Origin of the sequence: Pseudomonas fildesensis, assembly GCF_001050345.1 — a bacterium.
Taxonomy (GTDB): Bacteria; Pseudomonadota; Gammaproteobacteria; order Pseudomonadales; family Pseudomonadaceae; genus Aquipseudomonas; species Aquipseudomonas fildesensis.
In genome coordinates, this window is record NZ_LFMW01000024.1 from 1 (window position 1) to 57671 (window position 57671).

Below are 57671 nucleotides of genomic sequence, written 5' to 3' on the forward strand. Positions count from 1 at the left end.
CGATGGATTTTCGGAAGTCGACCGGCTTGGGGTACAGATACACTTTTTCGACTTTGGCATCGGGTCGCATCATGGCGAGCTGGCTCCTGAGGGAATCGGGAGCACAGCATCCGGGATCCGATAAGCGCTTTGAATGTGGGGTTTATGGAGCGCTTACCATTTATTCACATCAGGATAACTCCTCAAAAAACCCGCAAAATCACACCACTTCCGATAATTGCTTCCATCGAACGCACCATTTGATAATTACTTCCAAAAACATGTAAGAAATTCTATGGTGAATTCTAATGTCCCAGATCAAACATTCGGCCTACCTGTTTGATCTGACGAAGCTTTTACTATTGCCGCGACATACATATGATTTCTTCCGAGTACTATTAATGGACTGAGATCCGAAGGTGCGAATCCTTGGCTGCCCTGAAACCCACGAAAGACAGGGGTTCCAGCGATTCTTAAGGACGCGCACTAATGCATGCCTGCTCACCGCCGCTCCTGAACGACATGATCAACAACACGTAGCTGGATCGTAGCCATCCCTCGATGGCACGGTTGTTTATTGAAACAATAAGTGGAAATGCCATCTGCTACAGAAGCGAAATCAACTTCATGTCTCGGTTGAGTTGAGTGAACTTGCAGTCCAAAAATAGCTTCATCCCCTCCTCCCCTTTGATTACCTGGTGCATGCCTGCCGGTGTACCTTTGGCAAAACGACCAAAGCCGGCTGGTTTCTTTTATGACTTTAATCGATTGCCTTGACGAGTCTATGTCTGCACTCACATCAAGGGAGAGGTGGACAACTAAGCCGACGACCAACAGCAAGCAACCCAATGGCATTGGCAGTAACGTGGCAATCCAAGCAATAAGCGCAGGAATGACACTCCAGATGAACCGGTCGCTGCGCTGCTCGGCACTCATGTCGTGCACCGTCATGGCGAAGCCCCAGTGTAAGGCGCCGACGAAGCTCAGGATGACTGCGCCATAGTTAACAAGCGCAATCGAAAACAATGGCCGATAGTCAAGAGAGAACGGGATCAGTAGCGCCAGAAAAATAAACGGCAACAGACCGCCATAACCCAGCAGGCTGACGTGCTTTGGCGGAGAGGTTGAAGGCAACACGTTCATTTGTATTCCTTGCAGTGAGCGACACTCAAGACTGTAGGCCCAAAAGCCCTGCTTGAGCGAGATATTGATGGCGAGGTGGGCTACATGAGAGTCCGCTTAAAAACGGGAGACACCATCGCTCCAAATACTGGAGTTCGGTAGGTGTGTTCGACATCCTCTTGCGACGGCCCGCCATACGGATCCGGTTTAGGTTGAACCTCTGTTACTTAGGTGGACTCCCAAATCTAAATCCAGGAGAAACGTATGACCCAGACAGCTTTGGTCGTAGGCGCCAGCGGCATCGTCGGCAGCGCCATCACTCAGTTACTCATCGACAACAAGTGGCAGGTTGCCGCGCTATCGAGGCAACCGTCGCAATCGCAAGGCGTGATCCCCGTCGCTGCAGACCTTCAAGATCCAGCTTCGCTGGAACATGCGCTCGCGGATCTGAAACCTACTCATGTGTTCATCACCACATGGTCACGGCAAGCCACGGAGGCCGAAAACATTCGCGTTAATGCCGCCATGCTACGCAACGTGCTTGCCGCCATTCGACCAGCCAAGAGTGTTGAGCACGTAGCACTGGTTACTGGCCTGAAACACTACCTCGGCCCTTTCGAAGCCTATGGTAAAGGCAGCCTTCCGCAAACACCGTTCCGCGAAGAGCAGGGTCGTCTAAATGTCGAGAATTTCTATTACGCCCAAGAGGACGAACTTTTCGCCGCTGCTGAAAAGGACGGCTTTACATGGAGCGTTCATCGCCCGCATACCGTCACCGGGGTTGCCGTAGGCAACGCGATGAATATGGCAACCACCCTCGCCGTCTACGCCTCGATTTGTAAACAAACTAATCGCCCTTTTGTATTTCCGGGATCAAGAGTGCAGTGGGATAGCCTCACCGATATGACGGACGCACGGCAGTTGGCGAAGCAACAGCTGTGGGCGGCCACCACGCCAGCTGCGGCCAACCAGGCATTCAATGTCACTAATGGCGATGTGTTTCGCTGGAAATGGATGTGGAGCCGAATTGCCGAATACTTCGACTTGCCTGCTGCCGATTATCCCGCCTCACTCTCACCTCTTGAGAAGCAAATGGCTGACGACCAGGCCGTGTGGACGCAGATAGTCGCGGAGCACAGCTTGAAAGAAGCAGATATTGGTCGCCTGATATCCCCATGGCATACCGATGCAGACCTTGGTCGACCAATCGAAGTCATCACTGATATGTCGAAAAGCCGTGCAATGGGCTTCACCGCCTACCAAGCGAGCGATCAAGCATTTTTCGATGTGTTCGACAAACTACGCGAGATGCGCTTGATACCCTAGGTCGTTCCACAAAGGACAAAGCACTGTGAATAGGTAAAGGCCGCACGGTGCGGGCCCCTTTTAGGGGCCGGCAGTCTTGAACCGAGCAAATTTCTCCACTTTTACCAATGCTCACTGGAGCAATGACGTGCGGAAGCCCGGATGCCTAAAAGAACATTAAATCTCTACCCATGAGACGGGAGTCCAGCAATGCCAGTCGATCATGATCTGGCGCGTCTACTGAGTAATCTGAGGGAACATTGCCCTACGCGCTTCAGCATCCATCTCAGTCTTGTAACTGTGCTGGGTCTTCAGTTCTTCGGTGCGCTGTGCTGCCGGTCGAGCATTGATGTCATCAAGGAGCCGTTTCACGTTTGGAAGTTTTACCCATGCGTCATTACCTAGAATGAAAGGTACCGCGCGCGCCCAACCCCATACGGCCATGTCCACCAGCGTGTACTCACTTCCGAGCATGTAAGGCTGTTTGGCCAGGTGCTCGTTGATGATCGTCCAGTGACGCCAGGCTTCGAAGGTGTAGCGGGTAACGGCGTAGTCTTTTGGCTCGGGTGCGAAGTGCTTAAAGTGAACAGCCTGTCCAGAGTAAGGGCCGATACCGGTCGCGACGAACATGAGCCAGGAATACATCTCACCTCGCGCCTTGAGATTGTCAGCAGGCAGGAACATCCCTGTCTTTTCGGCTAGATAGAGCAGTATGGCGTTGCTGTCGAATACCACGTTGTCATCATCAACCAGAGCCGGTGTCTTGGCATTCGGATTGATCTTAAGAAACGCCGGATCGTGCTGTTCACCCTTGCGGGTATCAACAGGGATGAGTTCGTACTCAAGGCCTGACTCCTCCAGGAAAAGCGCAACCTTGGCGGGGTTAGGAGACGGGTGATAGTAGAGCTTGATCATATTGACTCCGTGCAGTGGCTTTCAGTGAACATCGCAAAAGCCAAGGGAGGAAGACCAAGGCTTTTGATTGCAATACTTATGGCGTCTGTTACACACGCAGGGTCGGGACTAATCCGTGCCAAAACTCGAATGCCAAGTAACACACTGAGCAAATGATGCGCCCCCTGCTTCACATCTATTTCGACAGAATCGACAGATTGCATGAGGAAGGTTTGCAGGCGGCCTTCAAAAAAACTGCGAATGGCCTCGAATTCTTCTGCGACGGCCTGTCGCAAATCCGTGTCTTCTGCATTTGCTTCGAGGGCAGAATTCACCAGCAGACACCCACGATGAAAAGGATCGTTCAGTGTGCGATTCAACACCTCTGCGAAGAATCCAGTTATGGCCATTCCAGCGTTTGGAAGAGCTTCAAGGCGCCGAATTCGGTCACGCACACTGCGCTCTAGATAGTGCACGAGGGCGCGACGGTAAAGACTGCGTTTGTCGCCAAACGCGTTGTAAAGGCTTGGCTGATTGAGCCCTGTGCGATTGACGAGGTCTCGGGTCGAGGTGCCCTCGTAGCCTTTCGTCCAGAACGCTTCAGCGACTGCTGTTAAAACAGTCGACTCATCGAATGTACGAGGACGGGCCATGATTTTCTCGCGCGTTTGAGAACTGTTGTTGACCATAGCACACGTTTTGTATCGGTCGCCACAGAACAAATTTCACATCTCCGAGCTTCACTGACCAGAGATGCGCACGGAAGAATTCTCGAATTGAATCGCTTTGAGTTCTATAGACACCTTGCAAGCTCGTGAACACCTTCGTATAGCTCGCCCTCTCGAAGCTTGATGCCGAAGGGGCGGACGATCCGCTCACGAAACTGGGTGTGAGAGTCCATTGCGCATCTATAGCATAGCGCCCATTGTCAGTCCGTTTCTTTCAGCATATCTTGTACAAGAGTTATACAAGAGTATGATCCATGTACAAGAAAATGAGTTGGCCGCTGACGCTGTACTTTGACGGTGAATGCCCCCTGTGTGCGCGCGAAATCAAGCTCCTGCGCAGGCATGCCGTAAAGGATCGATTGCTGTTTGTGGACATCAGCAGCGGTGCGTTCGACGCTAAGGCACTTGAATTCACGTTCGAGCAGATGCAGTCGTCGCTGCACGCCCGCTTCGCTGATGGACGTTGGGTAACCGGCCTGGATGCCACCCTGTGGAGCTGGCGAGCCGCCGGCTTGGGTTTTTGGGCAACGCCACTGACGTGGAATGTATTCCGCCCGCTGCTTGAATTCGGTTATCGCCTTTTCTGCCGCTTACGCCCCCATTTGGCGTGGTTACCTCACCCAGATAGTGGCAGCCGCTGTGTCGATAACCGTTGCGCGGTGCCGACGTCAAAACCCGCATCAGACGATCAGCCCACGTTGAAAAAAAAGTAGACCTAGAAAGCTTCGCTTTGTCATGGCTCCGACGAAGAACCTGGGTCATGGCTGATCTGGCGAACCCAGTGCCATCTGCGTCAGATCGTGCGCAGCAGATACTCTCCTACAGCCAAGGATTGCCGACACATAAAGCGCAGCGTGGCTGCGAGGAATCAAGATGAACGCATCAAGCCCATCATTAGCCGAACATTACCGTGAAATTCTCGCCGGCGTAGGCGAGAACCCTGAACGTGAAGGACTGCTGGACACCCCTAAGCGCGCAGCCAAAGCGATGCAGTACCTGTGCAATGGCTACACAATGAGTCTGGAGGAATTGATCAATGGCGCATTGTTCGAATCGCAAAACGATGAAATGGTCATCGTGCGCGACATCGAACTGTATTCATTGTGTGAGCATCACATGCTGCCCTTCATCGGCAAGGCTCACGTAGCGTACATCCCTACCGGAAGGGTACTGGGCCTGTCAAAGGTGGCCCGAGTGGTGGATATGTTCGCCCGTCGCCTACAGATCCAGGAAAACCTGACCAAACAAATTGCCGACGCCATTCAGCACATCACCGATGCCGCCGGCGTGGCGGTGGTCATTGAAGCGAAGCACATGTGCATGATGATGCGGGGCGTGGAGAAACAAAATTCGGTGATGACCTCATCCGTGATGCTGGGCGCCTTTCGCGAGTCCTCCTCTAGGCGTCACGAGTTCTTGCAACTGATAGGGCGACTGGGTTAACACCAACAAATCGCATCAGACTGCAGGAGAGCCTAGATGAACAGTCCCTTGACGATGAACTCCCTTAGCGAGGGCTATCGTGCCCTCGTAATAGGCGCCAGTGGGGCGCTCGGCTCGGCGTTTTGTGAGTTGCTCAATCAGGATCCACGGTGTGCGTATGTTCGTGAGTTGGGGCGCAACAGTGCTCCCTACCTCGACCTAGAGGATGCCGACAGTATCGCCAAAGCCGCAGCCGAATTGACTGAAGAAGCACCGTATCAGTTGATCGTGCATGCCGCAGGTCTGCTTCATCGCGACGAAATAAAGCCTGAAAAAAGTTACTCCGCGATTGAAGCAGAAGCGTTGCAGTCGGTATTTCAAGTCAACACGTTTGGGCCTGCTCTGGTTTTGCGTCACTTCCTGCCGTTGCTGGACGCTCATGGCGCAATGGCGATGCTCTCTGCTAAGGTGGGTAGCATCGGCGATAACCGCTTGGGCGGCTGGTACTCCTATCGTGCCTCCAAGGCAGCACTGAACATGTTGATTAAAACGGCGGCCATCGAACTGGCACGAACGCGGCCTCAAATCCGCTTGTTGAGTCTTCATCCCGGCACAGTCATCTCTGGCCTGTCACACCCATTTCGTAGTGCCTCAGCAGCCAGGCCGGCGAGCATTGCTGCCCATGAGTTGTTATCTCTGATTGACCGCTTGGCGCCTGCTGACAGCGGTAATTTCTTTGCCTATAACGGAGAACGCCTTCCTTGGTAGGCAGGGAGTGAACCTTGAGTCTCCATGCGCTGACCGAAAGGGCCACGAATGGGGAAGTACGCGAATTGGAGCAACTGTCGCTGGAGGGCGATTTTTATCTGGCACGAGTCAGGCTCGATCAGGGCCAGTTCACTTTGCTGGACGAATTAAAAGAGGCCTATTCACCTTCGCGTCATCAGTCATGGCATCTCAGATGCTCGGTGCCAGAGGTAAGGATTAGTACCTGAAAGCTCCTGGTGTTTACGGTTAAACCTAGCGTACGTCGAGGTTCTTTTTGAATCCGCGAAGGTTCATTATGAAAAGGCAAAACTGCAGGACGATGAGAGCATAGGCTTCTGCGTACACCCCCCAACTCACCCACAATATATTGCTCAGGCTAAAGCATACAAATCCTGTCATCCGCCTTGCTGGTCGTTGAGACCCAATAAGCCAAGCCGCAAGCACCGTCACCAACATCGCAGGCCATTGAACCCAATCTAAATAAGCCAAGCTTTTCACCCCGTTCAAAATGGCGATTTACGATTTACGCAGCGTCGATGTGGCAGGCTCCTCTGGGCTCCTAAACCCACACCTTTGTTTTTTGCCTTCGCGTCACTCTCCCTATGATCATTTTTCTTCAGTCCTCAATCGACAATTAGAATAGGTAGCGTTAGCGAAAGCACTCCATCTGAGCTCTCAGCGAGAGAGGTATGCCAGATACTGGGGCAGTGATCTTCGGTCGAAGCAGCTTGAGTGAGGTGGGGCAGAAATCGTGGGTCGAAGTTTATGCCGGCGACTTCCAATTCAATGTAGACGGTTGGGATATTTCGATTTACATCGACTGCGATGAGATCGACTACAGCGAAGAGTGCTTAAGTCCCTATGGCCGGCGCTGGTCGCTTGATTCGGGAGATCGCTTTGGCTGCACTGCTCAGCACTTGGAGCATCAAACGCTTTAGCGTCTCCTGAAGGCGCTCTAGGGGGGCAAGGTCGCACTGCCACCTGCGAGGACGGCTGTCGTGAACAAAGCCTCGCCGTTACCGAGTCTTCGCCCTGTGGGCTTACACCCTCCCTCCTGCGCACTCCGTTCGCTAATGACCGCGCGCCACCTTTTCAGGAGCGCTGTAGGCCCAATGGTACCGTGATTGATACGCGCTGATTGAACGCAGCGAAGCTAACATTCTAAAACTCACCACGTTGGGGCAGAACGACCTTAGCAGCTCGCAGACCAAGACTGCAGCAATGTAGACAATTCTTCCGCACGTACTGGAGGACTGAGCAGATACCCTTGCACGAATGGGCAATCCATTTCCTTCAGTCGTTGGAGCTGAGCGAGCGTCTCAATGCCCTCAGCTGTGATAGCCAAGTTCAACGTCCTGCCAAGGGAAAGTATACTTCTGATGATGGCATCACTTCGGTCAAAGGACATCATTCTAGACACGAAGGAACGGTCGATTTTGATGGCATCGAGCGGGTAGCGATCAATATATCCAAGGGAGCTGTAGCCAGTACCGAAGTCATCAAGCGCCACGCGAATCCCGCGGGCACGAACCCCCTCCAGCACGCTTGCGGTCATCTCCGGCTCGTGAAGAAAAACAGATTCCGTAATCTCAATCTGCAGCTCGTGTGCGCAAACTCCCGTGGTCGACAGCACATTGCTGACTTGAGCTACATAACCAGGACGAATGAGCTCAGTGCCTGATACGTTCACATTCAAATGCAATTTTAGCGAAGGAAATTCGTGCTTCCAGCGCTGTAATTCTGTGCAAGCTCGTTGCATGACCCAACGGCCCAACTCATGAATTGCACCGATATCTTCAGCTACCGGGATGAAGACGTCTGGAGGCACATGCCCCAGCTCTGGATGAAGCCATCTGACCAAAGCTTCGACGCCACTGATTTCGCCGGTCTTGACGTTATAAATCGGCTGGTAAACAACTGAAAACTCTTCGCGCGCAATGGCTTGCTTCAGCGCGTTTTGCATCAGGAGTGCATCAATAGCGGCCTTTCGCATTGAGGCATCAAATATCGTCCAGCGGCCACGTCCTTTCTTCTTCGCTGCGTACATCGCAACATCAGCGTCTCTAAGCAAATCTTCAGGTGTTTCGTGTGAGGCGTCAGTTGTCACAATGCCCAAGCTGCAGGACGTGAAAATATCCTGGCCATAAATCGCAACTGGCTGGCTGAGTTGGCTAACAATACGTTGAGCGAGCTCGATGGCTATAGGAGCCTTTTCATCCCCAGCCAGTAGAATTGCAAATTCGTCGCCGCCAATGCGGGCAAAGATATCGTCTCCCTGGATACAGCTTTCAAGACGCCGCGCGACGACTTTCAGGAGATGATCACCTGCGCTGTGGCCAAGGCTATCGTTGACAAATTTAAAACGATCAAGGTCTAGAAACAGTACCGTAGCCGCAGGTACATGGTGAGGCTTGCTCGCAGTGAACATACTCAGCAACCTAGACATGAGATAAGCCCGGTTGTGCAACGAGGTCAGGTCGTCGTGAAAGGCTGCATATGAAAGCTCCTCTTCAATGCGCTCCCTCTCCAGCAGCCGCGTCTCCAACGCGACCTTCGCATCTCTATCAGACTGAGCCTGACGTGCCAGCAACTCTGCTTCCTTGCGTTCGCTGATATCCCTCTGAACGGAAACCCAGTGTGTGAACCATCCTCGCTCGTTGGCGACAGGCACGATGCTCAGTTGCACCCAGAACTTGCTGCCGTCTTTGCGCGCGTTGATAAGCTCCACATCAATAGGCTCCCACTTCAACAATGCGGCACGAATTGAATCGAGAGTTGCTCTGCTCGTATCTTCCGAATGGAGAATACGAGGGGTTAGCCCGATCACGTCTGACAAGCTAAAACCCGTAGTGGTGAGGAACGCGGGATTACAGTAAACAATCCTGGGGCCGGGCTGATCTATGGGCTCGGCTTCAGTGATCAGGATTGCGTCTTTCGCATTGACCACCACAGACTCAAGTAGCGTTAAGCGCTCGATCAACGGATCTATAGCGGGGACAGGTTTGATTCCCTTTGACTCAATCAGCTTGCTAAAAACTGCGCCATGAGTTTGTAAGGCGTATGTTTGCGCGGCACTCAATCTTTGTAGTGGCTCAGCACTGCTGACCAGCAAAACGCCCAACAAACTGTTGTCCGCCCCACGGACGGCTAGGCCAATCAGAAAGCCCTCTCGGAAGTACATAAGCCGGTGAAACAAGATAGGCATAACCTGTCCTGCGGCTTCAGTGATTGCGATCAAATCTTTTTGAGAAACAGCCTCACGTAGAAAGCTTTCAGTTGGGCCCTCGATGACTAGGTCTTGGTGCACGCCGTAACTGGCGATAATCGCCCACTTCCCTGGCAATCCACCCACAAGCAGTCCCCTGGTGCAGTCTGCTGAGTATGCAGCAGCCTGCGCCAACAGGTTCAGCGTGTTTGAGGTTTGGTTGTTGAAGTTATCTTGCATTTAATCGCCTACTTTCAAGCCATTACTGAGGCTGGTGGACACCAAGGTATCACTATGCCATCACCTCCGTATGTCGCGTTGACGGATGGCTAGATGCTTACGCTATAGGAATAGGTAAGACAAGCAGTGCACAGTTCCACTTCGCCGGCGTTGGCGCTGGCGCTGGTGCTGGTGCTGGTGCTGGTGCTGGTGCTGGTGCTGAATATCTGCTCCCGCCCCGCGCAAAGCTGCGGTATTTGAGATCAGTGGGCTTTTGTCAAAAGCTTGATAGACCGGTATAAATTTTTAAACCTCTGCGTACCAGGATTAAAGCACCGTCAGTGCGTTCAGCGCTCAGCGCTCAGTATGGAATGACCTGAAACTCAAATTGCGGCCTTCAGTTCCTACGCTGCCAAATCAAGTTTTTACGGGGAAGGATCGAGCTCATGCCATCCAAATATCCGCTAGCTGATGTCCTAGAGAGGATGTACGAAAACCAGCTCGCCTTAGAGGCCGCACTGATGGAATTGACCCTTCACGTCGAGGCTCACGGTCATGCAGATGTGGGGAATAATATCCGTGGCGCCCTCGAAATCATTGGCGAAAACGCTGTCCACATAAAACAGGGCCTGGCGCGTCTCAGCAAACTCCCATGATCCAGCCGCTATTTGATTTTGATCTCAAAAGCGTTACCAACCAGCACCACATCACAGGAAAGGCCGCCATCAACTTCCCTCATCCGGGACACGCTTCAGGTGGGTGGCACTTCCTATCCTACTTTGACCGAGAGGCTGGGGTGGCCAAGGTGTCATTGGCAGGCATCCATTATGCTGACACCACTGGCTACTTTGGCGACCTGGGCATCACTGAAGTCACTGATCAGCTAGCTGGGTATTAGAAGGCAGGCGCCTCTTCATGGCAGATCATTCCCAGCGGCTTCCGACATGATCGTAAAGTGGGTACAGAGCGGCTCCAGGCGCTGCAATGTCGAGGTGGCTGAGTGGTTTCCCACCCGAGCAGAAAAACAGTTACTGCTCTCGATTCTTCATTTGGGAAAGCCCAAGCTCTTCGAGCTAGCTAAGCTGCAACAAGTGGACGCTTGGCTAAGCTCGCAAGAGGTCGATCAAGAGTGCAAATAGAGCGACCAGAATGAGCCTCGGTAGCGTTAGGGAATAGCAGTCTGTTACATCCGAGCCTGAGCGGAGCAGAAGATTGCTTTAGCCAATCGGCGAACCAAATAAACCACTACAATGGCTACCACCTGATAGCCATCGCAGCGAAGGTAGCCGGCCTGGCCTGAGCGTATTCGTGACTTGAAGATTGGACATATAGCGGCCCCCAACAGGGTTTGAACGTTAATCTTGAAGGCTGAAGGCCTTCTGCGATGGAACAATGCGGGTGAGAAAACATAAGTTTTTTGCATGGCACTGGGGAGTTGCAATCACTCTGGCAGTGGGGTTAGGGTCAAGCATTCTGGGTGGTTGGATGCTTGAGCGCATCAACGAACGGCAGGCTCAAGAAGCTATTGCAGCGGCGACCGAAGACGCCGCAGAGTTGGTTTTAATGCGTCTAAATCTTTACCAATACGGTTTGCGAGGCGCTCGTGGAGTGGTGCTGACAGCAGGCGAAAATGACATTAGCCGTGAAGTGTTTCGCCGATATCACAGAACACGCGACCTCGCTTTCGAGTTCCCCGGCGCCAGTGCCTTTGGTTTTATCAGGCGTGTATCAGAACGCGATGAAAACGAGTTTCTCAAGCACGCTCAAGCTGACGGCGTAGCGGATTTCTCCATTCATCAATTCTCAGCGCACTCAGGCGAGCGCTACGTTGTTCAATATGTCGAACCGGCTGAAGATAACAAGGCTGCCATTGGCTTGGACATAGCGTCAGAGACATCGCGGCGAGAGGCAGCACAATCCTCGATACAAAGCGGCGCGGCACGCATCACTGGGCCCATCACGCTAATACAGTCCATAGGAAAACCGCAGCAGTCTTTCCTGGTATTGATGCCCATCTTTCGCGGCGGAGTGACTCCGGTGACCGCTACTGAACGCGAGGCCGCAGCTTTTGGCTGGAGCTATGTCGTTTTGCGGACAGAGGAGGTGCTCAGAAGCCTGCGCATAGAAAACGAGACGATGCATCTGCGATTAAGGGATATCACTGTCCCAGGTCAAGAAAAGCTGTTTTATGAAAGCAGCAACGACTCGACTAGCCAAGAAACGCTAGTGACCCACCGACTGGAGCGTGATGTATACGGGAGGCGATGGGAAATTGAACTCCGCGCCAACCCTTTGTTCATCCAGCGCTTGCATCAGGTTTCACCAACGGTAGTTCTGTTAATTGGTGGTTTGCTCACTCTTCTTCTGGCTACGCTGGCGGGTGTTATGAGTGTCAGCCGTCAACGCAGGCGTCAGATCTTCGCTGAGCAGGCAAGGTTGGCCGCAATCGTCGAAAGTTCGGCTGATGGCATTATTGGAAAAACACTCGATGGCATCGTCACCAACTGGAACAAGGGCGCCGAGCATCTGTTTGGCTATACCGCTGAGGAGGCGGTCGGCCATACACTGGCCAGCTTGATTGTTCCTTTGGAGCTTGTAGCTGAGGAAGCCCATATCCTTGCGCGCATAAGGGCGGGAGAGCGAATCACCAGCTTTGATACTCAACGCCGACGAAAAGATAGCCGGCTGATCGACGTATCCACCAGTATTTCCCCCATTTATGGCGAGGGTGGTAGCGTCATTGGAGTCTCAAAGACGTTAAGGGATATATCAGAAAAAAAAGCTGTAGAAGCTCGAATTCTCGAACTCAATTCCAACCTCGAAGAGCAGGTTGCACAGCGCACGTCCGAGTTGCGGCACCTCAATCTGTTGTTGGGCACTGTGCTGCGCTCGGCTACTGAGTTTTCGATCATCGCGACGGATCTCGATGGCGTTATCCGTGTATTTAACAAAGGCTCCGAGCATTTGTTGGGTTATGGCGCAGATGAGTTACTGGGTAAAAACACCGCAGCGCTATTTCATGTCCCCGAAGAAGTAGCTGCACGTGGCGTTGAGCTGAGCGAGGAGTACGCTCAGACTATCGACGGTTTCCGTGTGTTTGCCCATAAGCCAGAGCTTGAAGGCGCAGAAACCCGAGAGTGGACTTACACGCGCAAGGATGGCTCGCGGTTTCCTGTCACGCTAGTGGTCACCTCAATGCGCGATGCCGATGGGGTATTGAGCGGTTACCTGGGTATCGCGGTAGACATAACCGAACGTAAAGCAGCAGAAAAGGAGCTGGCTGCGAGCCTGGAGACGACAGAGAAACAACGTAGCGAACTAATGAAGGTGCACGATCAGCTGCTGATGGCGGCTGAAGTGGCCGAACTTGGCGTCTGGTCTTGGACATTGGCAGACAATGCCTTGAAGTGGAATGACCGTATGTTCGAGTTATACGGGCAGCCACTGTCGTTGCGCGATACCGGTCTGAGCTACATGCACTGGTACGCGCGTGTTCACCCCGAGGATGTCGTGGCAGCGGCGGCAAAACTGAATGCCGCCGTCGAGGGGACTGATGTGTATGACACAATTTTCCGTGTCGTTCGCCCGGACGGCCAGATTCGCGTTATCCACGCTGGTGCGCAAATTGAACGGGATCATGCTGGTTTGGCTTTGCGCGTGACGGGCATCAATCGGGACATCACCGCCCAGCGCGAACTCGAATCGCGTCTGCATTACGCCAAGGAACAAGCTGATGGGGCAAGTGCGGCCAAGTCTGCTTTTCTGGCCAACATGAGCCATGAAATACGCACGCCAATGAATGCTGTGCTGGGTATGTTGCAGTTGGTGCAGAACACTGACCTAAATGGTCGCCAACTCGATTATGTGACCAAAGCGCAGACCGCTGCGAAATCGCTGCTGGGTTTGCTCAATGACATCCTCGATTACTCCAAGATTGAGGCGGGAAAACTGCAACTCGATGAGCACCCGTTCGAGCTTGAGCCGCTCATGCGTGACCTCGCGGTAGTGCTGGCAGGTAACCAGGGCGAGAAGGAGGTTGAGGTCATGTTCGACCTGGACTCCAATTTACCCAACCACCTGATCGGCGATAGCCTGCGACTGCAACAGGTACTGATCAACCTGGCGGGTAATGCTCTCAAGTTCACCCTGGAAGGCCAAGTCGTGGTCAGCGTTGAACAACTAAAGCGCACGGAAAATACTGTGAGCTTGCGCATCGCCGTTTCTGATACTGGCATCGGTATTAGCCCGGAACAAACTCAGCGCATTTTTGAGGGTTTCACTCAGGCCGAGGCTTCAACTTCCCGGCGCTTTGGTGGCACAGGTCTGGGCCTAGTGATCTGCAAACGGTTGGTCACCTTGATGGGTGGTGAACTTCATGTGGAGAGCCAGCAAGGTGTCGGGAGTCGTTTCTGGTTCGATATCACTCTGGATGTAGCTCCGACGTCACTGCTGAAATCCGCCTTTACTGAAGTCGATTTGCCCATACGTATTCTGGTCGTCGACGACAACGCCATGGCGAGTGAATTACTGTTGCGAACCGTTCGTGCATTCGGATGGATTGCTGACAGCGTGAGTGGTGGTACGCAAGCGGTGGAATGCGTGAAGAAAGCCCAGGCGCTAGGTGAAGCCTACGACGTGGTGCTGATGGACTGGCGGATGTCTGATATGGATGGACTGAGCGCTGCGCAATTGATTCAGCAGCAGGGCAACGGTGTGCCCCCTCCGATGGTCATTATGATCACTGCTTACGGTCGCGAGGTATTGGCTGACGCACACCAGGCGGGAGACGCCCCCTTCGTGGGTTTCCTCACCAAACCTGTCACTCCCAAGCAGCTAGCCGACGCCGTTCAGCGAGCACTTAACGACAAAGACCAGGTGCATTCCCCCCTTTCCCGGTCAACAGTTGACAGGCCGCAGCGTCTGGCCGGGCTGCGACTATTGGTGGTGGAAGACAACATGCTCAATCGCCAGGTCGCCGATGAGTTACTGACAAGGGAAGGTGCTCAGGTGACGCTGGCCGAAGGCGGGCTGGAAGGTGTAAGCAAGGTGATGAATGAGCATGTGCCCTTTGACGTCGTATTAATGGATATCCAGATGCCAGATATTGATGGCTTGGAGGCGACTCGTCGTATTAGATCGAACCTACGCTTCGCAACACTGCCGATTGTGGCGATGACCGCAAATGTCTCCAATACCGACCGTGAAGCCTGTCTTGCTGCGGGGATGAATGATCATGTCGGCAAACCTATAGACCTAGAACAACTCGTGGTAACGCTGCTCTTTCAATCGGGCCGTGAAGATAGTCACGCAACTTTAATCTTGGGACAAGTCGATGCAGGAGAAGACGTTTTAGAGTCTCGTAAATCAACTATTGACCGCTTTGCTGGTAACCTCAATTTGGTCCGCACGGTGCTAGGTACCTTTGGCCCAGAGATGGAAAAACAGCTTGCCCAGTTGCGTGATCAGATTCAGCGGCAAGATGCATCGGGGGCCGCTTTTGTGCTCCATACCATTAAAGGTAGCAGCGGTACTATGGGCGCCAAGGCATTGTCGCTGCTGGCAGGCGACCTGGAGCACAAACTGAAATCTGCCGATTCAGAGTCTGTAGCGAGTCTTTTGGCCGACCCAATATGGTTTGACGGGTTGAGCAGGTTACTGCAACAAAGCCTTGAGCAAATGAATGCCGACTTTGGTCAGAGCCAGCGTGCAAAAAGTAGTGCTGACGAAGATTCCGTGGCGCCCGCGCAATGGAGAGAATCCCTAGAGGAGATTTTGCTATTGCTGGAAACGGGTAACCTTCAAGCCATAGAACTGGCAGACGCATTGGCGTCAAAAATGCCGCAATCCCTGCGCCCACAGTTCGACGAACTGGTTGTCAGGGTGCAGTCGCTCGACTTTTCCGCTGCGATGCCGATTGGTCGTGACCTGTTGAGATTTGCCTGATGGAGCCGTTGATGAAAACCTGGTTGCCTCACTCACAAAACCGCCCAAAACTTCTTATTGTCGATGACCTGCCGACTAACATCCGGGTACTGCACGAGCTGTTTCGTGAAGACTGTGATGTGTTTATGGCCACCAGCGGTGAACAGGCAATTAGCGTATGCCAGGCCCAACTGCCCGATTTGATTCTCCTGGATGTAGTCATGGAGGGTATGGACGGGCATGAAGTATGTCGTCGACTCAAGGTTGACCCTACGACCCAGGGCATTCCCATTATCTTCATTACCGCACAGCAGCAGGAGTCGGATGAGGTGCTAGGTCTGGAGCTAGGCGCGGTCGACTTCATCAGCAAACCGATCAATCCCACCATTGTCAGAGCACGTGTGCGAACACATCTGACCCTGAAGCTACAGAACGATCTGCTGCGCTCCATGGCGTTGATGGATGGCCTTACTGGATTGGCTAATCGACGCAAATTCGATGAGGACATATTGGCGGATTGGCGCCAGTGCTTTCGAGAACAAAAGCCGCTGTCGCTCATCTTAGTGGATGTCGACTATTTCAAGCGCTACAACGACCGATACGGGCATCTGGCTGGGGATGGCTGTCTGAAAACCGTTGCTCAGGCGTTATCTGAAACGGTTAGACGGCCCTATGACCTGGTCGCTCGGTATGGTGGCGAAGAGTTTGCCTGCGTTCTACCCAATACGGGTCTTTCTGGTGCGGTCGAGATTGCAGAAAAAATGCAAGAGCGCGTTCGGGGATTGGGCATCGAACATTCTGCTTCTGATGTAGATCGTGTGGTGACTATTTCTCTAGGCGTCGCAACATTGACTCCCACTAGAGATCTTGAGTTCCAGGCTTTGATAGAAGCTGCAGACAAGCAACTCTACGAAGCGAAGAACACTGGCAGAGCGCGGGTATGCTCGTCTGCAATGTCGTCCGGTTAAGAGTTTTTCCTGTCACTGATTAAATTTTTGGTTGGAGCTTACTACCGGCAGCAAGGCGCTCCTTGCGTTACCGAGCGGTCAGCCGGTCATGCGGTACAAGCCCTTCAGTTCCATTCTGACGATCATTCTTCCTTTCCCTGTCGTCTACGCGCGGGCTCGACCTCATGAAGATGGACAGCAAAAGTATCCCACGGGGGCGTAATCGAAAGCTGCCAAAGCATCCGACCGATTTCTCCGCGGTGATAGCCAGCATGGAGCACAACGTGGGTCAGCATTTCTTCTCTGGTCATGTAACCTTTGTCTCCGTCGGTAAAGACAAATGGTATGGCCTCGGATAGATTTTCGGATGAGGTACTCCGTAAGTAATCCAGATACCACTGATCGGAGAGCGTCACAGCCGCGCGTAAATCGTCGAGTGTTGGCGTATCGAGCGTGTTATCGGAGAAATGAGGATTTTGCGTGCCGCTTAGGTGTGCAGCAAAGATTTCTGCCACCACATAATAGTGATTGATCAGACGTGAGGAGGTATGCAGCTCAGTCTTAGACTTTTCCTCATCAAGAGTTCCCAATTTGTCGAATAAGTCGATATTGGCCCAGGCATGGTATCTATAGAGTTTCTGAAGCAAGAGGCTCATTAAGGTCTACCCTTCCGAGTTACACAAAATGTGAGTAATATTTTCATATTCTGTAGGAGACAATTTTATTGTCTACTCGCATTGCAAAACAGAAACCGATGATGCGGAAGGAGCCAAGACAAGCCCGTTCCCGCGCAACGGTTGAAACAATCATCCAGGCTGGGGCTCGCGTTTTGAGCCGTGAGGGGTGGGCGGGATTCACAACCAATAAAGTTGCAGACCTAGCCGGGGTGAGCGTCGGCTCTTTGTATCAGTACTATCCAGACAAGCTCTCCTTGGTGGATGCCATTCGCCAGAATCACCTTGATGACTGTCTTTCCATCATGCGAAAAATCAAAGCCAAAGGGCTAGCGCCGATGCAGTTCGTGGCTAACATTGTACAGGCCATGATCGAAGCCCATAGCACCTACCCTGGGCTGCATAGGGTATTGCTTGATGAGGCCCCAAGCTCCGATGACTATCGGAACCCCAATAGCGGATTTGAGATTGAATACTTGGCGTACTATGCAGATGCGGTATCTATTTATCGAAACCGTCAGCCCAATAAAGCTGATCACATCACAGCATTAATCATCTCCGACGCGGTTGATGGAGTGATTCATAACGCGGCACGTCGTGGCTTGTTGGATGATCCCGCGATACAAAGCGAGCTTATCCGTTTGGTCAGCAAGTATTTAGACGAAGGGGTCAATCCCTAGTAGGACGATTACTTATGATGCATGCTGATCGCCCGGCCACGGCTCACTTCGAACGCCGCTTGGCTACCCGGTATAAGCGTACGGCCAACTCACCTTTCGTAAGTCAGGTCGGTATCCACTGATGCGGCAACAATTGTCCGATCTCGCTAGCCCGCTGCGTTGGCAGCCGTGCCAACACATCTTTCAGATAGGCATACGGATCATGCCCATTCAGCCGCGCCGACTGGATCAAACTCATGATCGCCGCGGCCCGTTTTCCGCTGCGTAGCGAGCCTGCAAAGAGCCAGTTCTTGTGTCCAATAGCCCACGGCCGGATCTGGTTCTCGGCCCAATTGTTGTCAATCGGCACGGCCCCGTCATCGAGGTAGCGCTGCCCAGCGTTTCAGGCTGTAATCAAGCGCTCTGCTGATCGCTGAACCTTCGGGCACAAGATCACGTTGGGCGAGCATCCAGGCATGCAGCCTATCCATCACCGGTACGGCTTTTTCTTGCCGTATTCGGCGCCGTAAATCCGGCTCCAAGTAGCGGACTTCGCTCTCGATTTCGTCTATAAGCTTTCGCAGCTCCCAGTCCTCCATGATTACAACATCTGCTTTTTGCCCGCTCTCCAACAGGTTTTCGATTGCCGTTGGCGTACTGCCGGTGGGCGGGGATTCTTTAGTTACCAGGCTGATTCCCGTCGTTTTTCATAAAGGGGCACTATGGATTGAATCGCCGCGATGAAGCCTCCTGTCGTAAAGAGGGTAAGATTTAGCAGTGGGGGCGCGAAAAAATAGGCACTTTTCAAGCAAAGAAGAAATTAAGGATGGTTAAGAAATATTTAGTTTACCGTCCGATGCACCCTACCTAGGCTGCACTGATCTTTAAAGCCTACGGAGCTTGGAGCTCGCTTGAGCTTTAGGTTTGCAATCGTTGTGTGGAGTAAAAATGAATCGCGCGCTGGTGATAGAGGACGATGAGGTTACAGCCAAGGCTATTGTTAACACGCTGACCTCCCATGGATTCGATGTTCTATGGACGGCGAACGGTCGTGATGGATTATCAGCGGCCATTTCTGGCGGCCATGATGTGATAACACTTGACCGAATGCTGCCTGATTTTGATGGTTTGACGATAATCAGTACGCTGCGAAGCCTCGGTATTCAGACGCCAGTCTTGATGATCAGCGCATTGTCAGATGTCGATGAGCGGGTCAAAGGGCTTCGTTCAGGGGGCGACGACTACCTGACCAAACCGTTCTCTACGGTCGAAATGATAGCCAGGGTAGAAGTGCTGCTGAGGCGCCCGCTTGCCGGTGTGAGTGAGCGTCTACTAAGCGTCGGCAACCTACATATTGATCTTATTGAACAGTCACTCAGTCGCGAGGGCGTGCAGATCCCACTTCTCCCAACCGAGTTCAAACTGCTCACTTATTTCATGCGCAACGCGGGTCAGCTGGTTACTAGAACCATGCTTTTCCAGGCAGTTTGGGGGTATCACTTCGATCCAGGCACGAACATTATTGATGTCCATATCGGTCGGCTGCGTAAAAAAATCGAGGGTGGAAATTCACCCGTTATTCAAACAATACGCGGTTCTGGTTATGTTCTTGCCTCCCAGGAATGAGCGTTGGCGTTCCTCCAATAGCCGCCTTCTTGGGCTCTACGCCTTGTTTTTTATCGCTTGGGGAGCCGTTTTTACAGGTGTGCTTTATTGGAAAATCTCAACCTACCTCGGAGCTGTTGCCGAGCGGACATTGATGCAGCGAGCCCACTATTACCAAAAAATTGATGATGCCAGCCTAAAAGACGAGTTGGCCGCTAGTGAGGTGTATTCGACGTCGGGGATCGATGCCTACGGCTTATTTGAAGCTGACGGCACCCATATCGCCGGCGACCTGCTTCGTTTGCGAGCAAGTCTGCCAGGTGACGGCCAGGTACATTATCTCGAGAGAGGATTGAGCATCGCATTGCCACGAGAGCAAACCCGAAGCAGCCATGCGCTGATGCAGCATCGTGACGATGGTCGAATTTTGATCCTGTCGCGCGATGGGGGCTCTATCTCCGCAGTCGGCGGTATTATCGAGCAAGCATTATTTTGGGGGTTTTCCCTTACCCTTATCCCTGGGCTGATAGGTTGGTGGCTCTTGAGGCGAAGACCCTTACGCAGGGTACAGCGACTCCAAAGCTGCACTGAAAGTATCGTATCGGGCAATCTCGGCGAACGCCTTCCGCTGTCTCTACGCCGCGATGAGCTCGACATGTTGGCCAATGCTGTCAACGTCATGCTCGAGCATATAGAGCAGCTTATGCATGAGGTAAAGGGGGCGTGTGACGGTATTGCGCACGATCTGCGTACTCCCCTGACTCGCCTGCGTGCCCATCTTGACCAGCTACAGCAGTTACCCCTGGATAGCTCTCATGCAGAGACCTTGAACATGGCACTGGAAGAAAGCGAATCCATCATGTTGCGCTTCCAAGGGCTGCTGCGAATATCTGAACTTGAAGATACGAGGAGAAGGTCAGGATTTGAATCTTTTCAACCTGCGGCCCTAATAACGCAGGCGCACGAATTTTTCGAACCGTTGGCACAGGAACAGGGGCTAACACTGCTCCTTAATATTTCAGCGGATCTTCCGGCTTTATCGGGTGATGTTTCTCTTCTGTTCGAGGCGTTGGTTAATCTTTTGGATAACGCCATCAAATTTACTCCCGAGGGTGGTGTCATTCACTTTAGGGGCTATCTGGCGGGTAACTCGCTCAATATCGAGGTCTCTGATAATGGCCCTGGAATCCCTGAGGGAGAGCGTGAAAGCGTGATTCGCAGGCTTTATCGCGTCGACGCTACTCGCCAGCAACCTGGGCATGGGTTGGGGCTTTCTCTGGTATCGGCAATCGTTCGGTTGCATGGGTTCGTATTGAGCATCCAAGAATCACCGCGTAGTTGCGGAGCCACGGTGTCGATTATCTGTCCTTTGCCAGAGGTGAAAGCATTCCTTGCCGCGCCAAGTTAAATTTATTTTAACCTGGGTTAATTTGAGCGATCACAAGTCCTAACTTAGTTTGGCGCGTCTTTCTGCTATCCGAGGCGGGCACTTGTGAAACACCCTAAATTGCGGCTTACACTCATTCTTGTGTGTTCTTTTTTGACACCAGCTTGGGCGGCTCGAGTATCAACCCCAAGTCCTGCGTCACCTACCCCGAGAGCGATGATCCCCGCAGCACCGCAACTGAGCGCAAAATCCTGGGTGCTTATGGATGCAGCGACCGGTACGGTTATAGATAGTCAAAACGCCGATATGCGCTTGCCCCCAGCCAGTCTGACCAAATTGATGACGGTTTATGTCGCTACCAATGAGATACAGGCTGGGCGCCTCAAGGTCGACGACCCGGTCACTGTTAGTGAGAATGCCTGGAGAACGGGCGGTTCTAGAATGTTTCTTGATCCAGGCGCCGTTGTGCCTGTGCAAGACCTACTGCGCGGTGTGGTGATCGACTCTGGCAATGACGCCAGTGTGGCGCTATCTGAGCATATCGCGGGTAGCGAAGATGCGTTTGCTGGGTTGATGAATGTCATAGCTAATAAACTTGGGCTGACTGACACCCACTTTGTGAACCCTACAGGCTTGCCGGCACCTGAACATTATTCTTCAGCTCATGATATGGCTCGGCTTGCACGGGCGATCATCACCGATGAGTCAGCTTACTACTCGTTGTACGCGCACAAGTATTTCACCTGGAACAACATCCGCCAACCCAATCGGAATCTTCTCCTTTGGCGCGATCCGAGTGTTGACGGCCTCAAGACTGGCCATACCGAGGAAGCCGGATACTGCATGGTGACTTCTGCTGTTCGTGATGGGCGGCGTCTAATCAGTGCGGTATTTGGCTCGACCACGATGAATAGTCGTGCGGAAGATGCTCAAAAGATCCTGAGCTATGGCTTTCGCAATTTTGAGACGAATACCTATCAGAAAGGTGGGAAAATTTTAGCTCAACCGCGACTGTGGAAAGGCGTCAAGGACGTAATCTCTGTTGGCTTACGCGATGATGTGACACTCACGCTACCCAGGAATAGTGGTCGCAAGGTAGAAACGCGCCTACACATTAATAACGCTCTACAAGCTCCTATTGCTGTCGGCGATGTAGTCGGGAGTTTTGAGCTGTATGACGGTGTAAATAAACTTACTACCCGATCCCTCATAGCGTTAGAAGCGGGAAAAGCAGGTGGTTGGTGGGTGCGTGCTTGGGACACACTCCATCTTTTTTTTGCAGGATTGTTTGATGTAAAGGACGACACTGGAGAGGTCAAGGCCTGAGTCAAAAAGGGCTATTTCGAGCAGGCTGAAGTTTTGCTGGCAGAGATGCTCCGATACCACGTTATGGCTGAGTTTTGCTCATATGATGGCAAGGTAGACCATGAGCAAAGCTCCCAGGACGGCAGTGAGCACATTCACTGTAGGCCCAGAGTTGATGCTGTAACCCTCCGGGATTTCGACAGCCTTCAGAGATTTAACCACGCGCTTGTACTGCCAGGATGACCAGCATGCAGCCCATGAACAGAGCATGAAATAGGACAGGCCTATCCAGACTGAAAAGTGTCTTTCTGGGCTGGCAATGACTCCGGAATGAAGTCGTTGAATACAACAGCGAGGAGTGCCGTAGCCACCCCTAGAAGGGAGAATAGGGAGGCAATGAACCACAGCCGTTTGTTGAGTTGATTCGTTATCCCAACGCCAACGAGCGATCATGTGCAATCCTTCAGTGACTCCCGAGCCTTCGATCCGCCTGAACTCAATGGCGCTCTCGGGGCGACCGCGCCTGGCAAGTTGGCAGACGAGTTCCTCGAAAGACAATCTTTGCCCATCGTCCTTTCCGAGGATTTTTGAATAGTCCATTAAACGTCCATCTGAAAGCCGGATTTTAAGCGCCAAGGCACTGTTCCCATTAGGGCTAGGTACTCAGTTGCTAGCGATAAGTTTCACGTCTACCCAGTGGCTCTGATACATACCTGTGAACACTTCACGAAGCGTTTGCATCAAGTATCGGGTCGCGGATGAGCCAGTATGTTGACATCATGTCTTATTCGAATATTTTCGTGGGCAGAGAAAATTTGGCTGCGAGTATGCGCTGGAAAGATTTGACGATAAATGGAAGAAAAGTCTTCATGGCACACCTTCAGCCTACCGTGCGGACATTCCAGATAGGAGATCGCGGCGTCAGTGTTGAATTCACCTTCGGATTCCATTGCTTTAAGGGCAACAAGGAAAACAGGCCGCTGATCGTTAATCCGAAAACCAAGGAGGAGTGATATTTCTGCCCTAGCATCGCGAAAAAAAGAGCGATGAGCAGCGGCTCCCAGATCGCTCCGCCTACAGGATCTCCACACACTGCCATTGCGGCTTTACGCCCGCTACAGAAGTGGAAGCGCGTTTCCATTGGGTGAAAGACGCTGGTGGGGGCAGCCAGTGAGTAAAAATATCGATGAGATCAGGACTGGGATGGTAATACTTTGAGATTTGGTAAACACATTTTGTCCTTAATTTATGTCAGACCACGCCAATGGTGTCCAAATCTTTGTTTCCTGGGCTCGATCAGTCGCCTTCTGATCATACATGCCAGGGCAACGTTGAATGACCCGCAGGGCTCAAGCGAGTAAGCTGCCCGGCTATCCGACAACTACTCAGGAAGAGGTCAAGTGTGTTCGATCATCCGGTCTGTACCGAAATCGCCGAATGGTTCTCTCGATTCGACATAGCTGAGGTGTCATACAGCGTCTGCTCTATCGATCTGATGACCGAACCACCTGAGCATTGGTTTTTCAAGCGCAACAAATTGCGGCCTGACAGCCTTAAGCTCGATCTGTGTATCCCATCCAGTGGTAACTGGCGCGTCGACCTGTCACGTCATGACGACCTATTCAATGTCCAGTGGCGCCCGAATGATGATCTGCGTATTGAGTCTCAGCAGCTACGCTACCGTAAGCTCGTCAGGTGGCCACGCATGCAGAGGCTTATGGACTTTCCACTGCTGGCAGAGCAGTTGGAACAGTGTCTTGAGATTCAATTCCTTCGCCACGTCGATTTTGGCGCACGCTTACTGAAGCCCAATGAGCTAGCGCGCAATGCAAAAATCCAGCAGTGGTTGGCACCCTGCGCTGACACCTTTGGCTGGGACAGGAGAATGCATTCTGAATAAAGCTACGCGGGTTAGCCCTCCTCTTTATTGCGCTCAAACGTAACCGTCTGGGCAAGGCCCCTTTTGTCGTTGATGCGACCAAATCAACCAATCACATGAACAGGATCGCAGGCCCAGTCGGTCACACGGTGTAAGTGACAGAAATAGGCTCTATCAGGCTCCGGCGGGGACGCTCATCCCTCCATCCGCCATGACGACGGCGCCCAAAATATAAGATGCCCGCTCTGAGGCTAGAAACGCGACGACTTCAGCGATTTCCTCGGGCTGAGCGGCACGTTTGATCGGCGTCTTTTCACCATGCTGGGCAAGGAACCCAGGGCCGTCTTCAACAACATCGTTGAGAATATTGGTCACAACATCTCCGGAGCCGACTGCATTGACGCGTATACCGTAGTCAATGACCTCCAGGGCCAATGTGCGAGTCAGCTGGGCCAGCGCACCTTTTGAAGCGGTATAAGCCGCAATCGTAGGGAACGCCTGGTAAGCCGCATAGGACGCGATGTTGACAATGGCCCCCGTTCGATTCGGGATCATCGCCTTTATGGCTTCCCGAGCATGTAAAAATGCCGCCGTGACATTGACGGCCTGGATACGCTCCCAATCATCGCGAGTCATGTCCACGACCAATTTGTTTATGATGATCCCGGCGTTATTGACCAATATATCCAGACGGCCAAAGTGTGCTATCGCTGTCGCCACTGCTGTTTCGGCAGCGCCATCTTCAGTGATATCCGCAATCAGTGGAACTAGGCCGGGCCGGGCGAGTTGCTCGACTGTCGGACTTTTGTCTTCAGCTACCACTTTAGCCCCGCGCTCATGCAGCATCAGGGCGACAGCCCGGCCAATCCCACTCGCTGCACCGGTCACCAGAACCACCCGACCTCCGAATTCACCACGTGTATCAACCGTCATCTTTCTCTCCAGAGAAGGCATCCAGCAGCAACAACTGCTGCTGTAGACGACGGCACCTTCTCCCATTCTTTCGCGCGGATCTGCCGCATTTTTGCCGGGCTGTCGGGATTTTGCTTTTAGTCGCCTGGACTCGCTACTCTGTCGACCCATCACTCGCGAAAAACATGCCATGGCAACGCTTGGCCAACCATCCCGTTCAGATCATCATGAGCGGATTCCCGCCCATAAAATGCCGGACTACCTACCCGCTACGGCCCATCAGCCTTTTGGCCAAAGTTTGAACTCGCAGGTGCAGGTACAGATATTCAGGCATCGAACCACCCAGCAGAGTCTGATGATTCCTGCTGTCGCAGAACCTCTGCTTGTTCTGATCGTTTCAGGTGCTGCCGTCATAGAAGAGCGCATTGGGAACGAAGAGTGGACGGCCACCCCTGTCGCTGCTGGCGACTTTTTTCTGACAACGTCACCCCTCCCCTATGAAATGCGATGGCAAACAGAAAGCGATGGGGGCTTTGAAGTGATGCATGTCTATCTCAGCCAGCATTTGCTGGATCTTGCCGCGCGGGATATTGTTTCGTGTCCCGACGGAGTCCAGCGGCTACGAGAGGTATCCGGCGAACGAGATCCCGAAGTTACGGGGCTGATGAGATCCCTCTATCACGAAGTGACTTCAAACCCGCAAGCCAGCTCTCTGTACCTACAAGGCGTAGGCCAAGCGCTTGCTGTGCATTTGTCCCGACGCTATGGCGACGGCAGCGAACCGTCCAAACGTATGAACGCCTTGCCGGCCTACAAACTCCATAAGGCCATTGCGACCCTGCAAACAGGGATGGACAGTGCATTCAGCCTGGAAAGACTGGCATCCGAAGCGGGCATGAGCGTTTCGCACTTCAGCCGCCTGTTCAAGAAAGCAACAGGACGGAGCCCATCCCAGTACTTTATTCATCTTCGGATGGAAACGGCGCGGGAGCTGCTTCTGGAATCCGACCTCAGCATCCTGAACGTCGCGCTTGAGGTTGGCTATGCCAGCCCAAGTTATTTCGCTCAATTGTTCAGACGTCATACCGGCATAACGCCGCGTGAATACCGTCGTAGGAGTTAGGTTCAGGTGCACTGGTATGAACGGCCTACAGCAAGCATCCGTTGTTGACCTTGCGCGATTAAGCCTGATGCCACTTATGCGAGTACGACCTTTGTCCAACCATCATCACGTGCGTCAAAGTGCTTATAGGCATCTGGGCCCTCAGCAAGCCTGAGGCGGTGAGAGATAATCTGCGAAGGCTTGGCACGGCCGTGATGGATGAGCTCGGCCAGAAGACGATTGTAGGCCTTGACGTTGGCCTGCCCGGTTCGAATTTGCTGCCCCTTAAACCAGAAGGCGCCGAAGTCGAATGCCATCTTGCCTTCCTTGGCCAGTTCATTTTTAGCGCCAGGGTATTGCGGGACGAACACACCAACGGCACCGATGCCCCCAGTCGCTTTTGTTGAGGCGACAAGGTTGTTCATAGTCAGGTGATTGGCTTCATGACCATGGCGGTCGCGCATTGATACCCAACACACTCACAGCCGAGATCAGTGCCTTTGCCATGGGTCAGATTCAATATTTGGTCTACCGCTTCTTTCCCAAGCGAGTTGATGGGTGTAGCGACCATTTGAGCAGCGAGTTATAAGCGGTCAGGATGATTATCGACCACGAACACCTGAGAGGCGCCCTTGATCATGGCTGAGTGGGCCACCATCAAACCAACTGGGCCGGCGCCGTAGATGGCAATGCTTTCTCCGGGAAGGAGGCCTGCTAGCTCAGTTGCATGCCAGCCAGTCGGGAAGATGTCCGACAGCATGACGTAATCTTCTTCCCGCTCTTGCGCGTCCTCGGGCAACACCAAGCAGTTGAAGTCTGCATACGGCACCCGAAGAAGTGCCCTGATAAGGGCCCATGTCAGCGAATCCGTAGGCCGCACCCGCGCTGCCTGGGTTAGCGGCAAGGCAAAACCCGGTCAGGCTTTTTTCACAGTTTTCGCAAAAAACGCAGCCGATATTGAATGGCAGGCATACCCGGTCTCCTACCTTGACCCGATCTACGCCGGAGCCTACTTCGATGACCTCGCCCAGGTTTTCATGGCCAAACACTCTGCCTGTTTCAAAAGAAGTTCTGCCTTCGTACACGTGCAGATCAGATCCGCAGATATTGGTGGCCGTCACTCGCACCAGCACGTCGGTGGGTTTTTCAATTTTTGCGTCCGGCACATTTTGCACACTGACGTCACGAGGGCCGTTGTAAACGATGGCTTTCATTGCGTTCTCCCAAAGGCACGACGAAAGGGAATTTTCGCCAGCACATGTTTAATCTGTCCGAGAAAACGAATCGTATGTTCAAGAAATCCGCGTCGAGTCTGACGGGCGGTTATTCAACATATCGAGCTGAAAATGATTTGAATTTCCGGGAAGACATGGGGTGAAGGGCTCGCACATTACGAGCTTCCCAACCCGTTCCTAATAATCAGACTGAAGAAAAAACGTTTGATTCATCAAGCTCAACTACAGGATCAGGCAGCAGCCAAGGTATATTTTGATGATCATCGATAGTTTTTTTCGACTTTTTGTTTTTATACTCTAATGTTTTCTCGAGTGCGCTCTCTACAATGTCATCCTGACTATCCATAGCCTCGAACGCATACTCATCAACTATGGCACCATCTGATCACGACCTAACTTTACAGCGTGAGTCCCTGCTGCGCGAGGCGAGTACTTTATTGAGGAATGTATTTTTCCGTGATATTCAGTAACCTTGTCACCAAACCAAGCTCTGCACTCACGAATATCCATGCAAGCATTGAGTTCACTCTCAACGCTTTGCCGCTCCTGTACATTACTACCAGTAGCCCCAGGTAAAAAGTGAACTCCCCGAACCATGAATACACCGATAACACGTTCGACAATTCCGCCGTACCACTTTTTACCAATGGGTCTGTGATCCCAATCAACCCCATGGCGAGCGCATTTAGCTATGAGTTCCGGACTGATAAACTCTGCGGCATTGTCGGTATAAATCTGACTCGGCAGTCCGCAAAAAGGATATACATTGGGATCCGATGAAAACTGATCCCAATGTATATCCTTTTTGCGGACTGCCGAGTCTAATGCGATTCCGGTTGGCAGTGCCGGTATAGCCTTCGGTTTTTGATACCGTCATCGTTTCATCCCTACTCTCTAAATGCCTGACGCGATGCACGCAGTACGCGCAACGCGATCCTATAGCGCTTTTCAGCAGGGATAAACGTCGAGAAAATAGCCGCTGCGTAGAAAAAATCTCTACATATCGCTAAAGAGGAATGGTCAGCTTCACCCAGTAAGCCTCCCCTTCCGGACGGTTGCGTACCTCGCTTTCCTTTTGCCATTTTGCGGTCACAAACCAGCCGGAATCACTCGCGAACTTGATTGACGGGCCAATGGCAAACGCGCGCCCTCGGTTGTCCTCGACGCGTGCGCCGTCTTGACGGTCGTCGGTGGTCTGTCGATACACATAGCCCCCGACGCCTACCACCCAGCCATTATCGAAGCCCCAACCCAATGAGTAGTCAGCGTGCAGTTCCTGCCCTGAACGATAGTCAGTCGCGCGATTGCGCAGATTGAAGTCATACATCACTTTGATATCGGCATTCACCCCGGCGGGATCAACGTAAGAGAATGCGGCGATCGGCTCGAATGCCCAGTAATTGCGGCCAATATTCGCCAGGTCACCGCGGTCATAACGGCCGGTGGGGGCGAAGACATCCAGCGCGTAGATCGCATGGAATTTATCACTGTAGTGATAGCCGAGCGCCGGGCCGAAGATGATATCGCCCATGCCCGTTTTCTTCTGATGCTGGCCGTTTACGTCCACCCGCAAGTCGACCAAGGGTACGTTGAGGTGAAACGCCAGGTCGCCGTCGAGGACCTTTTGCTCGGTCACCCAGATCAGCCTTGGAGCAATCACATCAGCGCGCAGGTGAAAGTCGTCGAGCGCCGACTTGCCGCGATTATCCAGGAGCCTATCAGCACGATAACTTTCCGCAAAAATCTGTGTGTAGAACCCCGGTGGCGGCATGGCCCCAGTCATGTAGTTTTCGGCGCCCATCGGGTAGGACGAACCACCACCCTCGGTGGCCTGGGCGCCGGGCAGACAAAATGCCAGCGCGCAACCAACAGTCAAAGCAGGCATTTTGGACAGGACAGTTACAGCGACAACGGTTTTTTTATTATTCATTGTGGCAACCATATGTGCGTTGAGAATTCGCAGGCAGCACCGGGCGCGACACCCGGAGTGCCATGTTCTGTTCGGAAGTAGTGAACACCGGCTCCGTAGAGCCGGCCTCTATGCGTTGTCGTTAGAACGGATAAGGCTGATCGGAAGGCTCGACCGTGACCCATTTCACTTCGGTGAACTCTTCAATGACTGCGCTACCGTCAAAACGGCCGTAGCCACTGTTCTTCATACCGCCGTAAGGTGCCTGTGGTTCGTTTTGCACGGTGGCTCCGTTGATATGCACGCAACCTGCATCCAGGCGGCTGGCCAGGTCGAGGGCGAGGCTGACGTTGCGGCTGAAGATGGCCGAGGACAGGCCGAATGCCGTGTCATTGGCGACTTCCAACGCCTGCTCGGCACCTTTCACACGGACCACCGTTGTAACGGGGCCGAAGGTTTCCTCATCGTAGATTTGCATGGCCGACGTCACACGATCGACCAACGTCGGCGCCATCTGCGCCTGCTCCGCGAGCCCACCGGCCACAATCGAGGCGCCTTTGCCAATCGCATCATCGAGCATCTGATTAATGCGTTGGACCGAGCCTTGGGCAATCATCGGGCCTACGACACTGGCTGGATTGGTCACAGGACTCCCCTGCTCCAGGCCACGAATACGTTCTGCAAACTTGGCGACGAAGGTGTCGGCAACCGCCTCATCGACCACAAACCGCTCTGTCGACATGCAGATTTGCCCTTGGTACAGAAAAGCCCCGAACACCGCTGCATTGACCGCGCCATCCAGATCGGCATCTTCCAACACAATAAACGGCGCCTTGCCCCCCAGTTCCAGCAAGCAACGTTTGAGATGTTTGGCGCAAGTCTGGGCAATCATTCGGCCCACGTTGGTCGAGCCGGTAAAGTTCACCCGGCGTACCGTGTCGTGGGCAATCAGCACTTCGGTGACGGCGCCGGCATCTTCGGGGGCAGAGATGATGAAGTTCACCACGCCCGGCGGGAAACCCGCATCATAGAAGGCTTGGGCGAGTAGTTCATGCGTGCGCGGGCTGTTCTCCGAACCTTTGAAGATCACCGTGTTGCCGCAGGCCAATGGGTAAGCAATGGAGCGAGTGCCCAGGATCACCGGACCGTTCCACGGCGCGATGCTCAACACCGTGCCGGCGGGCTGGCGCAGGGTCACGGACAAAGTGCCCGGTTTATCGGTCGCCAGTGTTTCGCCTTTGATTTGCGTGGTCAGCGCAGCGGCTTCGCGCAACAGGTTGGCCGAAGCGCCCACGTTGAATTGTGACCACAATCGCGATGCACCGATCTCTTCGGCCATGACGGTGCAAAAAAGCTCCATCTTGCCTTCCAGCGCATCAGCAGCGGCCAACAGCAGCCGGCGACGCTCGGTTGGGCCAACCTTCGACCACGTCTTGAACGCTTGCTGGGAAGAAGCCGCAACGCGCCGCGCATCGTCTACGCCGCAAGCAGCACCCGTGGTGGTGACCTTGGCGCTGATCGGGTCGATACGCTGGTAGGTCTTACCGGTCGACGCCGCTTGCGCGACGTTGTCGATTACGAGTTGAACATTCATTAAGAGGTCCTTTGGTTGAGCCTGAGGAGTCAAGCCAGATCAGCCGCGGCCGGCATGCGCAGAATCGGTTTGATGGTGATGCCGCTTTCGCTGTCGGCCATGGCTTCATTGACCTGGTCAAACGTGTAAAACCGGCACAGTTTGTCGAAGGGGAAGCGGCCCTGCAGATACAGGTCGACCAGTGTGGGGATAAACGCGTTGGCGACCACGTCGCCCTGGACAATGCCCATGATTCGTTTACCGGGGATCATCACCTCGTTGATGTTGAACGCCACCTCCGTGCCCATCTTGGTCGCCCCTACGATTCCGCATGTGCCCAGCGTTGTGAGTGAATCGATAGCCTGACGCAGCACTTCTGCACGACCGGAGCATTCGAGGCTGTAGTTCACGCCGCCGCCGGTGATTTCACGAATGCGCTGAACCGGGTCCTCTTCACGGCTGTTAATCACGTGAGTCGCGCCGACTTCAAGCGCAAGGCTCAAGCGACTGGGGGTCACATCGACGGCAATAATGGTGGTAGCCCCCGCAACCTTAGCCGCCATTACCGCCGCCAGGCCTACTGCACCAGCGCCAAACGCTGCAAAGCTGGCGCCCGCCTCGACTTGCAGTACCTTGAGCACCGACCCCGCCCCCGTCTGAATGCCGCATCCCAATGGACCCAGTAATTCCAACGGCGCCTTTTTCGACACTTTCACCACGCTACGCTCGCTGGCGATCACATAAGTCGAGAAAGAGGACTGACCAAAAAAGTGGTCATGTATCGGCGCCGCGTCGTCGCAGCTGCAGGTCGAGGTACTGCCATCCAGCCGTCCACCGCCGAAGTTCAGCGGGTGCATGTGGGAACAATGCGCGGGGTGCCCGGTTTCGCAAGGCAAACACAAGCCACACGACATATAGGTCATGACCACATGATCACCGGGTGCGATGGTTGTCACCGCAGCCCCTACCGACTCAACAACCCCGGAACCTTCGTGGCCCAGCACGATTGGCAACGGCGTCGGAAAAAGCTGATCACGCACGACCATGTCGGTGTGGCAAACACCGGTCGCGACAATACGCACGCGCACTTCATCAGCGCGGGACGCCCAGCTCTGCTCGTTCAAGCTGGAGTTTGCTCCCGGCTTCACGCAATACGGCAACTTTTACTTCAATAGGTGCAAGGCTGCTTTGGGACATCTACTTATCCTCTTTAATCGTTCAGGTTTGACTGTTTCGACTTATGCGGTTTGCAGCGCACGCGGGCGGTTGCTCCGCTGTTGTGCTTCAAGGCTGGCTGCCGGACGCAGCTCAAAATCAAATGTCATTTGCGCGAACCGCCCTGTAACACCACGGGCAGCAGCCAGCACTTGGTCATCAATGAACTGCACCTCGCCGATCAATCCATCACGCGTGGCGTATGCAAAGTCATCCCAGAGGTACTTGTCGTTGGACAGGTTGATCTGGGTAGTCAGGTGCTCGTAGCCGGGGGCAGACAGGAAAAAGTGGATATGCGCAGGACGCTGGCCATGCCGGCCCAGGTGATTAAGACATTCCTGGGTCGGGCCTTGAGGATTGCAGCCGTAGCCCGAAGGCACGATGCTCCTGACCCGATAACGCCCGTCCGCGTCGGTGACGATGCGCCGGCGCAGGTTGAATTCGGACTGACTCTTATCAAAGTGCGAGTAGTTGCCCTTGCTATCCGCTTGCCACAGGTCGACAAGTGCCCCCGCGATAGGCTGGCCTTGCAGATTCAGGATTTGCCCCTCGACAAAAAACGGCGTGGCGATACCGTCTTCCGAGCCATCGTCCATCCGCGCATAACCTTCGCGCAGAGGCGCGCCCGCTACATAGAGGGGCCCTTCAATCGTGCGCGGTGTGCCTCCGGTGCGACCGGCCTCGGCTTGCTTGGCATCGTTGAGCAGATCGAGAAAGTGCTCCACGCCCAGGCCTGCCGCAAGCAACCCCGCCTCGTTACTCTTGCCGAGTCGGTTGATGTACTCGACCCCTGCCCAGAATTCATCATCGCTGATCTCAAGCTCTTCAATGAGCCTGGCGGTCTCTTGCAGAATACGCAGCACAATGTGCTTGTTGCGTGGGTTGCCAGCGGCGTTTTTCAGCCCGGCTGCGTCGCGGAAAAATTCAAGCATATCGGGGGTATTGGAAATGCTGACAGTCATGGTGGGCTCACCTTTTTTATTGTGGGTCTAGCGCGCCAGCCAATGGGTGCTGGCGCCGTATGCACTTCAAACAGCCTCTGTCCAACCGAGCCGAGTGCGGGCCTGTGCAAGGTCCGATTGCATATCGTGGTTCCATAACCAATCGAAACGACTGGCCAACTTGGTCGACAACAGCGACTCTTGGCCTTCGACTTCAGGGTCTCTGAATTCGTAAAGCTCACCCGCTTCCCAGGACGTTCGTTGCACACGGCAGGCGCGCGGCCGGCGTATTTCGTCATACACCTGCAAGACGTTTTGGGCGTTGCTCTCAAGCACTCGCGGGTCGCCCAACAGGCGCGCAAGCAGCCAGGCATCTTCGAGCCCCTGCCCCGCCCCAGCGCCTTGATGGGGCAGCATGGCGTGGGCGGCGTCACCGATCAGCCCGACGCGGCCATGGGTGTAGCCTGCAAGCTCATCCAGCTCATGCAGCGCCCACAACGTCGGCTCAGGGATGCACTCGAGCAATACGCGTACGGCATCGCCCCAGTGCGCGAAGGCCTCCAGCATGTGCGCCTGGGTGGTGCTTTTGACCCAGGGAGTGTCCTGCGGCCATACCGGGTTGGGCTCGGAGCGATCGGACACGAAGGCCACCACATTGATCAACCGACCTTGCTTGACCGGGAATGTGAGGATATGGGCGTCGAGCCCCAGATACATTTGCGGGACATTGATCAGATGCTCATCGACGCCGGCAGCGCGATACGCCTGGCGCAGTTGCTCACTGTCGATCATGCCGCGGTAGGCGCAGGTACCGCTGAAGCGAGGCGCGACCAAAGGCAGGCCCAGCCCCTGGATCACATAATCGCGCAGGGATGACTTGATACCGTCGGCCGCGATCAGCAGGTCACATTCGTAGTCCGAGCCATCGGTGAACTGAACGCTGACCCTGTCTCCTATCTCATGGACACTGACAGCACGCTTGTCGAAGCGAGCAATGCCGTCCGGTAATTGCTGGGCCAACGCATCGAGGAAATCGGCGCGGTGCACGGAAGATTGTCCCACCCCATCGGCAATGCTGGCACCGAGGTAGCCGGCATCCACACCCCGGCGCCATTCAAACCAAATGTCTTGCCAAGGCTGTGGGGTGCGGTCCGCAATGCGTTCGTAGGGTGTGCCGATTCCCAGGCCTTCAATGGCTCGCACGGCGTTTGCGCCGAACGATACACCGGCACCCACTTCACCAAAGGCAGGTGCGGCTTCAAATAACGTCACTTCCAGGTGCGTATGACGGCAGAGATCAAGTGCCAAGGCCACGCCAGCGATACCGCCGCCGACGATGCCCACTTGCAAGACAGAATGAGGGCTAGTCATGGGAAAACCTTATGGTTGTTTTTGGAATAGCCCGATCATGACTATTCACAAACCATTGATAAATGCCCTCCCCTCCATACAAACTATCACCAGCGTGAATATAAAAATGACTTAATCCGCACGCCTGACGGAGAGAATCCAAGATGAATCTGCGCGAGCTGGACCTGAACCTTTTGGTGATCTTCAACCAATTACTGGCAGACAAAAGTGTCTCAGTATCGGCTGATAGCCTTGGGCTGACTCAACCCGCCGTCAGCAATGCGCTGAAGCGTCTGCGCATTACGTTCAACGATGAGTTGTTCGTGCGTACCCCCAGGGGCATGCAGCCAACCCCGTTTGCAGCGCAACTGGCTGAACCGGTATCCCAGGCGATCGGCTTGCTGCACGGTGCGATAAACCGCCACGATGAGTTCGATCCAGCGACCAGCCGAAAACGCTTCGTTGTGGCGATGACCGACATCGGGGAAATTTACTTCGTGCCGCGATTGATCGACGCACTGCTTAAACAGGCCCCTGGCATCTCGGTGAGTACGCTGCGCAGCAACGCGCAGCTGTCCGAAAGCCTGGCCAGTGGCGAAGTGGATCTGGCTGTCGGACTGCTGCCGAACCTGCAAGCAGGCTTCTACCAGCGGCGGCTGTTTCACCATCGCTATGTGTGCTTGTGCAGAAAAGACCATCCATTGACCCAGCAGCCAATGACCCGTGAGCGTTTCTGTGAGTTTGGGCACGTCAGGATCGTAGCGGCCAGCACCGGCCATGGAGAAATCGACACGCATATGCAGCGTGCTGGCTTGCAACGTGAGATTCGCTTGGAAGTGCCGCACTTTGTAGCGGTCGGACATATCCTGCAGAACACCGATTTGATCGCCACAGTTCCAGAACGGTTCGCCAACAGCTGCGCTCAGCCGTTCGGGCTCACCAGCCTGCCAGTCCCGTTACCCTTGCCCGAGATTGCCATCAATTTATTCTGGCACGGCAAATACAATCGGGACCCCGCCAATAAATGGTTCCGACAACTGATGTTTGATCTGTTCAGCGATTAATTGAGTGCACAGCCTTTACTGCCAATGCGCACACAACTTGACCAACTCATCGACCACATAACGAACCTTGGGGCGCAGGTGCGACACCTTGGGCCAGACCGCATGCACATCAACCGCTTCAGGCTCATAGGCTTGCAACACCTCGACCAGCCTGCCCGCCTCAATATCATCCTGGAACAGGCTGCGCGGCATTTGGCACAAGCCGGCGCCAGCCACTGCGGCAAGAATCATGGCTTCGCCATCGCCAATCTGATGCGTTGAAGGGGGGGCGTAACGAACGGTATGACCCGCCTGCATCACTCGCCATGCAAGCGGCTGGCCGCGGCGATGGCCGACGATGCAACGGTGCTGGGTCAGCTCTTCCAGGGTTTGCGGGGTACCGAAGCGCGCAAGGTAATCAGGGGAAGCGCAGACGGCCCAGCGTTGACGAGTCAACCGTCGCGCAACCAGCCCGCTGGTGTCCTGCAGTTCGCCAAACCGTACCAACAAATCGATACCCTCTTCGAACGGGTCCACCAGGTGATCGGAAAACGTCAGGCTCAATTGCAGCGCCGGGTATTTGTTGGCGATCTCAAACAACAGTGGCGCGACGACCCGGCGTCCGAACGCCACCGGAACATCAACCCGCAAACGGCCAGAGGGCTCACCACCACCGGGGCCCAGCCCGCTTTCAGCGGTGCCGATTTCCTCCAGCGCCGTGGAGCATGCTGCGAAGTAGGCCTCGCCATCGGCGGTGAGGGAAATCCTTCGCGTGGTGCGATGAAACAACTGCGTGCCCAAACGCTCTTCCAAGCGCGCTATGGCCTTGCCCACCGCAGATTTCGACAGTCCCAAGCGCTCGGCTGCCTGGGTAAAGCTGGACGAGCGCGCCGCCACGACGAAGGTGATCACGCCCTGGAAGGAGTCGATAGGTACCATGCTACGCCCACAATTGTAGAGTTTTAGTCTACCCATATTATAGTTGCAGGCCATTTATCGCCACCGAACTCAACAGTACGATGGGTTCCAGTAAGGCAACGGTGCATTTTTCGCACCTATCCCAGATCAATGTCCTAGAAGGAATACATCATGCCCGTCGTACGTGTGAGCTGGTTCGAAGGTAAAGAACACGCGCAGAAAGCCGCTGTTGCAGCCGATATCACCGAAAGCATCGTTAAACACACCGGTACCGATGCCAATTACATCTACGTAATTTTCGAAGACGTAGCCGCATCGGATTGGGCCGGCGCCGGCAAGCTATTCGGGGAAGCACCCGAAAAGCCCTGACGCCCCTGACCTGCACCGCATGCAACGGCTAATCCAGCGATGCTGGCGTGCAGGTTTTTGTCATCCATCTGCCGGAGACCCCCACCATGCACCCCCATATTTCCTGCCTGTTCTCCCTTGCGGTCAAACCCGCAGAGCTTGCTGAATTCAAGGCACTGATCGCCACCATCGTTGCCGCCACCCGTGCCGAGCCGGGCACATTGGTTTACGAATACAGCGTCAATGAAGACAACAGCACCGTGCACATCCTTGAGCGGTATAACGTCGATGCCGTGGTAAGCCACGTAGACACCACGTTCGCGCCTTTTGGCCAGCGTTTCCTGGAGCTGTGCACCATCACTAGCCTGGTGGTCTACGGCACACCCGACGCTGAAATCCGCAAGCGCCTGGACCCGTTCGGCGCCGTTTACATGACCCCATTCGACGGTTTCAGCCGCTGAGTTGAAACCAGGCGCAGGCTCGAAAGTGACAACCGTGTCATGCGCATCCTTATCCCGCACAGAGATCACTATGTCTGCTATCGCTGAAGTTATTAAGTCCCGCGTCTCCGCCAACAGCTACGACACTGAACGTTCATTGACGGACGCCCAGGTCGCTGAACTGGTTAACCTGGCCACCCACGCCCCCTCCGCCTTCAACCTGCAAAACTGGAAGTTCCTGGCCGTGCGCAGCACCGAAGCCAAGGCACGCTTGTTGCCACTCGCATTTGGCCAGCAAAAGGTCATGGATGCCGCCGTGACCTTTATTGTCTGCGGCACCCTGAACCCGCATGTAACCCTGCCGGCTGCATTGAAGCCGACGCTGGATGCCGGAATCATTGACCAGTCGATCTACGACATGTGGGTGGGCGCGGCCCAAGGCATGTACCAGGAAAACCCTCAATTGCAGCGCGACGAAGCCATTCGCTCCGGCTCACTCGCCGCGATGACCCTGATGTTGGCCGCGAAGGGCCAAGGCCTGGTTTCGACGCCAATGATCGGGTTTGATCAGGCCGCCGTGGCCAAGGAATTCGACCTGTCGGATGAAGAAGTGCCGGTGATGTTGATCACTGTTGGCTACCCGGGCCTGGCCAACTGGCCACAAAAGCCGCGTAAAGCAGTGAACGACGTACTGCAGTTCGTTTAAGCCGGTAACACCCTGCATGCTTGGGTCATCCAGGCATGCAAGTGCATCGGTCAATCGACTCACAACCATGATCTGCTACAGGCTATGAAACACGAATGCCATGACTCAATCACCAGCTTCATTACGCGCCATTTTAACCGCTGCCTGCCTGGGTTTTCTCGTCGTGCAACTCGACGTCAGCGTAGTGAACGTTGGGCTGGGAGCGCTTAAAGCCGCCTTCGACACCAACCTCACCGGTCTGCAGTGGGTCATAAACAGTTACGCTTTGCCGTTCTCTGCCCTGCTAATCCTGGGTGGAGCCTGGGGCGACAAATGGGGAGCAAAATCCGTGTTCGCGGCGGGATTTGCGATATTTACCCTCGCCTCCATCGGCTGCGGCTTAGCCAGCAGCATGAACCTCCTGATCTCGATGCGTGTCATCCAGGGCATCGGAGCCGCGCTGCTCATACCCACTTCATTGACGCTGATCCGTGTGTCATTTCAAGACCCGGACCGACGCCGCTCTGCCGTCGCGCTTTGGGGGGCCTGCGGCGGAATTGCTCTGGCCGCCGGGCCGGTGATCGGTGGTCTGATGATCGAGTACTTCGGCTGGCGCAGTGTTTTTCTCCTGAATATTCCAATCGGTCTGCTGGCGATCGCGCTTATCCTGCGATACGCACCCGCGTCCCCTCGGGTCGATAAACACATCGATATTCCGGGGCAAATCAGTATTGCCCTCTGCCTTGCATCGTTGACCTATGGATTGACCGAGTCGAGCGCACAAGGCTGGAGCGCGCAGACACTGACGGCCCTGGCCGTTGCGCTGGCCTGTGCGGCAGCATTCGTTGCGATCGAGCATCGCGTCAAACATCCCATGCTACCGGCACGGCTTGCCAGTAATAAGGTGCTAGGCAGCATGGCGCTGGCCGGCGCCGCAATTAATCTGACGTTTTACGGCGCAGTATTCGTATTCAGCATCTACTTTCAAACCTTCCTGCATTACGACGCTTTCAAAACCGGCGTGTCATTCATCCCGTTGACGGCGGTGCTGACCCTTTCAACCCTGCTCTCCTCTCGCTTCGCCAAACGCTTCAGCGCCACACGCATTATCACCACGGGCTTTAGCATTCAGATCGTCGGGTTCCTTGTACTGTCGCAAATCACGGTGCAAGCCTCCCCATGGCTGCTCAATGGCGCACTGATGCTGGTCGGCATTGGCAGCGCAATGTCAGTGCCGTCAATTACTAATTCGATGCTGTCATCCGTGACACAACACGATGCGGGGATTGCTTCGGGGTTAATGGCTTCAGCCAGGCAGTTGGGCGGCGTGTTAGGCGTTGCCGTTTCGGGAATACTGATTGCGCATGATGATGCGGCGTCGTTCTCGCAAGGGATGGCGAACGCAATGCTGTTTTCTGCGTTCGCCTTGCTGATATGTATCGGGGTCAACCTGTACGTGTCCCGCCAGCCCTGAGACGTATCAGACGATATCGTCTACCACACCACCGTCGACTCTTAACGAAGCGCCGGTGGTGGCCGATGCCTGCGTGGAGCAGACATATACAATCATGTTAGCCACCTCCTCCACGCTGGCGGCGCGCTGGATGATCGAGCTTGGGCGATGCTGCATGACAAACTCGGCAACCACCGACTCTAGGGATTTTCCGGTACGTTCGACTTCGCCCTTCATCATATCCGCGACGCCGTCAGACAGCGTAGGCCCCGGCAGCACGCTATTGACGGTCACACCACTGCCGGCTACGCGTTTGGCCAAACCACGCGCAAGTGCCAATTGGGCCGTCTTGGAAACGCCATAGTGAATCATGTCCGCAGGAATGTTTCGTGCCGACTCGGACGCAACGAATACCACCCGCCCCCATCCGCGATCAACCATGGCTGGCAGCAGCGCACGGCTCAAGCGGACGCCTGACATCACGTTGGTGTGCCAGTAGTTGTCCCACACGTCATCACCGGCTTCGAAGAAATCCAGCGGCTCATAAATGCCGGCGTTGTTCACCAAAATGTCGATATCACTGATACCGGCCAACAAGCTCGCCACGCCTGGCGCGGTGCTCAGGTCTGCCGCCACACCAATGACACTGGCACCGGGCACTTCTGCCAACAAGCGGGCAACCGCTGCATTCACGGAGCCTTCACTGCGACCATTGACGACGACGGCGGCGCCTGCCTCGGCAAGCCCCTTGGCCACCGCAAAACCAATGCCGCCGGTCGAGGCGGTAACCAGAGCGCGTTTCGTCTTCAGTTGGATATTCATCATTTCTCCGTCAAGAATGTCCGGGCCGTTATGCCCGCCATCAGCGCCTACAGTGTAGAAAACAAACAGCCACTGTATGGCTTAGCCGCGCCTGGATAAATGTCAATTCCGGTTGGTGATCTACAACAGTCTGTTTCAAAACAGCTCAGGTTCAACGAAGTCTGCACCGAAATTCTGCGTGGCGAAGTCGAGAAAACTGCGCAGCTTCGGGGTCAGCCGGCGATCGGGCGCGTACAGCACGTGCAGTGGGCGACTGGGTGGCGGGTAATCTGGTAGCAGCGTGACGAGCTCGCCAGCGAGGAGTGATTTGCGCACCAGTTCCACCGGTTGGAGCAGTATTCCCAAGCCTGCCAGGGCGGCGCACAGCAGCGGCTCGCCGTGATCGGCCATGAATCGACTGCCAACCGGGACAACGACGGTTCCTTCAGGCCCATTGAACGTCCAGTGCGTGCGCAGCTCGGTGTGGGAAAACCCCAGGCACTCATGATTCTGCAGGTCCCACGGTGTCTGTATCGGGGGCTTGCCTTCAAGGTAAGACGGCGCAGCGCATAACACTAGCCTATAGGGCGCCAGTGCCTTGGCAACCAAGCCACTGTCGGCCAGCACGCCGACTCTGAAAACCACGTCAAAGCCTTCATCGATCAGATCTACAGCATTATTGGCCAGGCTCAGCTCCACGCTCACCTGCGGATTAGCCTCCATATACGCTGGTAAGCGTGGCGCAAGGGACTGCATACCAAAACTGACGGGGGCATTGATGCGCAGCCGTCCGCTTGGAGCCGCCTGGGTATGGGCTGCGAGGTTTTCGGCGGTTTCAACTTCGGCCAGGATGAATTTGGAGCGCTCGTAAAACTCGCGCCCAAAGTCAGTGAGGCTTTGCCTGCGCGTGGTGCGGTTGAGCAAACGCACGCCAAGGTGCTGCTCCAGGTGATGCACATGCTTGCCGATCAATTGCGCCGACATCTGCAACGCATCACCAGCGGCGCTGAAAGACCCCATTTCAACGGCTTTGACAAATGCCGCCATGCTGCTCAGACGATCCATTACCAATGATCCGTTTCGAATGTCCAGGCATTTTGGGTATTTATCCTGGAACTGTCCAAGCTCTATCTTCGCTTGGCAGCGAGTTGACGTTATCGGGGCGGCCAACTGACAGCCGGCGCCGGAAATCGTCGCTCGAACGATATTTGAATCGACACAGGATTGGACCATGATATACCCCCTGATCAATCAATCGCTGCCGGCCATGCTCGGCGAAGATTTTTACTTTCCCAACGAAATCATTGACCAGGCCTTCCGCGTCTCGGACTTTCCCGACCTTAAAGTCAGCAGCTTCAGCACCAGTGACCGTGTAAACCTGGCGTACTGGGAAGCGGGCGCAGGGCAGCCATTGATTTTCATCCCGGGCTGGTCGGCCAACGGGGCGATGTATTTCCACCTCATGCACATCCTCAGCAATCACTATCACGTCTACGTGTTGGATGTTCGCAACCAGGGCTTCTCCGAAAAAACGGCGTCGGGCAACCGTATTTCCCGCTATGCCATGGACGTTAAGGAGTTTGCCGAGCATCTGGGTGTGCCTGAAGCGCACTATTGCGGTTGGTCGATGGGTGCGTCGGTGATGTGGGCGTACATTGACCTGTTCGGTACCCAGGGTATTCGCACCTTGAGCATCATCGATCAGGCACCTTCGATTTATTGCCACGCCGATTGGACAGAACAACAGCGATTGGATGCCGGCGCGTTCACCACCTCACCGGAACGCATGATCGACTCCTACGTGAACATGACAACGACCAACCAATTGATTTCAGGAACTCGCGTGCTCGAGCGCGCAATGGCAATCGACTCACCCTATTTCCACAATGCAATCAGCCTGGTCCAGGCGGCGATAAAAGACGATATGGCATTTACCGGATTAGTGCTTTTTGATCATGTCACCAACGATTGGCGAGATGTCATCCAAACCAAGATCGACGTGCCCACCGCGATTTTTACCGGGGAATACAGTGACTGGCTGGACAGTCAGAAGTGGATGAACTCAGTGATCCGCAACTCGGTACTGTATGTGTACGACAAGGCCGAACAGGGCGACCACTTTCTGGCATTCAAGAATCCGCAGAAATTCGCCACTGACCTGCACAGTTTTTTGCAGCGCTCGTGATGCGTGCCGCTTAAACCCTTTAGCGCTCCCACTCGGGATGGGCGAAGCGCTCAGTCAGAAAGCTGATCAGCGCCCGCACCTTGCTCGCCAAGTGTTTGCGCGTGGGATAAACCACGTAAATGCCCAACTCGATGGAGCGGTACTCAGGCAGGACTTCCACCAGGGCTCCGCTGCGTAAATCCTCACCGACCATAAAGCTTGGCTGCAGGGCAATGCCGCCACCCGCAATGGCGATGCTGCGGCACGTATCGCCATTGTTGCAGCGCACGCTCGAACGAGTGCGCACGCTGACGTGACCATCGGGCCCGTCGAACGGCCATTCATTGCCCGTCGCAAAGTTGGTATAGGCAATGACGCCATGTTCAGCCAGGTCCGCAAGTGTGCGCAGCGGGGGATGTCTCGCCAGATAATCGGGGGAAGCACACAGGCACATACGCGTGCCCGCCAGGCGCCGCCCCACCAGGGATGAGTTCTCCATGCGCCCAATGCGTATCGCTGCGTCAAAGCCCTCGTCCACCAGGTCCACCAAACGGTCATTCAGGCTGATATCCAACTCGACATTCGGGTGGGCGCTCATGAACGCCCCCCACAGCGGCGCAAGGTGCAGAACGCCAAAACTGACCGGCGCATTCACCCGCAAGACACCACTGGGCTCTGGCGCTGCGGACGATACAGCCTCCTCGGCCTGATCCATCAGGGCCAGCACCTCTCGCGCCTGATGGTAGAACTGCCGGCCTTCCTCGGTCAGCGAGAGCTTGCGCGTGGTGCGATGCAGCAACCGAGCCCCCAACCGCTCCTCAAGGGCGCTCACATACCGCGAGATGGCCGCCTTGGACATTTCGAGGGCGTCGGCCGCGCCTACAAAAGTACCTTTGTCGATCACCGTACAGAACACCTGCATCTCCAATGCTCTATCCATAACTGTCTCACTTAGTGGAACTATCAATCACATTTGGCCTTATTTATCTCAGAATCACAATCTATAAACTGGGCCCATCGAAACGCACACCAACGCACAAGAGGTCGATATGAAAATTACAGTAGTGGGTACCGGCAACATGGGTTCAGCGTTCGCCAAGCAGTTGTCTGGTGCCGGTCACGTGGTCCGTATTACGGGCCGTGACATCCAAAAGGCAGAAGCGCTGGCAGCCCAGTTCGAACAGGTAACCGCCTTCACCGCCGATCAGGCGCTGGGCGACAGCGATGTGGTGGTGCTTGCCACTGCCTACGCAGACGCCGTTGCGGCGCTGCAGAACCTGGGTGATCTGACCGGCAAGGTCGTCATCGATATCACCAACCCGCTCAGCGCCGATTACATGTCGCTGACCATCGGCCACGTCACCAGCGCCAGCGAAGAAATCGCCAAGGCAGTGCCACAGGCCCAGATCGTCAAAGCCTTCAATACCCTGTTTGCTCAAGTGCTGGGCGATGGACCGACGTTCGCCAATCACCAACGTGGCAGCGTATTCGTGGCCAGTGACAGTGAGCGCGCCAAGCAGACGGCAATAGCCCTGGCTCGCAGCCTGGGTTGGAACACCGTCGACACCGGTGGACTGATCAACGCTCGCTACCTGGAGCCGCTGGCAGGCTTGAACATCTACCTTGGCTACGGCGCCGGCCTGGGCACTTCCATCGCCCCTGTCTGGCTTAACAAGTAACCCCTTCGGAGCATTCCACCATGAACACCCCGTTCCCCCTGCTGTTTGTGTCTCATGGTGCTCCCATGTTCGCCATCGAGCCTGGCCTGGCGGGTCCCCGCCTGGTTCAGGCCGGTCGCGAGCTGCCGCGACCTGACGCCATCGTCGTCCTCTCTCCACATTGGATGACGCGCGGCGAAGTCCTTGTCACGGCGAGCACCGCGCCTGCGACCATCCATGATTTTGGCGGGTTTCCCGACGCACTGTATCAACTGAGCTATCCCGCACCGGGCGCTCCAGCCTTGGCTGGGCACATCGTAGACCTGTTGCAGGCCGCCGGCTGGCAGTCGCGACTGGACGCTCAACGCGGCCTGGACCATGGCGCGTGGGTACCGCTGTTGTATCTGGCTCCCGAGGCAGATATTCCGGTGGTCCAGGTCTCCATGCCGGCCAGTCTTGACACCCATCAGGCCTGGAAGCTGGGCGATGCGCTCAAGCCACTGCGGGATATGAATGTACTGATCGTCGCGTCAGGCAGCCTGACCCACAACTTGTACGAGTTCCGCGGCGCCACCCGCGAGAGCGCTGCCTACGTCGATGCCTTTGCCGCGTGGACAGCCCAAACCCTGCAGGACGGTAACACCGGGCAATTGCTGGACTTCAAGCACTATGCCCCGTCGGCTGAGCGGGCTCACCCCACCGACGAACACTTTCTGCCCTTGCTGATCGCCCTGGGCGCAGCCGGGGAAGGCTACGAGACACAGGTATTGGAGGGCGGCGTGACCTACGGCGTGCTGGCAATGGACAGCTACTTGTTCACCTCGGCCCCGTCCAAAGGCCACGAACCCATTCAACTGACTCAAGGCACTCTCGACCATGCGTGACACTACATTTTCCGACGCAGCCCGCGAACCACAAACCGGTCTGTTTTTCCGCAAAGGCTGCAGCACCTTCACGCCTAAAGGTCGCCTGATCCTGCTGCATGGTGTGGGCTCGAACGAAGCCAACCTTGCAGCCCTGGCCGAATCGCTTCCTGAAGACTTGGAAGTCATTCTGGTGCGCGCGCCCTTGCAGGTCGGCCCCCAAGGCTTCGCTTGGTACCAAGTGAACTTCACCAGCAACGGCCCATCCTTCAACCAGGAACAGGCGGAAGCCAGTCGCTTGCTGTTGCATCGCTTCATCGAAGCGCTGCCCGCCCTGCCGACGGTAATCGCAGGTTTCAGCCAGGGCGGCATCATGAGCGCGAGCCTGGGCGTCACTGAACCCGAACTGGTGGCTGGCTTTGCGATATTGAGCGGCCGCATGCTGCGCGAGATTGCGCCTCGGATCGCCTCAGCCGAGCGCCTCAAGTCGGTCACGGCCTTCATCGCCCACGGCAACCAGGACGCCGTCCTGCCGGTGGACTGGGCGAACGAGGCAGATGCCTGGCTGGATCGCATCGGCGTCAAGCACGAAACCCATTTCTACAACATGGCCCACGAGATTATCGGTGAAGAACTGGCCGACTTTTCTCAATGGCTGAGCCACACGCTGTCCCTTCCCAACTAAATAAAAGGAGCTACACCATGATTGATTCTCGCACTGCACCCTACGCCGCATTCGTGATGCGCCTGGCACTTGGCATCATGTTCATCGCCCACGGCCTGACCAAAGTGCTGGTGTTTACCCCGGCCGGCACCGCAGGCTTTTTCGAGTCCATCGGTTTTCCAGGCTTCCTGGCCTATCCGGTCATGGCGTTCGAAGTGATCGGCGGCTTGATGCTGGTATTAGGCGTGTATGCACGCTGGGTAGCGGCACTGGCAGTGGTCCAGTTGTTCGTCGCGGCGACCGTGCACTTCGGTAACGGCTGGAGCTTCACCAACGCCAACGGCGGCTGGGAATATCCGATCTACCTGAGTGTGACGGCACTGGTCGTTGCCTTGCTGGGTGACGGCGCCTTTGCGGCCAAGCCATCCAACAATGCTTGATTGAGCCATACGTAACAGCTGCCGGCGCCCAGTGCGCCGGTATTTGCGCTTGTGGCACAGCGGGGTTTACGTCAGGCGTGAGGCCATGAAGCTGACAAACGCCTTGATCTTGGGCAGCGGCTGTCGGCTGGACGGCCACAGGATGCTGAACGTACGGTGATCACTGATGTAGCGGTCCAACACCGGCACCAAGCGCCCTGCCGCGATGGCGTCCTCGATAAAAAAGTCGGGCAGGCAGGCGATGCCCTGCCCCGCCTCCGCCATTGCCAGCAAGGCTTCAATCGCGTTGGACGTCGCCGATTGCCCCAGCTCCAGGGTGTCTTGCCCTTTCTTCATCACCAGTGGCCAGGGGTCAAGCTTACCGCTGGTGGGGTAGCGGTATCGCAGGCAAGCATGGCTGGAAAGGTCCGCTGGCCGCGAAGGGACGCCCCGACGCGAAAGGTAGTCTGGCGAAGCAACCAACCGGTGGCTGTAGCCGTTGAGCTTACGCATCATCAGTCGGGAGTCGTCGACTTCACCGATGCGCATCACCGCATCGAAGCCCTCCTCAATCACATTGACCAGGCGATCACTGAACTCCAACTCCAATTCCACTTCTGGATACGCTTGCTGAAACGCAATCAAATGAGGCATCAACCGCATGCCCAGCTGTGGCAAACCGAGGCGTAATTTGCCCTGGGGCTTGCCAGCAGCCTGAGTGAGCTCGCGCTTGGCGACTTCATATTCAGCAAAAATCCGCTGGCAACGCTCCAGAAAAAGACTGCCCTCTGCCGTCAAAGTAATCGCCCGAGTGGAGCGATGAAACAGCCGCACGCCCAACTCTTCCTCCAGCCGCGCAACCGCCTTGCCAACAGCCGAGGAAGACACCCCAATTCTGCGCCCGGCCTCAGTAAAGCTGCGGGTGTGCGCCGCCTGAACGAATGCGCCGAGCGCGCCGAAATGATCCATGAACAGCCTCGCTTATTTGAGCGTTATTTTCACAAATGATCGGAATTTCATCCTATTTTTCTTTCACATAATAGCGCCTATAGTCCCCTCCATAGTGACTTTATGGAGCGCGTCTCGCCTTCAACGTCACCGCCATCCGCTACTACGAGCGTACCCCGATGACCTCTCAACCTCGCGCACACGCAATCGCCCCGGAGCTAGCGCAACACCCCGGCTATGCCCGCGTATTTAAACAAGGGCATTTGACCTTCGGTTTTATTGCCCCGCTGGAAAGCTACCCCAACAGCCCAGGCCCCACTCTGCAGGATCACGCGCAGATGGCTCAGCGCGTAGACGAAGCAGGATTCTCCGCGATCTGGCTACGCGATGTGCCGTTTTATGACCCCAACTTCGGGGACGTCGGCCAGATTCTCGATCCACTGGTCTATGCAGGCTACCTGGCTGCCGTGACCAAGCAAATTGCGATTGGCACGGCGGGTATCGTCCTGCCGTTGCGCGACCCACTGATTGTTGCCAAGCAGGCCGCGAGCGTGGATCAACTGCTGGGCGGGCGATTCATTCTGGGGCTGGCCACCGGCGACCGGCCGATCGAATACCCAGCGTTCGGGTTGGATTTTGATAACCGCGCCGAACGTTTCCGGGATGCGCTGGGCATCATCCGCGCGACCACGCAAAGCCACTGGGCCAAGCATACATCGCGTTTCTATGGCCAGTTGAACGGTGAAATTGATCTGATTCCCAAACCCGTCGGGGCGCGTTTGCCCACCCTTATCGTCGGCCATGCGGGTCAGTCGCTGGAATGGATCGGCGAGCACACTGACGGGATTCTTTCCTACACCTCCAACCCCGCGTTGATTCCCCAGGTGATCGAGCGCTGGCGTGCAGTCTGTGGCAACGACGTGCACAAACCCTACGGCTACGGCACGTTGTTTGATCTGGATTGCGACCCGGACCATCCCGTGCAGGCGGGACGCGTACTGCGCGCAGGGCGCAATGCACTGATCGAGCACTGGAAACGCCAGCAGGATCAGGGGGTGGGTCATGTTGCCCTGCACTTCAAACCTCAACGCCGCCCTGCCGCTGAAGTCATCGATGAGCTGGCTCAATACGTACTGCCGCACTTTCCCAGCATCACCCTCCCCGTCGCCCCTCAACCTATGCAGGCCGCCCAATGAATCGCGCCCTTCATCATATGGATTTCATCTTCCAGACCGCCATGGGCACCTATCCCTTGGCTGCACAGTGCGAAATGCTCGCCGAGCTTGGCTATCAAGGCTTGACGATGTCTGCGTGGAGCCAAGACCTGAAGTCGATTCCTCAAGTCAAATCGACCTGGGGTTTGGACGTGGGAGCGGTCTACTTGATCTACCGCAAGGGCCTCGAAGCGTTCGTGACCCAGGTCTTCGAGAGCCTTGAAGGTTGCACCACGATTGAACTGGCGCTGCATTCAGGTGATGAAGTCACCAATTTTGACCGTCGCATGCTTGAGCGCCTGTTGCCCATTTGTGAGCGCAGAGGCCTGAACATCAACCTTTATCCGCACGCACGCTACGGCATGCAAACGACCTCGGAAGCCGTCGCACTGTGCCGGGAGTTCAACCATCCCCTGCTCAATATCGTGTTCAACGGTTATCACTGGTACGCCACTGAAGAACAAGCGTTGGAACAACGCCTTGATGCGATGTGGCCTTGGCTGCAGCACGTGAACATTGCCGGCACACGTCGCTCTCCATTGGGTTGGGGCGGCCTGGCGACCATCGAACCGCTTGATGAAGGCGAGATGGATAATTTCGTCCTGCTGGGCGCACTTGAACGCCGCGGTTTTACCGGGCGTGTCGGCGTGCTGGGGTGGCAAAGTATGGGTGGTGACGTCTACGGCAACCTGCGCCGTTCAGCCACGGCATTTCGCTCCATGGAGCAACGCCTGGCCGCACACCCTGAGTGGGCCCTATTGACCGAGACGCCACGCTAGGCGAGGAGACAGACCGTGGCACATCGCGTCCATGCACTCGATTCATTTTTTTACTCTTCAATGGGCGTTTATGCCTTCCAATCACAGTGCGAAATGCTCGCCGAACTCGGTTATGACGGTCTCACTGTTTCAGCCTGGGGCGGCACGCCGCTGACTGACCTGCGCCTGCTGCCGCGGGTTGGCGAGCAGCACGGCCTGCGCGTGGAGGGTCTGTATTTGGTGCTGCACGAAGGCCGCAATGATCACCTCATAAGGCGAATCATCGAAAGCGTCGAAGGGGTGGAACTCATCGAACTGGCGGTCCAGACCTCAGTCAACGGCAGCCAGGCCATTATGCGGTTCATCGAGTCGCTGCTGCCCATCGCGGAACGTCGCGGCTTAAGAATCGCGCTGTATCCACATCTTCACCACGTCACCCAGACCACGGCTCAAGTGGTGCAGATCTGTGAATATTTCGCTCATCCGCGCCTGGGCGCATCGTTCAACGGCTATCACTGGTATGCAAGTGGGGAAGGCGAACTTCAGCAGCGCCTTGAAGCCATGCAACCCTGGTTGATGCAAGTTGTACTTTCAGGCAGCGCGCTCAGCGAACTGGGCTGGGGCGGCGTGGCCACGATGGAGCCGGTTGATCGTGGAGAGTTGGACAACTTTGCCGTGGTCGCGGCGCTGGACAGTGTCGGATACACAGGCAGCATTGGCGTGCTCGGCTGGGACTACGGCGGCGATATTTACCTGAAACTGCAACGCTGCCTGGCAACCCTTCGCGATATTGATCGCCGCCTGGAACGTCATCCGCACTGGTCTGACTTTTCATCGCTGTAACGCCCGCTCTACCTGATATGAAAAAGGAGCCTGCAATGACTGCCCTCTCTGTGCTTGACCTGATGATGATTGGCGAAGGTAAAACCTTCACTGACACACTGGATGACTCGGTCGCACTGGCGCGACATGTGGAAGCCCATGGTTACAAACGTTACTGGGTCGCCGAGCATCACGACCTGCCGGGTATCGCCTCTTCGGCCACGACCTTGCTCGTCCAGCATCTGGCAGCGGCCACCCACACCCTGCCACTGGAACGCATCAACGAAGCGTTCGACCTGATGCATGAAGGCAAGTCGATCCGCACCGTCATCAAGTACTGACGTGAAGCCCAGGGGCGGCAAGCCCTTCGGGTCATTTCGAGTTCCTTAACGATCTGGAGATACACAGTGAGCGATATCAAACTTCATCCATCACTGGATAACGGTCTATCCCCTGCTGCCTCTGACTTTACCGGGGGCACATTGCAGTGCCTGTGTGCCGCGGATAAGGTCGAAGTGACCATCGCGGCTCAGACCCTGCATAACCATGCCTGTGGTTGCAGCAAATGCTGGAAACCGGCGGGCGCGACATTTGCCGTCATTGCGGTGGTGCCGCGTGATGCCGTCAGCGTCACTGCACATGCAGACAAGCTCGCTATTGTGGATGAGAACGCAGCCATTCAGCGCCACGCCTGCACCGCGTGCCACGCGCACATGTACGGGCGTATCGAGAACAAGGATCACGCCTTCTACGGCCTGGACTTCGTTCACACTGAACTGTCGCCACAGGCTGGCTGGGCTGCTCCGGGGTTCGCGGCGTTTGTGTCTTCGATTATAGAAACCGGCACGCCTCCTGAGCAGATGAAGGGCATCCGCACGCATCTGCGTTCAATCGGCCTGGAGACCTACGACTGCCTGTCCCCGGACTTGATGGATGTGTTGGCAACCCAAGTCGCCAAGCTCAAAGGCGTGGCGCACGCCAAGTAACACGGGTGACCAACAGGTCTGCGCTCAAAAAAAGGCGCCGCCAATCGGTTTGAACGATTGACGGCGCCAAACCGTTTCAGCGCTATGGACGCCTCAAAACGGGTACTCAATCAAATGGCTAGTGCGCAGCCTTTTGTCGCTTGAACGCCTGCAACAATGCGTCCGTCGCCACGATCGCGTCATACACCAGGTCCGGCGTCACCGTGAAAGGCATGTTGTGCATCGTGTCGTTTTTATCGCAGGCCAACTCGGCAACTTTTCTCCACTCAGCTTCTTTGAACTCTTTGAGCCCCAAGTCTTCGAGCGTCAGTGGCAAACCGACGGCTATCGCAATGTCCACCACTTCTTCGATTTCAGCCATAGGCGCAGCTTCCATCACAAGCTGGGTGAACAGGCCGAACACGACCTTTTCTCCGTGCTGAGCGCCGTGCAGATCATGCACGTTGGTCATGCCGTTATGGATCGCATGCGCAGCGGCGCAACCACCCGACTCAGCCCCGACAGCCGACATGTAGATGGTGGCCTCAATCGTATTCTCCAGGGCGGCGGTAATGGCCTTCTTCTGCACCGCGAATGCCGCCTGGGCCGAGTACTTTTTGATGGTCTCGTAGCACGTTTTGGCGATTGCGAACCCGATCAATGTGGGTTTGAGCATCTTGCCGTCGTTGCCCAGGATCAGATTGTCACGCTGCGCGGCAAAGCACGCCCGCGCCTCGAAGTACGTGGCCAGACCGTCACCCACGCCTGCAGCAAAAAAACGCGGGGGTTGTTCGGCCAGAATACGTGTGTCGGCTAGAACAACGTCCGGGTTTTTGGATAAGAACAAGTAGCGGTTAAACGTATCGTCGTCGTTGTAAATCACCGAAATCGCCGTACAGGGCGCATCCGTGGAGGCTAACGTAGGCAGGATCAACACTGGTTTTCCCAGGAAATGTGCCGCTGCCTTGGCGGTATCCAAAGTTTTTCCGCCGCCTATGCCCACTACATAATCAGCCCCACGCGCGGCTTCCAAATGCCTGTTGATTTCACTGTCGGAACACTGCCCGCCAAACACGGCCAACTCTGCGCGTTGTTCGTTGTTGAACCCCGGCATCGCTTTCTCATGAACCCGGCCGACGATAAATTGATCGCAGATCAGATAGGCATTGGCCCCGTAGGCTTTGCCATGTATCGCTAAATCCACCAGCGCATCGGCCTGGACCAGAAATTTGGCCGGCGATGCAATGCCTTTGGTAATAGTCATCTCATTCCCTCACGTCACATGCGTAAAACGCTCAACGTGTGCACGCTTGAGCGCTCCACTGCGCTGATGACGAATCAGTTAAATACCATTCCGCCATCAATGATCACGGCCTGACCGGTCATGTAGTCGGAGTCAGGGCCGGACAGGAACGAAACGCAGGCCGACACATCTTCGGGCTGGGAAAGTCGCTTCAAGGTGATGTGTTGGGCAAATTGTTCCATCCCCCATTCAATGCTTTGGTTCGCGTTATCGGCCACGTCCTGGGCAACCTTGCGCATCATCGGTGTATTCACGATGCCAGGGCAGTAGGCGTTTACCGTGATACCCAGGTGCGCCAATTCACGGGCCGCTGTCTGAGTGATGCCACGCACGGCAAACTTAGTCCCGCCGTACACCGCCAGGTCGGGATTGCCGATATGACCCGCCTGCGAGGAAGCACTGATGATTTTGCCGCCGTGACCTAACGCCTTGAACGCCTTTACTGCCGCCTGTATACCCCAGAGGACACCACCCACGTTGATGTCGAACGTTCGTCGATAGATCTCTGGTGTAATCGCTTCAATTGGAGCAATTGGCGCAATGCCCGCGTTATTGATGACCACATGCAGGTCACCCAAGCCATCCACCGCTGTCTGCACGGCCTTGAAAACATCCTCGCGATCGGCCACATCGACCTTTATCGCCAGGGCTTTGCCGCCCGTTTTCCTGATGTTCTCAGCAACCTGATCGGCTGTTTCAAGATTCATATCGGCGCAGGCTACGGCGAAACCATCTGCCGCCAACCGCAAGGCAATGGCCTCTCCGATCCCTTGACCGGCACCGGTTACAAAAGCAACTTTTCCCAAGGACTTACTCATTCGGGTGTTCCTTCTTATTCGTGATGGGGGTTAAAGACTGCTCACACATCTGCCCAGGCTTAGAAGCTCGCCTGCAGCTTCACGCCGGCGACCCAGGCATTGTCCACCTCGTAGACGCCACCTGGATTGCGCACGTACTGCACGTTCGGGCGCACGGTCAACCAATTGGTCACGTGAACGCCGTAATTGAGTTCGATGTTGTATTCGCTGTGCTGCACTGGAACGTACTGCGGGTCGTCGTAATCACTAATGCCCGTGCTGTCATTGATCAGGCGCTGGCGCTTGGTGACGTCGTCGTTGACCTTGAGGCGTGCGATGCCCACGCCTATGTCATCCTTGGGTCGCGCATCAAACGGGCCTTTGTAGACCGCGCCGATATTCTGGAAGCTTTCGATACCACTGGTAGCCTTGTCGTGCACGGTCAGGCTGGCAAATACGCTCAGACCGCGCGAGGCATCGCCGTTATGGGCTGTGAGCTGCTGTTGGCCAATGATCCATGCACCATGTTTGCTGCTGCGGGACTTTGGCGCCTGGCCGGTCAACACCTGCGGGTTACCGTTGACGTCGTCGTACAGATCGTTGGCGCTGGCACTGCTGTGGTAGTAACCCAGGCGGTATTCACCGGGTAAGGCTTCCTTGCCGACTAATGGCTTCCAGATGACCTCCACCGGCACCAACGCGCCTTTGGTGCCACTGCCGCTGAGCTTGAAACCGTTGCCTGTCTCCAGGTACGACGGGTTTTGCTCATACGCCCCGACCTGCACCGCCCAGTGTTCATCGAGGTTATAGCGCACGCGTCCGCCCCACTGGCTCACGGGCCCGCTGTACCAGATATCCCCAGCGACGTTGCCGATGGGGGCACTGCAAAACGACAGACTCTGGAAGTCGCAGGGGAAACTGGCGAAGTCCTCATTGACGCCCACACGGCCGAACTTGAGATCCAGGGCGCTGTTGAAAAATTTCTGGCGGTACCACATCTGGGTCAGGCGCCAGGTCTGCCCCCTGCCCCACACTTCCTGCACCGAACTGAGCTGTGGCGCACGCGGATCAGAAACTCGCTCGTTGGAGAGGTTGTTGCCGTTGCGTTCCGTCACCAGCAGTTGGAACTCGGCGTCACTCCAGCCGAGTAACTTCTGCAGATCCAGGTGAGTGCCCAGTGCCCACTGCGCGGTGTAGCGCGCTGTACGGTCATGGTTATAGCCCCCGTGGACATTGGTGGCGGCTTCGCCGACGTAACCGACAATCACGTCAACGCCCTGCTCCAGTAGCTCACTGCGTACTCCTCCCCAATCTCCGGTTCCCCATTTCGAAGAAGCGTCGTCGGCAGAGGCAGGCACGGCGATGCATGACAGGAGCCCGAGCCCCAGCGGCAATTTCCAAGCGATGTTCATGTCGATTTATCCTATTGTTTTTATGTTTTACGACACAGCGTTGACCGGACCGCAGGGCAGCGCCCTTGCGGTCACACAAGAAAGCAATCAGTTGAAAAATGGGTCGCTACAGATCAAATGCCGGCCAGGCACAAGTATTTGATCTCCAGGTAATCCTCCAGCCCGTACTTGGAACCTTCCCGGCCGACACCCGACGCCTTGACCCCACCAAACGGCGCGGCTTCGGAACTGATAATCCCGGTGTTGACGCCGACGATGCCGTACTCCAGCGCCTCACCCAAACGAAACACCCGACTCAGGTTCGCGGTGTAGAAATACGCCGCCAGGCCGAATTCGGTGTCGTTGGCTTTAGCGATGACTTCGGCGTCATTGAAGAAGCGAAAGACCGGCGCCAGCGGACCGAACGTCTCTTCTTTGGCGACCCGAGCGGTGTCCGGCACATTCACCAGAATTGTCGGTTCAAAGAAATTGGCGCCTTGGGCATGCGCACCACCGCCCTGAACTACCTTGGCGCCTTTGGCCAACGCATCCTCAATATGCTCGCGCACCTTGGCGACGGCCTTGCCATCGATCAGCGGCCCAAGGGTGACGCCCTCGGTAAACCCGTCGCCTATCTTCAGCGCGCCAACTGCCGAGGCGAGCTTGTCGACAAAGGCGTCATAGACCTTGTCGTGCACATACAGGCGGTTGGCACACACGCAGGTCTGCCCTGCATTGCGAAACTTCGATGCGAGTGCGCCTTCTACGGCAGCGTCCAGATCGGCATCCTCGAACACGATAAAGGGCGCGTTGCCGCCCAGTTCCAGAGAGACTTTCTTTATGTCGTGAGCGCACTTTTCCATGATCTGGCGCCCAATCTCAGTGGACCCCGTGAAGGAAATCTTGCGCACGACCGGGTTGCTGGTCAGTTCCTCAGCAATTTCTGCAGCGGCGCCGGTGACCACTGACAGCACGCCCTTAGGAATGCCTGCCTGTTCGGCGAGGTACACCAGTGCCAATGCCGAGAATGGCGTCTGGGAGGCCGGCTTTATGACCATCGTGCAACCGGCTGCCAGCGCTGGCCCAGCTTTGCGGGTGATCATTGCGCTGGGGAAATTCCACGGCGTAATGGCGGCACATACACCTACGGGCTGTTTGATGACCAGCAAGCGTTTGTCCGTTGCACCTGGAATAATATCGCCGTAGACCCGCTTCCCCTCCTCCGCATACCACTCGATATAAGAGGCGGCGAAGACGATTTCACCCAGCGCCTCAGGCAGCGGCTTGCCCTGCTCCAGCGTCATGATGTGCGCCAGGTCATGCTGGTTTTCAATGATCAAGTCGTACCAGCGGCGTAACGCATTGGCGCGGGCCTTTGCAGATAGCTCACGCCAGGCTGGCAGCGCGTGCTCAGCAGCTGCGATGGCCCGGCGTGTTTCAGCCTTACCCATGCGCGGCACCTCGCCGATGGTAGCGCCCGTTGACGGGTTGCTCACCGTGATCGTGGCTTCGTTGTCTGCAGCCAGCCACTCACCGTCGATAAAGGCTTTATGACGCATGAGTTCGGGGTTGTTCAAGTTCATTGCAGGTTCTCCGTTACGCGACGCTTGGTCGCGCCTTCGACACTGACGGCCTTGAACTTGAAGCCCCGGTAGTCATCGTTCTTGACCGCTGCCAAATGTTCGTTGAAGGCGCCCAAGCCCCCCATGTAGAAATACACCTTGTTGCTTTTGCCGGGGATATTGGCGCCGAAGATCCACGAGTCGGTCTTGGCGAACAGCGTTTGATCGGCAATGTCCTGGCAGGTCTTGCCCCACTCCTGTTCGCTTTGCGCAGAGGGTTCCACGCAAGCCAACTCGTTCTGCTCCATGAAGCCAACCAGATCGGAGACCCACTCCACTTCGGTTTCAATCGTCGGTGGAAGATTGGTAAACGGACCGTTAGGGCCCAGGATCATGAACATATTCGGGAACTTGGCGGTGGCCACCGACAAGTAGCTGGACGGGCCATCAGCCCAGTGATCCTTCATCGAGACGTTATCGCGGCCGCGAATATCGATGCGCTTGTAGTTACCGTCCACGGCGTCAAAACCGGTGGCAAACACCAGCACATCAAGCTCGTGTTCGATGCCGTCGGCCGTGCGAATGCCCTTGGCGGTAATTTCTTCGATCGGGTTGGCCTTGACGTCCACCAGCGACACGTTGGGACGGTTGAAGGTTGCGTAGTAGCCGCTGTCGCACAGAGGGCGCTTGGCGTAGAGATCGCTGGGCATCAACTTGCGTGCCGTTTCCGGGTCCTTGACGATCTCGGCAATTTTCTCGCGAACGAAGTTTTGCGCCTCGATATTGGCCTCTTCACTGGTGGCGATATCGTTAAAGGTCTGGAACATGTAGCGGAAGCCGCCGCCCCCATCCCAAGCACGCTGGAAGATGGCTTTGCGTTCAGCAGCGTCCACGCTCATGGTGGGAATGTCGCTTTCGGGGAAGCCGAACGCCAGACGCGACGACCGCACTTCCTGCCAGATGGCGTCGTAGTTGCGCTTGATGTCGTCGACGTAGTCGCGACTGACTGGGCCGTTGCCCACTGGCACGGTGTATTGAGCGGAGCGTTGGAATACGGTCAGGTGGCCCACGCTCGGTGCGATCGCGGTGATGACCTGGCAACCTGTCGAACCCGTACCAATCACACCTACGCGCTTGCCTTCCAGCACCGCATCGGCGGGCCAGTTGGCGGTGTGATACATGCTCCCCTTGAACTGATCGAGGCCTTTGATCTTGGGCACATTCGTTGCGGACAACAGGCCCAGCGCCGTTACCAGGTACTTGGCGCTGTATTGATGACCGTCATCGGCCGTGACCAGCCAGCGGCTGCTTTGCTCGTCGAACACGGCGGCGGTAATGCCTGTTTCGAGCTGGATATCGCGACGCAGGTCATGGCGATCCACCGCGTGGTTCAGGTAGGACAGGATCTGCGGCTGGGTCAGGTAACGCGTGGTGATGTCCCATTCCTGACACAGTTCGCGGTCCCAGGAGAAGCAATAGACAAACGATTCACTGTCGGATAGCGCGCCGGGGTAGCGGTTCCAGAACCAGGTACCGCCGATGCCGCCGGCCTTGTCGAAGGCGCGCACTTTCAAGCCCAATTCATCACGCAATTTCTTGAGCATGTAAATGCCGCCGAAACCTGCGCCGATCACAATGGCGTCGTAGTTGATAACGTCGGTGCCAACGGAACGTTTGGCCAGAACTGTAGTTGTCATTATGTTCTCCTGTTTCGATCAATGCGCCTGCAGGCTTCAACTCAAATACAAAGCTGCAGGCAAGCCGTATCCGCTCCCCTGAATATGGATTCAGCGGACATAAACTTGATTAGTGAACGGGGTCAGTTAGAGCGAGAAGCCGCCATCAACAGCGATCGCCTGCCCGGTAACGTGTGGCGCGCACGCCAGGTAAACAGCCAATTGGCCCATGTCTTCCACGGTTTGCGCTTCCCCTTGAGGCAGCAGGCTGGACTGATGCCGCTCCCAGGATTGCACTTCGGTTTCGCCGGGTTGCGCCCAACGCGCGGAAAGCCCCTCATCACCGCGCCACATACCAGTGCCCACCACACCAGGGCAAAGGGCGTTAACCGTGATGCCTTCGCGGGCAACTTCCTTGGCAAAGGCGTTGGTAAAGCCAATCACGGCGAATTTGGAGGCGCTGTAATGGGAAAGGTCCGGGAAACCGACTTTGCCGGCAATCGAGGCCAAGTTGATGATGCG

The 57671-nt window shown here is 55.5% G+C and carries 50 protein-coding genes and 9 pseudogenes (1 of these 59 running past the window's edge); 33 read left to right on the forward strand and 26 right to left on the reverse strand.

Annotated features, from left to right (window positions below; genetic code table 11):
• Positions 1-777 precede the first annotated feature (777 nt).
• A pseudogene (locus ACR52_RS25850) lies at positions 778-1122 on the reverse strand (DUF3429 domain-containing protein); the annotation flags it as partial.
• Positions 1123-1365: 243 nt separating this feature from the next.
• On the opposite strand from ACR52_RS25850, the gene ACR52_RS25855 reads away from it, so the two are divergent.
• Positions 1366-2427: an SDR family oxidoreductase gene (locus ACR52_RS25855; protein WP_048730787.1), complete on the forward strand. Its 1062-nt coding sequence runs from the start codon at positions 1366-1368 to the stop codon at positions 2425-2427.
• Between the two features lie 216 nt (positions 2428-2643).
• Here ACR52_RS25855 and ACR52_RS25860 read toward each other — a convergent pair whose 3' ends face one another.
• Both ACR52_RS25860 and ACR52_RS29875 read right to left on the reverse strand, forming a co-directional pair.
• On the reverse strand, positions 2644-3321 hold the full coding sequence (locus ACR52_RS25860) for a glutathione S-transferase family protein (protein ID WP_048730789.1): 678 nt from the start codon (positions 3319-3321) through the stop codon (positions 2644-2646).
• The gene (locus tag ACR52_RS29875; protein ID WP_082143254.1) at positions 3318-3953 is read right to left on the reverse strand and encodes a TetR/AcrR family transcriptional regulator; all 636 of its coding nucleotides are present in this window, start codon (positions 3951-3953) and stop codon (positions 3318-3320) included. Before ACR52_RS29875 ends, ACR52_RS25860 begins: the two co-directional genes overlap by 4 nt.
• Positions 3954-4282: 329 nt before the next feature.
• Here ACR52_RS29875 and ACR52_RS25870 point away from each other — a divergent pair, with 329 nt between their 5' ends.
• From ACR52_RS25870 to ACR52_RS31430, 4 genes and pseudogenes are all read left to right on the forward strand, one after another.
• Positions 4283-4741 carry a thiol-disulfide oxidoreductase DCC family protein gene (locus ACR52_RS25870; RefSeq protein WP_048730794.1) on the forward strand — a complete coding sequence of 153 codons (459 nt, stop codon included), beginning with the start codon at positions 4283-4285 and terminating at the stop codon, positions 4739-4741.
• A gap of 160 nt (positions 4742-4901) precedes the next feature.
• Positions 4902-5471 (forward strand): GTP cyclohydrolase I FolE, encoded by a 570-nt coding sequence (folE, locus tag ACR52_RS25875; protein ID WP_048730796.1) that lies wholly within the window; start codon positions 4902-4904, stop codon positions 5469-5471.
• Positions 5472-5507: 36 nt separating this feature from the next.
• Entirely contained in the window at positions 5508-6218 is a 711-nt protein-coding gene (locus tag ACR52_RS25880) for an SDR family NAD(P)-dependent oxidoreductase (protein ID WP_048730798.1), read from the forward strand.
• Between the two features lie 14 nt (positions 6219-6232).
• Positions 6233-6401 (forward strand): annotated as a pseudogene (locus ACR52_RS31430) (DUF6482 family protein); the annotation flags it as partial.
• A gap of 69 nt (positions 6402-6470) precedes the next feature.
• Here the strand turns inward: ACR52_RS31430 and ACR52_RS31435 are convergent.
• A complete protein-coding gene (locus tag ACR52_RS31435; protein WP_236692199.1) occupies positions 6471-6707 on the reverse strand; it encodes a hypothetical protein in 237 nt (78 codons plus the stop codon).
• 200 nt (positions 6708-6907) lie between these two features.
• Between ACR52_RS31435 and ACR52_RS32025 the strand changes: the two genes are divergently transcribed.
• Positions 6908-7156, forward strand: coding sequence for a DUF7693 family protein (locus ACR52_RS32025; protein WP_455430624.1), 249 nt, complete (start codon positions 6908-6910; stop codon positions 7154-7156).
• A gap of 254 nt (positions 7157-7410) precedes the next feature.
• Here the strand turns inward: ACR52_RS32025 and ACR52_RS25890 are convergent, their stop codons facing one another.
• A complete protein-coding gene (locus ACR52_RS25890) occupies positions 7411-9663 on the reverse strand; it encodes a putative bifunctional diguanylate cyclase/phosphodiesterase (protein WP_048730799.1) in 2253 nt (750 codons plus the stop codon).
• A 425-nt stretch (positions 9664-10088) separates the two neighbouring features.
• Here ACR52_RS25890 and ACR52_RS25895 point away from each other — a divergent pair, with 425 nt between their 5' ends.
• The 4 genes and pseudogenes from ACR52_RS25895 (at position 10089) to ACR52_RS25915 (ending at position 16532) form a co-directional block, all read left to right on the forward strand.
• Positions 10089-10298, forward strand: coding sequence for a hypothetical protein (locus ACR52_RS25895; protein WP_048730802.1), 210 nt, complete (start codon positions 10089-10091; stop codon positions 10296-10298).
• Positions 10295-10781, forward strand: a pseudogene (locus ACR52_RS31440) (hypothetical protein). Before ACR52_RS25895 ends, ACR52_RS31440 begins: the two are co-directional and overlap by 4 nt.
• Positions 10782-11034: 253 nt before the next feature.
• A complete protein-coding gene (locus ACR52_RS25910) occupies positions 11035-15585 on the forward strand; it encodes a PAS domain-containing hybrid sensor histidine kinase/response regulator (RefSeq protein ID WP_048730806.1) in 4551 nt (1516 codons plus the stop codon).
• A complete protein-coding gene (locus tag ACR52_RS25915) occupies positions 15585-16532 on the forward strand; it encodes a diguanylate cyclase (protein WP_152687700.1) in 948 nt (315 codons plus the stop codon). The genes ACR52_RS25910 and ACR52_RS25915 overlap by 1 nt, the downstream gene beginning before the upstream one ends.
• Before the next feature lie 122 nt (positions 16533-16654).
• Here ACR52_RS25915 and ACR52_RS25920 read toward each other — a convergent pair whose 3' ends face one another.
• Entirely contained in the window at positions 16655-17167 is a 513-nt protein-coding gene (locus tag ACR52_RS25920) for a DinB family protein (protein WP_048730807.1), read from the reverse strand.
• Between the two features lie 68 nt (positions 17168-17235).
• On the opposite strand from ACR52_RS25920, the gene ACR52_RS25925 reads away from it, so the two are divergent.
• Positions 17236-17865: a TetR/AcrR family transcriptional regulator gene (locus ACR52_RS25925; RefSeq protein WP_201779005.1), complete on the forward strand. Its 630-nt coding sequence runs from the start codon at positions 17236-17238 to the stop codon at positions 17863-17865.
• Positions 17866-17968: 103 nt separating this feature from the next.
• Here the strand turns inward: ACR52_RS25925 and ACR52_RS29885 are convergent.
• Positions 17969-18410, reverse strand: a pseudogene (locus ACR52_RS29885) (IS66 family transposase); the annotation flags it as partial.
• 382 nt (positions 18411-18792) lie between these two features.
• Here ACR52_RS29885 and ACR52_RS25935 point away from each other — a divergent pair.
• The 3 genes from ACR52_RS25935 to ACR52_RS25945 all read left to right on the forward strand — a co-directional run bounded on the left by ACR52_RS25935 (position 18793) and on the right by ACR52_RS25945 (position 22162).
• Entirely contained in the window at positions 18793-19470 is a 678-nt protein-coding gene (locus tag ACR52_RS25935; protein ID WP_048730812.1) for a response regulator transcription factor, read from the forward strand.
• Entirely contained in the window at positions 19448-20857 is a 1410-nt protein-coding gene (locus ACR52_RS25940; RefSeq protein ID WP_048730814.1) for a sensor histidine kinase, read from the forward strand. Before ACR52_RS25935 ends, ACR52_RS25940 begins: the two co-directional genes overlap by 23 nt.
• 84 nt (positions 20858-20941) lie before the next feature.
• On the forward strand, positions 20942-22162 hold the full coding sequence (locus ACR52_RS25945; RefSeq protein ID WP_406955543.1) for a D-alanyl-D-alanine carboxypeptidase family protein: 1221 nt from the start codon (positions 20942-20944) through the stop codon (positions 22160-22162).
• A 287-nt stretch (positions 22163-22449) separates the two neighbouring features.
• Here ACR52_RS25945 and ACR52_RS31445 read toward each other — a convergent pair.
• Positions 22450-22594, reverse strand: a pseudogene (locus ACR52_RS31445) (DUF2254 domain-containing protein); the annotation flags it as partial.
• A 305-nt stretch (positions 22595-22899) separates the two neighbouring features.
• Here ACR52_RS31445 and ACR52_RS31030 point away from each other — a divergent pair.
• Together ACR52_RS31030 and ACR52_RS25955 are read left to right on the forward strand one after the other, a co-directional pair.
• Positions 22900-23154 carry a hypothetical protein gene (locus ACR52_RS31030; RefSeq protein WP_048730816.1) on the forward strand — a complete coding sequence of 85 codons (255 nt, stop codon included), beginning with the start codon at positions 22900-22902 and terminating at the stop codon, positions 23152-23154.
• A gap of 389 nt (positions 23155-23543) precedes the next feature.
• Complete coding sequence (locus ACR52_RS25955; protein WP_048730818.1) at positions 23544-24041, forward strand: hypothetical protein; 498 nt, start codon at positions 23544-23546, stop codon at positions 24039-24041.
• Between the two features lie 153 nt (positions 24042-24194).
• On the opposite strand, the gene ACR52_RS25960 is transcribed toward ACR52_RS25955, so the two are convergent.
• The gene (locus ACR52_RS25960) at positions 24195-24953 is read right to left on the reverse strand and encodes an SDR family NAD(P)-dependent oxidoreductase (protein ID WP_048730820.1); all 759 of its coding nucleotides are present in this window, start codon (positions 24951-24953) and stop codon (positions 24195-24197) included.
• A 169-nt stretch (positions 24954-25122) separates the two neighbouring features.
• On the opposite strand from ACR52_RS25960, the gene ACR52_RS25965 reads away from it, so the two are divergent.
• Positions 25123-26055, forward strand: a complete 933-nt coding sequence (locus ACR52_RS25965) for a helix-turn-helix domain-containing protein (RefSeq protein ID WP_236692201.1) — start codon at positions 25123-25125, stop codon at positions 26053-26055.
• A 74-nt stretch (positions 26056-26129) separates the two neighbouring features.
• On the opposite strand, the pseudogene ACR52_RS25970 reads toward ACR52_RS25965, so the two are convergent.
• From ACR52_RS25970 to salA, 6 genes and pseudogenes are all read right to left on the reverse strand, one after another.
• Positions 26130-27248: pseudogene (locus tag ACR52_RS25970) on the reverse strand (glutathione-independent formaldehyde dehydrogenase).
• A 1027-nt stretch (positions 27249-28275) separates the two neighbouring features.
• Positions 28276-29199 carry a SphA family protein gene (locus tag ACR52_RS25980; RefSeq protein ID WP_053221261.1) on the reverse strand — a complete coding sequence of 308 codons (924 nt, stop codon included), beginning with the start codon at positions 29197-29199 and terminating at the stop codon, positions 28276-28278.
• 121 nt (positions 29200-29320) lie between these two features.
• A complete protein-coding gene (locus ACR52_RS25985; protein ID WP_048730826.1) occupies positions 29321-30772 on the reverse strand; it encodes an aldehyde dehydrogenase in 1452 nt (483 codons plus the stop codon).
• A 29-nt stretch (positions 30773-30801) separates the two neighbouring features.
• A pseudogene (locus ACR52_RS25990) lies at positions 30802-31948 on the reverse strand (NAD(P)-dependent alcohol dehydrogenase).
• A gap of 41 nt (positions 31949-31989) precedes the next feature.
• Positions 31990-32928 carry a catechol 1,2-dioxygenase gene (catA, locus tag ACR52_RS25995; RefSeq protein ID WP_048730827.1) on the reverse strand — a complete coding sequence of 313 codons (939 nt, stop codon included), beginning with the start codon at positions 32926-32928 and terminating at the stop codon, positions 31990-31992.
• 66 nt (positions 32929-32994) lie between these two features.
• Positions 32995-34278 carry a salicylate 1-monooxygenase gene (gene salA / locus ACR52_RS26000; RefSeq protein WP_048730829.1) on the reverse strand — a complete coding sequence of 428 codons (1284 nt, stop codon included), beginning with the start codon at positions 34276-34278 and terminating at the stop codon, positions 32995-32997.
• Between the two features lie 143 nt (positions 34279-34421).
• Between salA and ACR52_RS26005 the strand changes: the two genes are divergently transcribed.
• Complete coding sequence (locus tag ACR52_RS26005) at positions 34422-35321, forward strand: LysR family transcriptional regulator (RefSeq protein ID WP_048730831.1); 900 nt, start codon at positions 34422-34424, stop codon at positions 35319-35321.
• Positions 35322-35336: 15 nt separating this feature from the next.
• On the opposite strand, the gene ACR52_RS26010 is transcribed toward ACR52_RS26005, so the two are convergent.
• Positions 35337-36239: a LysR family transcriptional regulator gene (locus tag ACR52_RS26010; RefSeq protein WP_048730832.1), complete on the reverse strand. Its 903-nt coding sequence runs from the start codon at positions 36237-36239 to the stop codon at positions 35337-35339.
• A 150-nt stretch (positions 36240-36389) separates the two neighbouring features.
• On the opposite strand from ACR52_RS26010, the gene ACR52_RS26015 reads away from it, so the two are divergent.
• From ACR52_RS26015 to ACR52_RS26030, 4 genes are all read left to right on the forward strand, one after another.
• The gene (locus ACR52_RS26015; RefSeq protein WP_048730835.1) at positions 36390-36587 is read left to right on the forward strand and encodes a tautomerase family protein; all 198 of its coding nucleotides are present in this window, start codon (positions 36390-36392) and stop codon (positions 36585-36587) included.
• Between the two features lie 86 nt (positions 36588-36673).
• A complete protein-coding gene (locus tag ACR52_RS26020; RefSeq protein ID WP_048730837.1) occupies positions 36674-37027 on the forward strand; it encodes a putative quinol monooxygenase in 354 nt (117 codons plus the stop codon).
• Positions 37028-37097: 70 nt separating this feature from the next.
• Positions 37098-37712: a nitroreductase family protein gene (locus tag ACR52_RS26025; protein ID WP_048730839.1), complete on the forward strand. Its 615-nt coding sequence runs from the start codon at positions 37098-37100 to the stop codon at positions 37710-37712.
• Between the two features lie 100 nt (positions 37713-37812).
• Entirely contained in the window at positions 37813-39165 is a 1353-nt protein-coding gene (locus ACR52_RS26030) for an MFS transporter (protein WP_048730841.1), read from the forward strand.
• Positions 39166-39171: 6 nt separating this feature from the next.
• On the opposite strand, the gene ACR52_RS26035 is transcribed toward ACR52_RS26030, so the two are convergent.
• The gene (locus ACR52_RS26035) at positions 39172-39966 is read right to left on the reverse strand and encodes an SDR family NAD(P)-dependent oxidoreductase (protein ID WP_048730843.1); all 795 of its coding nucleotides are present in this window, start codon (positions 39964-39966) and stop codon (positions 39172-39174) included.
• A gap of 135 nt (positions 39967-40101) precedes the next feature.
• Positions 40102-41010: a LysR family transcriptional regulator gene (locus ACR52_RS26040; protein WP_048730845.1), complete on the reverse strand. Its 909-nt coding sequence runs from the start codon at positions 41008-41010 to the stop codon at positions 40102-40104.
• A 166-nt stretch (positions 41011-41176) separates the two neighbouring features.
• On the opposite strand from ACR52_RS26040, the gene ACR52_RS26045 reads away from it, so the two are divergent.
• Positions 41177-42130, forward strand: coding sequence for an alpha/beta fold hydrolase (locus tag ACR52_RS26045; protein WP_048730847.1), 954 nt, complete (start codon positions 41177-41179; stop codon positions 42128-42130).
• Positions 42131-42149: 19 nt separating this feature from the next.
• Here the strand turns inward: ACR52_RS26045 and ACR52_RS26050 are convergent, their stop codons facing one another.
• A complete protein-coding gene (locus ACR52_RS26050; RefSeq protein ID WP_048730849.1) occupies positions 42150-43049 on the reverse strand; it encodes a LysR family transcriptional regulator in 900 nt (299 codons plus the stop codon).
• Positions 43050-43158: 109 nt separating this feature from the next.
• Between ACR52_RS26050 and ACR52_RS26055 the strand changes: the two genes are divergently transcribed.
• From ACR52_RS26055 to ACR52_RS26070, 4 genes are read left to right on the forward strand one after another with little or no spacing between them, the layout of a single operon-like run.
• Complete coding sequence (locus ACR52_RS26055) at positions 43159-43788, forward strand: NADPH-dependent F420 reductase (RefSeq protein ID WP_048730850.1); 630 nt, start codon at positions 43159-43161, stop codon at positions 43786-43788.
• A gap of 20 nt (positions 43789-43808) precedes the next feature.
• Positions 43809-44651, forward strand: a complete 843-nt coding sequence (locus ACR52_RS26060) for a DODA-type extradiol aromatic ring-opening family dioxygenase (RefSeq protein WP_048730853.1) — start codon at positions 43809-43811, stop codon at positions 44649-44651.
• The gene (locus ACR52_RS26065; RefSeq protein ID WP_048730857.1) at positions 44644-45315 is read left to right on the forward strand and encodes an alpha/beta hydrolase; all 672 of its coding nucleotides are present in this window, start codon (positions 44644-44646) and stop codon (positions 45313-45315) included. Before ACR52_RS26060 ends, ACR52_RS26065 begins: the two co-directional genes overlap by 8 nt.
• Before the next feature lie 17 nt (positions 45316-45332).
• Positions 45333-45734: a DoxX family protein gene (locus ACR52_RS26070; RefSeq protein ID WP_048730859.1), complete on the forward strand. Its 402-nt coding sequence runs from the start codon at positions 45333-45335 to the stop codon at positions 45732-45734.
• 66 nt (positions 45735-45800) lie between these two features.
• Here ACR52_RS26070 and ACR52_RS26075 read toward each other — a convergent pair whose 3' ends face one another.
• On the reverse strand, positions 45801-46682 hold the full coding sequence (locus ACR52_RS26075; protein ID WP_048730861.1) for a LysR family transcriptional regulator: 882 nt from the start codon (positions 46680-46682) through the stop codon (positions 45801-45803).
• A gap of 158 nt (positions 46683-46840) precedes the next feature.
• Between ACR52_RS26075 and ACR52_RS26080 the strand changes: the two genes are divergently transcribed.
• The 6 genes and pseudogenes from ACR52_RS26080 to gfa all read left to right on the forward strand — a co-directional run bounded on the left by ACR52_RS26080 (position 46841) and on the right by gfa (position 50441).
• The gene (locus ACR52_RS26080) at positions 46841-47857 is read left to right on the forward strand and encodes an LLM class oxidoreductase (protein WP_048730863.1); all 1017 of its coding nucleotides are present in this window, start codon (positions 46841-46843) and stop codon (positions 47855-47857) included.
• Entirely contained in the window at positions 47854-48654 is an 801-nt protein-coding gene (locus ACR52_RS26085) for a sugar phosphate isomerase/epimerase family protein (RefSeq protein WP_048730865.1), read from the forward strand. The genes ACR52_RS26080 and ACR52_RS26085 overlap by 4 nt, the downstream gene beginning before the upstream one ends.
• A gap of 15 nt (positions 48655-48669) precedes the next feature.
• Positions 48670-49476 (forward strand): sugar phosphate isomerase/epimerase family protein, encoded by an 807-nt coding sequence (locus ACR52_RS26090; RefSeq protein ID WP_048730868.1) that lies wholly within the window; start codon positions 48670-48672, stop codon positions 49474-49476.
• A gap of 35 nt (positions 49477-49511) precedes the next feature.
• Positions 49512-49721, forward strand: a pseudogene (locus ACR52_RS26095) (LLM class flavin-dependent oxidoreductase); the annotation flags it as partial.
• A pseudogene (locus tag ACR52_RS31450) lies at positions 49710-49796 on the forward strand (hypothetical protein); the annotation flags it as partial. The pseudogenes ACR52_RS26095 and ACR52_RS31450, both read left to right, overlap by 12 nt.
• A gap of 66 nt (positions 49797-49862) precedes the next feature.
• Positions 49863-50441 (forward strand): S-(hydroxymethyl)glutathione synthase, encoded by a 579-nt coding sequence (gene gfa / locus ACR52_RS26100; RefSeq protein WP_048730872.1) that lies wholly within the window; start codon positions 49863-49865, stop codon positions 50439-50441.
• 118 nt (positions 50442-50559) lie between these two features.
• On the opposite strand, the gene ACR52_RS26105 is transcribed toward gfa, so the two are convergent.
• The 6 genes from ACR52_RS26105 to ACR52_RS26130 form a co-directional block, all read right to left on the reverse strand.
• The gene (locus ACR52_RS26105) at positions 50560-51684 is read right to left on the reverse strand and encodes a glycerol dehydrogenase (protein WP_048730874.1); all 1125 of its coding nucleotides are present in this window, start codon (positions 51682-51684) and stop codon (positions 50560-50562) included.
• Between the two features lie 74 nt (positions 51685-51758).
• Complete coding sequence (locus ACR52_RS26110; RefSeq protein WP_048730876.1) at positions 51759-52541, reverse strand: (S)-acetoin forming diacetyl reductase; 783 nt, start codon at positions 52539-52541, stop codon at positions 51759-51761.
• Between the two features lie 59 nt (positions 52542-52600).
• Complete coding sequence (locus ACR52_RS26115; RefSeq protein ID WP_048730878.1) at positions 52601-53932, reverse strand: carbohydrate porin; 1332 nt, start codon at positions 53930-53932, stop codon at positions 52601-52603.
• Positions 53933-54045: 113 nt separating this feature from the next.
• Positions 54046-55494 (reverse strand): NADP-dependent succinate-semialdehyde dehydrogenase, encoded by a 1449-nt coding sequence (gene gabD, locus ACR52_RS26120; protein WP_048730879.1) that lies wholly within the window; start codon positions 55492-55494, stop codon positions 54046-54048.
• Positions 55491-57170, reverse strand: a complete 1680-nt coding sequence (locus ACR52_RS26125; protein ID WP_048730882.1) for a flavin-containing monooxygenase — start codon at positions 57168-57170, stop codon at positions 55491-55493. Before ACR52_RS26125 ends, gabD begins: the two co-directional genes overlap by 4 nt.
• 126 nt (positions 57171-57296) lie before the next feature.
• On the reverse strand, positions 57297-57671 hold the 3' end of the coding sequence (locus ACR52_RS26130; protein WP_048730884.1) for an SDR family NAD(P)-dependent oxidoreductase. It continues 426 nt past the right edge of the window; the window shows 375 of its 801 coding nt (coding positions 427-801); its start codon lies off the right edge, out of view; its stop codon occupies positions 57297-57299.

Excerpts from the sequence above, each read along its gene's own strand:
- ACR52_RS26105 (WP_048730874.1), bottom strand. The coding sequence starts at position 51,684 with ATGACTATTACCAAAGGCATTGCATCGCCGGCCAAATTTCTGGTCCAG.
- ACR52_RS26065 (WP_048730857.1), top strand. The coding sequence starts at position 44,644 with ATGCGTGACACTACATTTTCCGACGCAGCCCGCGAACCACAAACCGGT.
- ACR52_RS26055 (WP_048730850.1), top strand. The coding sequence starts at position 43,159 with ATGAAAATTACAGTAGTGGGTACCGGCAACATGGGTTCAGCGTTCGCC.
- ACR52_RS26045 (WP_048730847.1), top strand. The coding sequence starts at position 41,177 with ATGATATACCCCCTGATCAATCAATCGCTGCCGGCCATGCTCGGCGAA.
- ACR52_RS26075 (WP_048730861.1), bottom strand. The coding sequence starts at position 46,682 with ATGGATCATTTCGGCGCGCTCGGCGCATTCGTTCAGGCGGCGCACACC.
- ACR52_RS31030 (WP_048730816.1), top strand. The coding sequence starts at position 22,900 with ATGAGCCAGTATGTTGACATCATGTCTTATTCGAATATTTTCGTGGGC.
- ACR52_RS25895 (WP_048730802.1), top strand. The coding sequence starts at position 10,089 with ATGCCATCCAAATATCCGCTAGCTGATGTCCTAGAGAGGATGTACGAA.
- ACR52_RS26030 (WP_048730841.1), top strand. The coding sequence starts at position 37,813 with ATGACTCAATCACCAGCTTCATTACGCGCCATTTTAACCGCTGCCTGC.
- ACR52_RS25940 (WP_048730814.1), top strand. The coding sequence starts at position 19,448 with ATGTTCTTGCCTCCCAGGAATGAGCGTTGGCGTTCCTCCAATAGCCGC.
- gabD (WP_048730879.1), bottom strand. The coding sequence starts at position 55,494 with ATGAACTTGAACAACCCCGAACTCATGCGTCATAAAGCCTTTATCGAC.
- ACR52_RS25985 (WP_048730826.1), bottom strand. The coding sequence starts at position 30,772 with ATGAATGTTCAACTCGTAATCGACAACGTCGCGCAAGCGGCGTCGACC.
- ACR52_RS25920 (WP_048730807.1), bottom strand. The coding sequence starts at position 17,167 with ATGAGCCTCTTGCTTCAGAAACTCTATAGATACCATGCCTGGGCCAAT.
- ACR52_RS26010 (WP_048730832.1), bottom strand. The coding sequence starts at position 36,239 with ATGGTACCTATCGACTCCTTCCAGGGCGTGATCACCTTCGTCGTGGCG.
- ACR52_RS25960 (WP_048730820.1), bottom strand. The coding sequence starts at position 24,953 with ATGACGGTTGATACACGTGGTGAATTCGGAGGTCGGGTGGTTCTGGTG.
- ACR52_RS25880 (WP_048730798.1), top strand. The coding sequence starts at position 5,508 with ATGAACAGTCCCTTGACGATGAACTCCCTTAGCGAGGGCTATCGTGCC.
- ACR52_RS26125 (WP_048730882.1), bottom strand. The coding sequence starts at position 57,170 with ATGACAACTACAGTTCTGGCCAAACGTTCCGTTGGCACCGACGTTATC.
- ACR52_RS26025 (WP_048730839.1), top strand. The coding sequence starts at position 37,098 with ATGTCTGCTATCGCTGAAGTTATTAAGTCCCGCGTCTCCGCCAACAGC.
- ACR52_RS25915 (WP_152687700.1), top strand. The coding sequence starts at position 15,585 with ATGGAGCCGTTGATGAAAACCTGGTTGCCTCACTCACAAAACCGCCCA.
- ACR52_RS26060 (WP_048730853.1), top strand. The coding sequence starts at position 43,809 with ATGAACACCCCGTTCCCCCTGCTGTTTGTGTCTCATGGTGCTCCCATG.
- folE (WP_048730796.1), top strand. The coding sequence starts at position 4,902 with ATGAACGCATCAAGCCCATCATTAGCCGAACATTACCGTGAAATTCTC.
- ACR52_RS26015 (WP_048730835.1), top strand. The coding sequence starts at position 36,390 with ATGCCCGTCGTACGTGTGAGCTGGTTCGAAGGTAAAGAACACGCGCAG.
- ACR52_RS26085 (WP_048730865.1), top strand. The coding sequence starts at position 47,854 with ATGAATCGCGCCCTTCATCATATGGATTTCATCTTCCAGACCGCCATG.
- ACR52_RS26070 (WP_048730859.1), top strand. The coding sequence starts at position 45,333 with ATGATTGATTCTCGCACTGCACCCTACGCCGCATTCGTGATGCGCCTG.
- ACR52_RS25910 (WP_048730806.1), top strand. The coding sequence starts at position 11,035 with ATGCGGGTGAGAAAACATAAGTTTTTTGCATGGCACTGGGGAGTTGCA.
- ACR52_RS26005 (WP_048730831.1), top strand. The coding sequence starts at position 34,422 with ATGAATCTGCGCGAGCTGGACCTGAACCTTTTGGTGATCTTCAACCAA.
- ACR52_RS26040 (WP_048730845.1), bottom strand. The coding sequence starts at position 41,010 with ATGGATCGTCTGAGCAGCATGGCGGCATTTGTCAAAGCCGTTGAAATG.
- ACR52_RS29875 (WP_082143254.1), bottom strand. The coding sequence starts at position 3,953 with ATGGCCCGTCCTCGTACATTCGATGAGTCGACTGTTTTAACAGCAGTC.
- ACR52_RS25965 (WP_236692201.1), top strand. The coding sequence starts at position 25,123 with ATGGCAACGCTTGGCCAACCATCCCGTTCAGATCATCATGAGCGGATT.
- ACR52_RS25980 (WP_053221261.1), bottom strand. The coding sequence starts at position 29,199 with ATGAATAATAAAAAAACCGTTGTCGCTGTAACTGTCCTGTCCAAAATG.
- ACR52_RS25870 (WP_048730794.1), top strand. The coding sequence starts at position 4,283 with ATGTACAAGAAAATGAGTTGGCCGCTGACGCTGTACTTTGACGGTGAA.
- ACR52_RS25860 (WP_048730789.1), bottom strand. The coding sequence starts at position 3,321 with ATGATCAAGCTCTACTATCACCCGTCTCCTAACCCCGCCAAGGTTGCG.
- salA (WP_048730829.1), bottom strand. The coding sequence starts at position 34,278 with ATGACTAGCCCTCATTCTGTCTTGCAAGTGGGCATCGTCGGCGGCGGT.
- ACR52_RS26050 (WP_048730849.1), bottom strand. The coding sequence starts at position 43,049 with ATGGATAGAGCATTGGAGATGCAGGTGTTCTGTACGGTGATCGACAAA.
- ACR52_RS25855 (WP_048730787.1), top strand. The coding sequence starts at position 1,366 with ATGACCCAGACAGCTTTGGTCGTAGGCGCCAGCGGCATCGTCGGCAGC.
- ACR52_RS26080 (WP_048730863.1), top strand. The coding sequence starts at position 46,841 with ATGACCTCTCAACCTCGCGCACACGCAATCGCCCCGGAGCTAGCGCAA.
- ACR52_RS26110 (WP_048730876.1), bottom strand. The coding sequence starts at position 52,541 with ATGAGTAAGTCCTTGGGAAAAGTTGCTTTTGTAACCGGTGCCGGTCAA.
- ACR52_RS26115 (WP_048730878.1), bottom strand. The coding sequence starts at position 53,932 with ATGAACATCGCTTGGAAATTGCCGCTGGGGCTCGGGCTCCTGTCATGC.
- ACR52_RS26020 (WP_048730837.1), top strand. The coding sequence starts at position 36,674 with ATGCACCCCCATATTTCCTGCCTGTTCTCCCTTGCGGTCAAACCCGCA.
- ACR52_RS26035 (WP_048730843.1), bottom strand. The coding sequence starts at position 39,966 with ATGAATATCCAACTGAAGACGAAACGCGCTCTGGTTACCGCCTCGACC.
- ACR52_RS32025 (WP_455430624.1), top strand. The coding sequence starts at position 6,908 with ATGCCAGATACTGGGGCAGTGATCTTCGGTCGAAGCAGCTTGAGTGAG.
- ACR52_RS25935 (WP_048730812.1), top strand. The coding sequence starts at position 18,793 with ATGAATCGCGCGCTGGTGATAGAGGACGATGAGGTTACAGCCAAGGCT.
- catA (WP_048730827.1), bottom strand. The coding sequence starts at position 32,928 with ATGACTGTCAGCATTTCCAATACCCCCGATATGCTTGAATTTTTCCGC.
- ACR52_RS25890 (WP_048730799.1), bottom strand. The coding sequence starts at position 9,663 with ATGCAAGATAACTTCAACAACCAAACCTCAAACACGCTGAACCTGTTG.